Source organism: Kitasatospora sp. NPDC057965, from assembly GCF_042887135.1.
Classification (GTDB): Bacteria; Actinomycetota; Actinomycetes; order Streptomycetales; family Streptomycetaceae; genus Kitasatospora.
Genome location: NZ_JBHVPZ010000025.1, coordinates 1 through 56605, shown reverse-complemented (window position 1 = coordinate 56605; position 56605 = coordinate 1). Strand labels below are relative to the sequence as shown.

General features: G+C 72.1%; 51 protein-coding genes (1 of these 51 cut by a window edge). 31 read left to right on the top strand and 20 right to left on the bottom strand.

Features of this window, described 5'->3' with window-relative positions:
- Nucleotides 1-573: the end of a quinolinate synthase NadA gene (gene nadA, locus ACFVVU_RS28385; RefSeq protein ID WP_380688849.1), read on the top strand. The gene continues 612 nt to the left of window position 1, outside the view; 573 of the gene's 1185 nt are visible here — the last part of the coding sequence; its start codon lies beyond the left edge, outside the window; it ends in the stop codon at nt 571-573.
- A 93-nt stretch (nt 574-666) separates the two neighbouring features.
- On the opposite strand, the gene ACFVVU_RS28380 is transcribed toward nadA, so the two are convergent.
- Both ACFVVU_RS28380 and ACFVVU_RS28375 read right to left on the bottom strand, forming a co-directional pair.
- Complete coding sequence (locus tag ACFVVU_RS28380; protein WP_380684855.1) at nt 667-960, bottom strand: hypothetical protein; 294 nt, start codon at nt 958-960, stop codon at nt 667-669.
- 61 nt (nt 961-1021) lie between these two features.
- Nucleotides 1022-1831 (bottom strand): PspA/IM30 family protein, encoded by an 810-nt coding sequence (locus ACFVVU_RS28375; protein WP_380684856.1) that lies wholly within the window; start codon nt 1829-1831, stop codon nt 1022-1024.
- A gap of 300 nt (nt 1832-2131) precedes the next feature.
- Here ACFVVU_RS28375 and ACFVVU_RS28370 point away from each other — a divergent pair, with 300 nt between their 5' ends.
- Nucleotides 2132-2731 (top strand): DUF3043 domain-containing protein, encoded by a 600-nt coding sequence (locus tag ACFVVU_RS28370; protein WP_355361831.1) that lies wholly within the window; start codon nt 2132-2134, stop codon nt 2729-2731.
- Between the two features lie 242 nt (nt 2732-2973).
- Nucleotides 2974-3669 carry a class I SAM-dependent methyltransferase gene (locus ACFVVU_RS28365; RefSeq protein WP_380684864.1) on the top strand — a complete coding sequence of 232 codons (696 nt, stop codon included), beginning with the start codon at nt 2974-2976 and terminating at the stop codon, nt 3667-3669.
- Nucleotides 3670-3707: 38 nt separating this feature from the next.
- Here ACFVVU_RS28365 and ACFVVU_RS28360 read toward each other — a convergent pair whose 3' ends face one another.
- Complete coding sequence (locus ACFVVU_RS28360; protein ID WP_387793097.1) at nt 3708-3911, bottom strand: hypothetical protein; 204 nt, start codon at nt 3909-3911, stop codon at nt 3708-3710.
- Nucleotides 3912-4017: 106 nt separating this feature from the next.
- On the opposite strand from ACFVVU_RS28360, the gene cobU reads away from it, so the two are divergent.
- The 7 genes from cobU to ACFVVU_RS28325 all read left to right on the top strand — a co-directional run bounded on the left by cobU (nt 4018) and on the right by ACFVVU_RS28325 (nt 12785).
- Nucleotides 4018-4590, top strand: coding sequence for a bifunctional adenosylcobinamide kinase/adenosylcobinamide-phosphate guanylyltransferase (gene cobU, locus ACFVVU_RS28355; protein ID WP_387793095.1), 573 nt, complete (start codon nt 4018-4020; stop codon nt 4588-4590).
- Nucleotides 4591-4618: 28 nt separating this feature from the next.
- Entirely contained in the window at nt 4619-5734 is a 1116-nt protein-coding gene (locus tag ACFVVU_RS28350; RefSeq protein WP_380684858.1) for a nicotinate-nucleotide--dimethylbenzimidazole phosphoribosyltransferase, read from the top strand.
- Between the two features lie 150 nt (nt 5735-5884).
- On the top strand, nt 5885-6616 hold the full coding sequence (locus ACFVVU_RS28345) for an adenosylcobinamide-GDP ribazoletransferase (protein WP_387793093.1): 732 nt from the start codon (nt 5885-5887) through the stop codon (nt 6614-6616).
- Between the two features lie 299 nt (nt 6617-6915).
- Nucleotides 6916-8424, top strand: coding sequence for a leucyl aminopeptidase (locus tag ACFVVU_RS28340; protein ID WP_387793092.1), 1509 nt, complete (start codon nt 6916-6918; stop codon nt 8422-8424).
- Nucleotides 8425-8817: 393 nt separating this feature from the next.
- A complete protein-coding gene (gene lpdA, locus ACFVVU_RS28335; RefSeq protein WP_380684862.1) occupies nt 8818-10224 on the top strand; it encodes a dihydrolipoyl dehydrogenase in 1407 nt (468 codons plus the stop codon).
- 56 nt (nt 10225-10280) lie between these two features.
- Nucleotides 10281-12074: a 2-oxoglutarate dehydrogenase, E2 component, dihydrolipoamide succinyltransferase gene (gene sucB / locus ACFVVU_RS28330; RefSeq protein ID WP_387793089.1), complete on the top strand. Its 1794-nt coding sequence runs from the start codon at nt 10281-10283 to the stop codon at nt 12072-12074.
- Between the two features lie 195 nt (nt 12075-12269).
- Nucleotides 12270-12785: a DUF4240 domain-containing protein gene (locus ACFVVU_RS28325; RefSeq protein ID WP_355361845.1), complete on the top strand. Its 516-nt coding sequence runs from the start codon at nt 12270-12272 to the stop codon at nt 12783-12785.
- A 46-nt stretch (nt 12786-12831) separates the two neighbouring features.
- Here ACFVVU_RS28325 and ACFVVU_RS28320 read toward each other — a convergent pair whose 3' ends face one another.
- On the bottom strand, nt 12832-13854 hold the full coding sequence (locus tag ACFVVU_RS28320; protein ID WP_380686966.1) for a DUF2510 domain-containing protein: 1023 nt from the start codon (nt 13852-13854) through the stop codon (nt 12832-12834).
- Between the two features lie 170 nt (nt 13855-14024).
- A complete protein-coding gene (locus ACFVVU_RS28315; RefSeq protein ID WP_380686968.1) occupies nt 14025-14534 on the bottom strand; it encodes a GNAT family N-acetyltransferase in 510 nt (169 codons plus the stop codon).
- Nucleotides 14535-14664: 130 nt separating this feature from the next.
- Here ACFVVU_RS28315 and ACFVVU_RS28310 point away from each other — a divergent pair, with 130 nt between their 5' ends.
- The 3 genes from ACFVVU_RS28310 (at nt 14665) to ACFVVU_RS28300 (ending at nt 18708) form a co-directional block, all read left to right on the top strand.
- Complete coding sequence (locus ACFVVU_RS28310) at nt 14665-15570, top strand: TIGR01777 family oxidoreductase (protein ID WP_380686970.1); 906 nt, start codon at nt 14665-14667, stop codon at nt 15568-15570.
- A gap of 433 nt (nt 15571-16003) precedes the next feature.
- Entirely contained in the window at nt 16004-17332 is a 1329-nt protein-coding gene (locus ACFVVU_RS28305) for an NAD(P)/FAD-dependent oxidoreductase (RefSeq protein ID WP_380686975.1), read from the top strand.
- A gap of 143 nt (nt 17333-17475) precedes the next feature.
- Nucleotides 17476-18708: a cation:proton antiporter gene (locus ACFVVU_RS28300; protein WP_387793087.1), complete on the top strand. Its 1233-nt coding sequence runs from the start codon at nt 17476-17478 to the stop codon at nt 18706-18708.
- Nucleotides 18709-18747: 39 nt separating this feature from the next.
- On the opposite strand, the gene ACFVVU_RS28295 is transcribed toward ACFVVU_RS28300, so the two are convergent.
- Nucleotides 18748-20670 (bottom strand): regulator, encoded by a 1923-nt coding sequence (locus ACFVVU_RS28295; protein ID WP_387793085.1) that lies wholly within the window; start codon nt 20668-20670, stop codon nt 18748-18750.
- A 645-nt stretch (nt 20671-21315) separates the two neighbouring features.
- On the opposite strand from ACFVVU_RS28295, the gene ACFVVU_RS28290 reads away from it, so the two are divergent.
- From ACFVVU_RS28290 to ACFVVU_RS28270, 5 genes are all read left to right on the top strand, one after another.
- Nucleotides 21316-23247, top strand: coding sequence for a helix-turn-helix domain-containing protein (locus tag ACFVVU_RS28290; RefSeq protein ID WP_387793083.1), 1932 nt, complete (start codon nt 21316-21318; stop codon nt 23245-23247).
- Nucleotides 23248-23388: 141 nt separating this feature from the next.
- Entirely contained in the window at nt 23389-24159 is a 771-nt protein-coding gene (gene lipB, locus ACFVVU_RS28285) for a lipoyl(octanoyl) transferase LipB (protein WP_387793141.1), read from the top strand.
- 194 nt (nt 24160-24353) lie between these two features.
- Nucleotides 24354-25307, top strand: a complete 954-nt coding sequence (lipA, locus tag ACFVVU_RS28280; RefSeq protein WP_380687515.1) for a lipoyl synthase — start codon at nt 24354-24356, stop codon at nt 25305-25307.
- Between the two features lie 215 nt (nt 25308-25522).
- Nucleotides 25523-25771, top strand: a complete 249-nt coding sequence (locus ACFVVU_RS28275) for a hypothetical protein (protein WP_387793082.1) — start codon at nt 25523-25525, stop codon at nt 25769-25771.
- A gap of 79 nt (nt 25772-25850) precedes the next feature.
- Nucleotides 25851-26540 (top strand): DUF4191 domain-containing protein, encoded by a 690-nt coding sequence (locus ACFVVU_RS28270; protein ID WP_355361867.1) that lies wholly within the window; start codon nt 25851-25853, stop codon nt 26538-26540.
- A 144-nt stretch (nt 26541-26684) separates the two neighbouring features.
- Here the strand turns inward: ACFVVU_RS28270 and ACFVVU_RS28265 are convergent, their stop codons facing one another.
- Entirely contained in the window at nt 26685-27152 is a 468-nt protein-coding gene (locus ACFVVU_RS28265; RefSeq protein WP_380685059.1) for an RDD family protein, read from the bottom strand.
- 281 nt (nt 27153-27433) lie between these two features.
- On the opposite strand from ACFVVU_RS28265, the gene glnA reads away from it, so the two are divergent.
- A complete protein-coding gene (gene glnA, locus ACFVVU_RS28260; protein WP_380685060.1) occupies nt 27434-28846 on the top strand; it encodes a type I glutamate--ammonia ligase in 1413 nt (470 codons plus the stop codon).
- Between the two features lie 282 nt (nt 28847-29128).
- On the opposite strand, the gene ACFVVU_RS28255 is transcribed toward glnA, so the two are convergent.
- From ACFVVU_RS28255 to ACFVVU_RS28245, 3 genes are all read right to left on the bottom strand, one after another.
- Entirely contained in the window at nt 29129-31036 is a 1908-nt protein-coding gene (locus ACFVVU_RS28255; protein ID WP_387793080.1) for a hypothetical protein, read from the bottom strand.
- A 262-nt stretch (nt 31037-31298) separates the two neighbouring features.
- Nucleotides 31299-32165, bottom strand: a complete 867-nt coding sequence (locus tag ACFVVU_RS28250) for a hypothetical protein (RefSeq protein WP_387793079.1) — start codon at nt 32163-32165, stop codon at nt 31299-31301.
- Entirely contained in the window at nt 32162-32998 is an 837-nt protein-coding gene (locus ACFVVU_RS28245; protein ID WP_387793077.1) for a vWA domain-containing protein, read from the bottom strand. The genes ACFVVU_RS28250 and ACFVVU_RS28245 overlap by 4 nt, the downstream gene beginning before the upstream one ends.
- Nucleotides 32999-33116: 118 nt before the next feature.
- Here ACFVVU_RS28245 and ACFVVU_RS28240 point away from each other — a divergent pair, with 118 nt between their 5' ends.
- A complete protein-coding gene (locus ACFVVU_RS28240) occupies nt 33117-33935 on the top strand; it encodes an SLATT domain-containing protein (protein ID WP_387793075.1) in 819 nt (272 codons plus the stop codon).
- A gap of 201 nt (nt 33936-34136) precedes the next feature.
- Here ACFVVU_RS28240 and ACFVVU_RS28235 read toward each other — a convergent pair whose 3' ends face one another.
- Nucleotides 34137-35099: a hypothetical protein gene (locus ACFVVU_RS28235; protein ID WP_387793073.1), complete on the bottom strand. Its 963-nt coding sequence runs from the start codon at nt 35097-35099 to the stop codon at nt 34137-34139.
- Nucleotides 35100-35290: 191 nt separating this feature from the next.
- On the opposite strand from ACFVVU_RS28235, the gene ACFVVU_RS28230 reads away from it, so the two are divergent.
- Together ACFVVU_RS28230 and ACFVVU_RS28225 are read left to right on the top strand one after the other, a co-directional pair.
- Complete coding sequence (locus ACFVVU_RS28230) at nt 35291-36703, top strand: hypothetical protein (RefSeq protein ID WP_387793071.1); 1413 nt, start codon at nt 35291-35293, stop codon at nt 36701-36703.
- A 497-nt stretch (nt 36704-37200) separates the two neighbouring features.
- Nucleotides 37201-38009, top strand: a protein-coding gene (locus ACFVVU_RS28225; RefSeq protein ID WP_387793069.1) for an IS5 family transposase whose coding sequence is annotated in 2 segments (ribosomal slippage) — nt 37201-37527 and nt 37530-38009 — 807 coding nt in all. Because the reading frame shifts where the segments join, the coding sequence is not laid out codon by codon here.
- Between the two features lie 9 nt (nt 38010-38018).
- Here the strand turns inward: ACFVVU_RS28225 and ACFVVU_RS28220 are convergent.
- The 3 genes from ACFVVU_RS28220 to ACFVVU_RS28210 form a co-directional block, all read right to left on the bottom strand.
- Nucleotides 38019-39008, bottom strand: coding sequence for a CehA/McbA family metallohydrolase (locus ACFVVU_RS28220; protein WP_387793067.1), 990 nt, complete (start codon nt 39006-39008; stop codon nt 38019-38021).
- Nucleotides 39009-39543: 535 nt separating this feature from the next.
- Complete coding sequence (locus ACFVVU_RS28215; protein ID WP_387793065.1) at nt 39544-42144, bottom strand: ABC transporter permease; 2601 nt, start codon at nt 42142-42144, stop codon at nt 39544-39546.
- On the bottom strand, nt 42144-42941 hold the full coding sequence (locus ACFVVU_RS28210) for an ABC transporter ATP-binding protein (RefSeq protein ID WP_380685062.1): 798 nt from the start codon (nt 42939-42941) through the stop codon (nt 42144-42146). Before ACFVVU_RS28210 ends, ACFVVU_RS28215 begins: the two co-directional genes overlap by 1 nt.
- Before the next feature lie 209 nt (nt 42942-43150).
- On the opposite strand from ACFVVU_RS28210, the gene ACFVVU_RS28205 reads away from it, so the two are divergent.
- The 3 genes from ACFVVU_RS28205 (at nt 43151) to ACFVVU_RS28195 (ending at nt 45862) form a co-directional block, all read left to right on the top strand.
- The gene (locus ACFVVU_RS28205) at nt 43151-44383 is read left to right on the top strand and encodes a sensor histidine kinase (RefSeq protein ID WP_380685063.1); all 1233 of its coding nucleotides are present in this window, start codon (nt 43151-43153) and stop codon (nt 44381-44383) included.
- Nucleotides 44380-45048 (top strand): response regulator, encoded by a 669-nt coding sequence (locus tag ACFVVU_RS28200; RefSeq protein WP_380685064.1) that lies wholly within the window; start codon nt 44380-44382, stop codon nt 45046-45048. The genes ACFVVU_RS28205 and ACFVVU_RS28200 overlap by 4 nt, the downstream gene beginning before the upstream one ends.
- Before the next feature lie 160 nt (nt 45049-45208).
- The gene (locus tag ACFVVU_RS28195; protein ID WP_387793063.1) at nt 45209-45862 is read left to right on the top strand and encodes an exonuclease; all 654 of its coding nucleotides are present in this window, start codon (nt 45209-45211) and stop codon (nt 45860-45862) included.
- Here the strand turns inward: ACFVVU_RS28195 and ACFVVU_RS28190 are convergent.
- On the bottom strand, nt 45849-47066 hold the full coding sequence (locus ACFVVU_RS28190) for a cytochrome P450 (protein WP_387793061.1): 1218 nt from the start codon (nt 47064-47066) through the stop codon (nt 45849-45851). The two genes, ACFVVU_RS28195 and ACFVVU_RS28190, sit on opposite strands and share 14 nt — an antisense overlap.
- Nucleotides 47067-47217: 151 nt before the next feature.
- Between ACFVVU_RS28190 and ACFVVU_RS28185 the strand changes: the two genes are divergently transcribed.
- Nucleotides 47218-47574: an arsenate reductase family protein gene (locus tag ACFVVU_RS28185; RefSeq protein WP_355361899.1), complete on the top strand. Its 357-nt coding sequence runs from the start codon at nt 47218-47220 to the stop codon at nt 47572-47574.
- 61 nt (nt 47575-47635) lie between these two features.
- Here ACFVVU_RS28185 and ACFVVU_RS28180 read toward each other — a convergent pair whose 3' ends face one another.
- On the bottom strand, nt 47636-48106 hold the full coding sequence (locus ACFVVU_RS28180; RefSeq protein WP_387793059.1) for a pyridoxamine 5'-phosphate oxidase family protein: 471 nt from the start codon (nt 48104-48106) through the stop codon (nt 47636-47638).
- 68 nt (nt 48107-48174) lie between these two features.
- Between ACFVVU_RS28180 and ACFVVU_RS28175 the strand changes: the two genes are divergently transcribed.
- The 3 genes from ACFVVU_RS28175 to ACFVVU_RS28165 are packed head-to-tail and all read left to right on the top strand — an operon-like array spanning nt 48175 to nt 50855.
- Complete coding sequence (locus ACFVVU_RS28175) at nt 48175-48735, top strand: DUF1697 domain-containing protein (RefSeq protein WP_387793057.1); 561 nt, start codon at nt 48175-48177, stop codon at nt 48733-48735.
- 52 nt (nt 48736-48787) lie between these two features.
- Entirely contained in the window at nt 48788-50323 is a 1536-nt protein-coding gene (locus ACFVVU_RS28170; protein WP_387793055.1) for a hypothetical protein, read from the top strand.
- Nucleotides 50310-50855: an FHA domain-containing protein gene (locus ACFVVU_RS28165; RefSeq protein ID WP_380686429.1), complete on the top strand. Its 546-nt coding sequence runs from the start codon at nt 50310-50312 to the stop codon at nt 50853-50855. Before ACFVVU_RS28170 ends, ACFVVU_RS28165 begins: the two co-directional genes overlap by 14 nt.
- A gap of 7 nt (nt 50856-50862) precedes the next feature.
- Here ACFVVU_RS28165 and ACFVVU_RS28160 read toward each other — a convergent pair whose 3' ends face one another.
- On the bottom strand, nt 50863-51825 hold the full coding sequence (locus ACFVVU_RS28160) for a DUF1152 domain-containing protein (RefSeq protein ID WP_387793053.1): 963 nt from the start codon (nt 51823-51825) through the stop codon (nt 50863-50865).
- A 69-nt stretch (nt 51826-51894) separates the two neighbouring features.
- On the opposite strand from ACFVVU_RS28160, the gene ACFVVU_RS28155 reads away from it, so the two are divergent.
- Nucleotides 51895-52497 (top strand): DUF6891 domain-containing protein, encoded by a 603-nt coding sequence (locus tag ACFVVU_RS28155; protein ID WP_380686425.1) that lies wholly within the window; start codon nt 51895-51897, stop codon nt 52495-52497.
- A gap of 72 nt (nt 52498-52569) precedes the next feature.
- Here ACFVVU_RS28155 and ACFVVU_RS28150 read toward each other — a convergent pair whose 3' ends face one another.
- Together ACFVVU_RS28150 and ACFVVU_RS28145 are read right to left on the bottom strand one after the other, a co-directional pair.
- Nucleotides 52570-52983: a hypothetical protein gene (locus tag ACFVVU_RS28150; RefSeq protein ID WP_380686423.1), complete on the bottom strand. Its 414-nt coding sequence runs from the start codon at nt 52981-52983 to the stop codon at nt 52570-52572.
- Nucleotides 52984-53100: 117 nt separating this feature from the next.
- On the bottom strand, nt 53101-53757 hold the full coding sequence (locus ACFVVU_RS28145) for a TetR/AcrR family transcriptional regulator C-terminal domain-containing protein (protein WP_380686421.1): 657 nt from the start codon (nt 53755-53757) through the stop codon (nt 53101-53103).
- A 122-nt stretch (nt 53758-53879) separates the two neighbouring features.
- On the opposite strand from ACFVVU_RS28145, the gene ACFVVU_RS28140 reads away from it, so the two are divergent.
- A complete protein-coding gene (locus tag ACFVVU_RS28140) occupies nt 53880-55421 on the top strand; it encodes an FAD-dependent monooxygenase (protein WP_387793049.1) in 1542 nt (513 codons plus the stop codon).
- 100 nt (nt 55422-55521) lie between these two features.
- Here ACFVVU_RS28140 and ACFVVU_RS28135 read toward each other — a convergent pair whose 3' ends face one another.
- The gene (locus tag ACFVVU_RS28135) at nt 55522-56286 is read right to left on the bottom strand and encodes a hemerythrin domain-containing protein (protein ID WP_380686417.1); all 765 of its coding nucleotides are present in this window, start codon (nt 56284-56286) and stop codon (nt 55522-55524) included.
- Between the last annotated feature and the right edge of the window lie 319 nt (nt 56287-56605).

The following is a 56605-nucleotide window of genomic DNA, read 5'->3' as shown; positions in this document are numbered from 1 at the left end:
TTCCTGCCCGACCAGCACCTCGGCCGCAACACCGCGGTGCGCGACATGGGCTTCTCGCTGGACGACTGCGTCGTCTACAACCCGCACAAGCCGAACGGCGGCCTGACCGCCGAGCAGCTGCGGGACGCCAGGATGATCCTCTGGCGCGGCCACTGCTCGGTGCACGGCCGGTTCACCCTGGAGTCGGTGAACGACGTGCGCGAGCGGATCCCCGGCGTCAACGTCCTGGTGCACCCGGAGTGCCGGCACGAGGTCGTCGCGGCCGCGGACATGGTGGGCTCGACCGAGTACATCATCAAGGCGCTGGACGCCGCCGAGCCCGGCTCCAAGTGGGCCATCGGCACCGAGCTGAACCTGGTCCGCCGGCTCGCCAAGGCCCACCCGGACAAGGAGATCGTCTTCCTGGACCGGGCGGTCTGCTTCTGCTCCACCATGAACCGGATCGACCTGCCGCACCTGGTGTGGGCGCTGGAGTCGCTGGTCGAGGGCCGGGTGCCGAACGTGATCACCGTCGACCCGGAGACCGAGAAGCACGCCAAGGCGGCGCTGGACCGGATGCTGGCCCTGCCGTAACGCGGGGCGGTCCGCCGCTCGCGCGGCACGGACGAAGGGCGGGCCCCCTCCCGGTGGGAGGGGGCCCGCCCCTGTGTCTGGCCGAGACGGCGGCTACTCGGGAACGCCCGGGATGAGACCGTCGCCCTCGTCGCGCAGCAGCACCCGGACCTCCTCGATGGAGGCCTCGGCATCCGGCAGGATCAGGTCGGACGGCTCCAGCGAGTCGTCCGGCAGCGGGGTGCCGAACTTCTTCACGGCGCCCAGCAGCTCACCGAGCGCCCGGCGGAAGTGTTCCTCGTCCCCCGAATCCAGTGCGGCGAGGAGCTCCTCGTCGAGCTCGTTGAGCCGGTTGAGGTGGGCCTCGCCCACCTCGAACTGCCCCTCACCCATGACCCTCATGATCATGCCGTGCGTCTCCCTGTTCCTGGGGGATGTCTCCCGGAGCTGCTCCTCGGTGGAGCTCAGGTCACTTGTTGTAGTTGATCCGCGGGGTGTCCTGCTGCTGCTGCGGCGCGGCGTCCTGCGGGCGGCCCTGCTCGATCGCCTGCGGGCCGGAGGCCGGGGAGCCGCCGGTCAGCTCGGCCTTCATGCGGGCCAGCTCCAGCTCGACGTCGGAACCGCCGGCCACCCGCTCCAGCTCGGCCTCGATGTCGTCCTTGCGGCCGAGACCGCTGGCGTCGTCGAGCGCGCCGGAGGCCAGCAGCTCGTCGATCGCGCCGGCCCGGGCCTGCATCTGCGCGGTCTTGTCCTCGGCCCGCTGGATCGCGAGACCGACGTCGCCCATCTCCTCCGAGATCCCGGAGAAGGACTCGGCGATCCGGGTCTGCGCCTGGGCCGCGGTGTAGGTGGCCTTGATGGTCTCCTTCTTGGTGCGGAAGGCGTCGACCTTGGCCTGCAGCCGCTGGGAGGCGAGCGTGAGCTTCTCCTCCTCGGCCTGGAGCTGCTGGTACTGCACCTGCAGGTCGTTGATCTGGGACTGCATGTTCGCCTTGCGGGTCAGGGCCTCGCGGGCGAGGTCCTCCCGGCCGAGCGAGAGCGCCTTGCGTCCCTGGTCCTCGTACTTCGACGACTGCTGCTGCAGCTGGGTCAGCTGCAGCTCCAGGCGCTTGCGCGAGGTGGCCACGTCCGCGACGCCACGACGTACCTTCTGCAGCAGCTCCAGCTGCTTCTGGTACGAATAATCCAGCGTCTCACGCGGGTCTTCCGCCCGGTCCAGGGCCTTGTTCGCCTTGGAGCGGAAGATCAGCCCCATACGCTTCATGATTCCGTCGCTCATGGGCCTCGGGTGCCCCCTTCTCCGGCCTGCGGTCTCTATCTCGTTACCAGACACGACGAGTGTATGTGCAGCGAGCCCGTCGCCGCAGTGCACCTGCCTGCAACAAGAGTGCTACAGGTCGGTCCCGTAAAGCCTCCTCCGCGGGGTGGATCCCGTTCTCGTACCACCCGCCGGTCAGCGGAGTGATCCCCTACGGGGAACCCCGGGGAAACCCGGGGCCGGCCGCCCGGGACGCGATCGATATGCGTTTGGTTCCCGGGGGACCGGAGGAAGCCGTCCCGCACCCCGTACGCTGGTGGTGTGTTCCGACGCCGTTCAGATGATGCCGCTGCCTCCGCCGCCGTGCTGGAGAAGCAGGACGAGACGACCCAGCCCCGCGACCCGCAGGCGAAGAAGGGCCGCCCCACGCCCAAGCGCAGTGAGGCCGAGGCCAACCGGCGGACCAGGGTGAACGTGCCCAAGGACCGCAAGGAGGCCACCCGCCAGGCCCGCGAGCGGATGCGTGCCGAGCGCGAGAAGCAGCGCACCGCGCTGCTGGAGGGCGACGAGCGCCACCTCCCGGCCCGCGACAAGGGCCCGGTGCGCAAGTTCACCCGCGACTACGTGGACGCCCGCTGGTCGCTGGCCGAGTTCTTCCTGCCGGCCGCGGTCGTGATCCTGGTGCTCAGCATCGTCAAGGTGCCGGCCCTCCAGCTGCTCTCCACGCTGCTGTTCCTGCTCTTCTTCGTCCTGGTGGTGCTGGACTTCGTCCGGCTCGGCTTCGGCCTGCGCAAGCAGCTCGCCGAGCGCTTCGCCGGGCAGAACACCCGTGGCGCGGTCGCCTACGGCCTGATGCGCATCCTGCAGATGCGCCGGCTGCGACTGCCCAAGCCGCAGGTGCGGCGCGGGGAGAAGCCCTGACCGCCGAACCGGTGGACTCCGGCTGGGCCCCTCCCGTCTGGGACGGGCCCGGCCTCTACGCGCTCCCCGGCCAGGGCGGCGGCGGCCACGACCGGTTCGCCCAGGAGCGCGCCGGCCACGACCGCGGCGGGTACGAGCTGACCGGGTACGAGCGGCGGCTGCCCTCGCGCAGCGGCTCCTTCGCCGGTGCCGGCCCGTCCCCCGGGCGGCCCGGTTCGCTGCGCAACCTCGTCCGGCAGGAGATGGTCGCCCGGCAGCTCGCCGAGCAGCTGACCGGCCGCGACGCGCAGCGCGTCCTCGACATCGGCTGCGGCCAGGGCACCCAGGCGCTGCGGCTGGCCCGGGCCGGGCACTACGTCACCGGCATCGACTCCGACCCGGCCGCGCTCGGCGCCGCCCAGGGCGCGCTCGCCGAGGAGCCCGAGGCGGTGCGGGAGCGGGTCCAGCTGCTGATCGGCGACGGCCACCAGTGCGGGCGCTGGTTCGGGGCGCGCAGCTTCGACGTCGTGCTCTGCCACGGCGTGCTGATGTACCTGCCGGACCCCGATCCGATGATCGCCTCGCTGGCCCGGCTGCTCGCCCCCGGCGGACTGCTCTCCCTGGTGGTGCGCAACCGCGACGCGCTCGCCCTGCGGCCCGCGGCCGCCGGTGACTGGCGCGCCGCCCTGGAGGCCTTCGAGAGCGACCGGTACTACAACCGACTCGGGCTGGCGGCCCGCGCCGACCGGATCGCCGACCTCGCCGTGACCCTCTCCGAGGTGTCCGTGCCGCTGCGGCACTGGTACGGCGTGCGGGTCTTCACCGACCACGCCCCCGACGACGCGGCGCCGGTCGACGGCCGCCAGCTCGCCCAGCTGCTGGAGGCCGAGGAGCGGGGCGGGCGCACCGACCCGTACCGGCAGGTCGCCGCGCTGCTGCACGTCGTCGGCATGAAGTAGCCCCGGAGCCGGCCGGCTCCGGGGCCACCCCCGACGGCTCAGTCCTCGTGCAGGCTCATCGTGTAGACCTCGCGGCCGTCGTCCAGCAGCAGCGCGCGGTCCACGCCGTCCTCGGCCAGCTGCTTCCAGTTCTCCCCGATCCAGGTCTCCGCGTCCCCCTGGCCGGCGAACTCCTCCGCCTGGCCGCTGTCCGGGGCCACCACGGTGCCGTCCGCCTTCTCGTACCGCCACGTCCAGACCATGCCCGGCTCCTCCCGCCGACGATCAGCGATGCGCTGTGTGCGCACCCTAAGCCCTCAGGTTGCCCGGCCGGATCTTCGCTATGCGCGGTGCGCGAGGATGGGGCGCATGACATCCGACGCCCCACTCCCCCGCACCCTGCTGCTCGGCGGCGCCCGGTCCGGCAAGTCCACCAGGGCCGAGCAGCTGCTCGCCCGCCACGAGGACGTGCTGTACGTCGCCACCGGCGGTACCCGGGACGGCGACGCCGAGTGGGCGCAGCGGGTCGCGCTGCACCGGGAGCGGCGGCCGGCGAGCTGGCGCACCGCCGAGACCTGCGACCTGGAGGCGGTCCTGGCCGACCCCGCCGACCCGGCGCCGGTGCTGGTCGACTGCCTGGCGCTGTGGCTCACCGCCGTCATGGACGAGTGCGGCGCCTGGGACGACGCGGTCTGGGCGGACGGCGGCGAGGCCGCGGTGCAGCGGCGCTGCGCGGCGCTGGCCCGGGCCTGGGCCGGCACCCGGCGGCAGGCGGTGGCGGTCAGCAACGAGGTCGGCATGGGCGTCGTCCCGGCCACCGCGGCCGGCCGCCGGTTCCGCGACACCCTGGGCCGGCTCAACATGGCGATCGCCGACGCCTCCGAGCGTGTGCTGCTGGTGGTCGCGGGGCAGGTTCTCACCGTCAAGCCCGCCGCCGACTGAACGACGGCGGCGTGTAGCCTTCCGGACGATGGACACGACCGTGGATCTCGATACGTTCTCCTCGCTCGTCGAGCGCCCCGACGAGAGCGCCCGGCGCGCCGCCGAGGAGCGGTGGCAGGAGCTGGACCGGCCTCGCAACGGCCTCGGCAAGCTGGAGGAGCTGGGCGCCTGGCTGTCGTCCGTGCAGGGGCGCTCCCCGGTGCGGCCGCTGTCGGCGCCCAAGGTGGTGCTGTTCGCCGCCGACCACGGGGTGGCCCGCCTCGGGGTGTCCCGGCTGCCCGCGCAGGGCGGTACGGCGGCGCGGGTGCGCGCCGTGCTCGACGGCACCGCGCCGGTCGCGCTGCTCGCCCGCCGCTTCGGCGCCGGGGTGCGGGTGGTGGACGTCGCGGTCGACGCCGACGCCGCCGGCTTCCCCGGCGAGGTCACCGAGCACCGGGTGCGGCGCGGCTCCGGGCGGATCGACGTCGAGGACGCGCTGAGCCCCGAGGAGACCGCCAAGGCGTTCCGGGCCGGCATGGCGGTGGCCGACGAGGAGGCCGACGCCGGGACCGACCTGGTGGTGCTGGGCGACCTCGGGGTCGGCGCGACCACGGTGGCGGCGGTGCTGATCGGCGCGCTCTGCGGGACGGACGCGGCGGCGGTCACCGGGCGCGGCTCGGGCATCGACGACCGGGTGTGGATGGTCAAGTGCGCGACCGTGCGGGACTCGCTGCGCCGGGCCCGCCCGGTGCTGGGCGACCAGCTGGCGCTGCTCGGGGCCACCGGCGGGGCGGACTTCGCGGCGATCACCGGGTTCCTGCTGCAGGCCGCGGTGCGCAAGCTGCCGGTGGTGCTGGACGGCGTGGTCTCGGCGGCGTGTGCGCTGGTCGCGCAGCGGATCGCGTTCCGGGCGCCGGAGTGGTGGCGGGCCGGGCAGACCAGCGGCGAGCCGGCGCAGGCGAAGGCCTACGACCGGCTGACGCTGACACCGCTGCAGGAGCAGGGCATCACGATGGGCGAGGGGGTCGGCGCGCTGATGGCGCTGCCGCTGCTCCAGGCCGCGGCGGACACGCTGGCCGAGGAGGTGCCGGAGGTGTTCGTGTCGGCGGCGCCGAAGGAGCCGGCGCGGCTGCCGACGGCGGCGGAGCTGCTGGGGAAGCTGTAGGACGGGTCGGGGGCCCGGGTCCGGTCGGTGACGACGGGTCCGGGCCCTTCGGCTGTTCCGAGTGGTCGGTGGGTGGTCGGTGTGCGGGACGGGTTGCGGGACGGGTTGCGGGACGGGTTGCGGGACGGGTTGCGGTTCGCGTTCGGGACCTTGTCGGTGCTGCGGGTGCGGGTCGAGCGGTGGGACCGGGAGGCCGGCGGGCGGGCGATGGTGCTCGCCCCGGTGGTCGGGGTGGTGCTGGGGGCGCTCGCCGCAGGTGCGGGGGCCCTGGTCGCCTGGCGGGCGGGCGGGCCGCTCGGGGCGGTGGCGGCGGTCGGGGTGCTTGCGGCGCTGACCCGGGGGCTGCACCTGGACGGGCTCGCGGACGTCGCGGACGGCCTGGGCAGCGGGAAGCCCGCCGAGGACGCCTTGCGGATCATGAAGCAGTCGGACATCGGCCCGTTCGGCGTGCTCACCCTCGTCCTGGTGCTGCTGGCGCAGGTCGCGGCGCTGGCCGGGCAGTTCGCCGTCTCCCCGCTGCGCGGTGCGCTCGCGGTGCTCGCGGCGGCGGTGGCCGCGCGGTGCGCGCTCGCCTGGGGGTGTCTGCGGTCGGTGCCGGCGGCCCGGCCGGGCGGGCTGGGCGCGATGGTGGCGAGCACGGTGACGCCGGGTGCGGCCGTCCTCTCGACGGGCGCGGCGGCGGCGCTGCTCGCCCTCGCCGGAGCAATTGACGGATGGTCAGTGACCGTGCTGCCGACGGCCGTTGTGCTGGGCCTCGGCGGATCCTGGCTGCTGCTGCGGCGCTGTGTGCGGCGGTTCGGCGGGATCACCGGGGACGTGCTCGGCGCGATGGCGGAGACCGGCGCGACCGGTGCGCTGCTGGCAGTCGCGCTGCTGCGCTGAAGGGGACGCCAAAGCCCCTGCGCCGAAAGGCGGTACACCGGGCGGCGCGTGATCCCAGCATGCGGACTACCATGCGGGGAGCACCGCAGCCCTGCACCGCCGCAGGTCCTGCCCGTCCTGCGCACGTCGAGGCGCCGGGGCCTCTGGTGTGCGCGACCGCCGCGGCGGTGGGCGCGCGCAGCCAGGGGCCCCGGGTCCGGCGGACGCCGGCCGGTCGGCCTGGCCGGCGGACCGGGCTGCGCCGGTGCGGCACACGCGCCGCGACCGGTCGTGGACCGCGAAAGAACAGGACGTTTTACGTGACTGCATTGTCTGTGAGCACCTCCTCCGCCGCCTCGCTGCGCGCGGACGCCCTGGTGGTCGGCGTGGCGAAGGGCCCCAAGGGCATCGTGCTGGCCCCCGGCGCCGAGGCCGTGGCCGAGGCGTTCGAGGGCAAGCTGACCGAGGTTCTCAGCACGCTGGGCGCCACCGGCGCCGAGGGCGAGACCGTCAAGGTTCCCTCCCCGGCCGGTCTCAAGGCCGCGCTCGTGCTCGCGGTCGGTCTCGGTGACGCCGCCGAGGGCGGGTACGAGCTGGAGGCGCTGCGCCGCGCCGCCGGTGTGGCCGCCCGCGCCCTGGCCGGTGCCAAGAAGGCCGCGCTGGCCCTGCCGGCCGAGTCGGCCGACGAGATCGAGGCGGTCGCGCTGGGTGCCCTGCTCGGCGCCTACGCGTTCGGCACCTACAAGAACAACGGCAACGGCGGCAAGGAGCCGGTCGGCGAGCTGGTGCTGCTGTCGACCCGCAAGGGCAGCAAGGACGCCAAGGCCGCGGTCGAGCGCGCCCTGGTCGTCGGCGAGGAGATGAACCGCGCCCGCGACCTGGTCAACACCGCCCCGAACGACCTGAACCCGAAGTCCTTCGCCGCGCTCGCCCAGGCGGCCGGCAAGGAGCACGGCCTCAAGGTCGAGGTGCTGGACGAGAAGGCGCTGCTCAAGGGCGGCTTCGGCGGCCTGCTGGGCGTCGGCAACGGCTCGGTCAACCCGCCGCGCCTGGTGAAGGTGGCCTACACCCACCCGAAGGCCAAGGCCACCCTGGCGTTCGTCGGCAAGGGCATCACCTACGACTCGGGCGGCATCTCGCTGAAGCCGGCCGGCCACAACGAGACCATGAAGTGCGACATGGCCGGCGCCGCCGCGGTGTTCGCCGCCGTGGTCTCCGCCAAGCGTCTCGGCCTGCAGGTCAACGTCACCGCCTGGCTGGCGCTGGCGGAGAACATGCCGTCCGGCTCGGCCACCCGCCCGGGCGACGTGCTGCGGATGTACGGCGGCAAGACCGTCGAGGTGCTGAACACCGACGCCGAGGGCCGCCTGGTGCTGGCCGACGCCATCGTGCGCGCCGGCGAGGAGAACCCGGACGTGATCGTCGACGTCGCCACCCTGACCGGCGCGATGATGATGGCGCTGGGCAACCGCACCTTCGGTGTGATGGCCAACGCCGACGAGCTGCGCGACACCCTGCACGCGGTCGCCGGCGAGGTGGGCGAGCAGTCCTGGCCGATGCCGCTGCCGGCCGAGCTGCGCAAGGGCATGACCGAGTCGACCGTCGCCGACCTGGCCAACATGGGCGAGCGGATGGGCGGCGGCCTGGTGGCCGGCCTGTTCCTCAAGGAGTTCGTGGCCGAGGGCATCGACTGGGCGCACCTGGACATCGCCGGTCCGGCGTTCCACGAGGGCGCGCCGTTCGGCTACACCCCCAAGGGCGGCACCGCCTCCGCGGTGCGCACCCTGGTCCGCTTCGCCGAGCAGAAGGCGGCGGGCGGCAAGGCCTGACGGCCCGGCACGACCGACGGACGGGGTCCGGTGCGCACACCGCGCCGGGCCCCGTCCGGCTCTCCGGGGCGGGTTACCTGCCGGTAGGGGACACGGGGCGGCCGTCGCACCTCTGTTCGCTGCGGGCGAAACTTTGTTCCACAGTGCGGAACCCAGGGGCCCGAGGGCTCGCCGACCGCTCGCCGCCCTCCCGGCCAACCCCGCTCTGAGCTGCGACGATGGCCCCGGACATGGACTGTTCCCGGTGTTGCCACCGCCCCTCGGGCCGCCCCCGGGGCGGACCCGGACATCAGTCGCCGCGAACAAGTGCGAAGATGTATTTCCGGCACGACTGGGCGCCCCACAAAGGCTTCCGACCCACCGGACCGCGACCGGCCCGGCGATCCACACCCCTTGCTTGGAGGACGTGACGTGGCGAACGACGCCAGCACCGTTTTCGACGTAGTCATTCTCGGAGGCGGAAGCGGCGGTTACGCCGCGGCGCTCCGCGGCGCCCAGCTGGGCCTGAGCGTCGCCCTGATCGAGAAGGGTGAGCTGGGCGGTACCTGCCTGCACCGCGGCTGCATCCCGACCAAGGCCCTGCTGCACGCGGCCGAGATCGCCGACGAGACGAAGGAGGCCGCCGAGTTCGGCGTGCTGGCCACCTTCCAGGGCATCGACATCAACGGCGTCCACAAGTACAAGAACGACGTCGTCGCCGGCCTCTACAAGGGCCTGCAGGGCCTGGTGGCGTCCCGCAAGGTCACCTTCATCCAGGGCGAGGGCAAGCTCTCCTCGCAGACCTCGGTGGACGTCAACGGCCAGCGCGTCGAAGGCCGTCACATCGTCCTGGCCACCGGCTCCGTGCCGCGCTCGATCCCGGGCCTGGAGATCGACGGCAACCGCGTCATCTCCTCGGACCACGCCCTCAAGCTCGACCGCATCCCGAAGTCGGCCGTCATCCTCGGTGGCGGCGTGATCGGCGTCGAGTTCGCGTCCGTCTGGAAGTCGTTCGGCGTCGACGTCACCATCGTCGAGGCCCTGCCGCACCTGGTCCCGCTGGAGGACGAGAGCTCCTCCAAGCTGCTGGAGCGCGCCTTCCGCAAGCGCGGCATCAAGTTCGAGCTGAAGGCCCGCTTCTCGGGCGTCGAGTACACCGAGACCGGTGTGCGCGTCTCCACCGAGAACGGCAAGCAGATCGACGCCGACCTGCTGCTCGTCGCCATCGGCCGCGGCCCGGTCTCGGCCGGCCTGGGCTTCGAGGAGAACGGCGTCGCGATGGACCGCGGCTACGTCCTCGTCGACGAGTACATGCGCACCAACGTGCCGACCATCTCGGCCGTCGGCGACCTCGCCCCGACCCTGCAGCTGGCGCACGTCGGCTTCGCCGAGGGCATCCTGGTCGCCGAGCGCCTGGCCGGCCTCAAGCCGGTGCCGATCGACTACGACGGCGTCCCGCGCGTGACCTACTCCAACCCCGAGGTGGCCTCCGTCGGCATCTCCGAGGCCAAGGCCGTCGAGCTGTACGGCAAGGAGAAGGTCGTCACCGTCAAGTACAACCTGGCCGGCAACGGCAAGAGCAAGATCCTGAAGACCGCCGGCGAGATCAAGCTCGTCCAGGTCAAGGACGGCGCCGTCGTCGGTGTCCACATGGTCGGCGCCCGCATGGGCGAGCAGGTCGGCGAGGCCCAGCTGATCTACAACTGGGAGGCTCTGCCGGCCGAGGTCGCGCAGCTCATCCACGCCCACCCGACCCAGTCCGAGGCCCTCGGCGAGGCGCACCTGGCGCTGGCCGGCAAGCCGCTGCACGCGCACGACTGATCGCGCCCCCCACCCCCCATTCCAGTTCGCAAGACTTGATAGGAGTCGCTGAAACCATGGCGGTCTCAGTAACACTGCCCGCGCTGGGCGAGAGCGTTTCCGAGGGCACCGTCACCCGTTGGCTGAAGGCCGAGGGTGAGCGCGTGGAGGTCGACGAGCCGCTGCTCGAGGTCTCCACCGACAAGGTCGACACCGAGATCCCGGCCCCGGCCTCCGGCATTCTGGCCTCGATCAAGGTCGCCGAGGACGAGACCGTCGAGGTCGGCGCCGAGCTGGCGATCATCGACGACGGCTCGGGCGCCCCGGTCGCCGCTCCGGCCCCGGCCGCCGAGGCCGCTCCGGCCGCCCCGGCCGCTCCGGTCGCCGCCCCGGCCCCGGTCGCGGAGGCCCCGGCCGCCGCTCCGGCTCCGGTCGCCGAGGCTCCGGCTGCCGCCGCTCCGGCCGCCGACGCCACCCCGGTGCTGCTGCCGGCGCTGGGCGAGTCGGTCACCGAGGGCACCGTCACCCGCTGGCTGAAGGCCGAGGGCGACACGGTCGAGGTCGACGAGCCGCTGCTCGAGGTCTCCACCGACAAGGTCGACACCGAGATCCCGTCGCCGGTCGCCGGCACGCTGGTGAAGATCCTGGTCGGCGAGGACGAGACCGCCGAGGTCGGCGCCCAGCTCGCGCTGATCGGTGCCGCGGGTGCCGTCGCCGCCGCTCCGGTCGCCGCTGCTCCGGCCGCTCCGGTCGCCGCCCCGGCCCCGGTCGTGGAGGCCCCGGTCGCCGCTCCGGCCCCGGTCGCCCCGGCTGCCCCGGCTCCGGCCCCGGCCGCTCCGGTCGCCGCCCCGGTTGCCGCTCCGGCTCCGGTTGCCGCCGCTCCGGCCGCCCCGGCCCCGGTCGCCCCGGCTGCCCCGGCCGCGCCGGTCGCCGACGCCGGTGACGCCTACGTCACCCCGCTGGTGCGCAAGCTCGCCGCCGAGCACGACGTCGCGCTGTCCGCCGTCACCGGTACCGGTGTCGGCGGCCGCATCCGCAAGCAGGACGTCCTGGCCGCCGCCGAGGCCGCCAAGGCCGCCCAGGTGCAGGCCCCGGCCCCGGTCGCCGCCGCTCCGGCCGCCGCGCCCAAGGCCGCCGCCGCGCCGTCCGCCCTGCGCGGTCAGACGGTCAAGATGACCCGCATGCGCAAGGTCATCGGCGACAACATGATGAAGGCCCTGCACGAGCAGGCGCAGCTCACCAGCGTGGTCGAGGTGGACGTCACCAAGATCATGTCGCTGCGCGCCAAGGCCAAGGACGGCTTCCTCGCCCGCGAGGGCGTCAAGCTCTCCCCCATGCCGTTCTTCGTCAAGGCCGCCGCCCAGGCGCTGAAGAGCCACGCGGTCGTCAACGCGCGGATCAACGACGCCGAGGGCACCATCACCTACTTCGACACCGAGAACATCGGTATCGCGGTGGACTCGGAGAAGGGTCTGATGACCCCGGTCATCAAGGGTGCGGGCGACCTCAACATCGCCGGCATCTCCAAGAAGACCGCCGAGCTGGCCGGCAAGGTGCGCGACAGCAAGATCACCCCGGACGAGCTGTCCGGCGCCACCTTCACCATCAGCAACACCGGTTCGCGCGGTGCGCTGTTCGACACCGTCATCGTGCCGCCGAACCAGGCCGCGATCCTGGGCATCGGCGCCACGGTCAAGCGCCCGGTGGTCATCGAGGCCGACGGCGGCACCGCCATCGGCATCCGCGACATGACCTACCTGTCGCTCTCCTACGACCACCGCCTGGTGGACGGCGCCGACGCCGCCCGCTACCTGGTGGCCGTCAAGGAGATCCTGGAGGCCGGCGAGTTCGAGGTCGAGCTCGGCCTGTAAGGTCCCGGGAGTTCACCTCCGGCAGCACCGGAACCCCGCGCCGTCCCCGGACGGCGCGGGGTTCCGCGCGTCCGGGGCCCTTCCGGTGGCCGCCGCCGGGGGCTTCGCGCCGTTCCGGGTTTTTCGCGCGGTTCCGGGTGATTCACCCGTTCTTCGCATGCGCGCGTGCGACCGAACAGGGATGCTGGAGCGGTGATGGACGAGACCGACTTCTGGCTGATCATCGACGAGACCCGGGAGGCCGCCGAGGGCGACCCGGACGAGCAGGCGGACCGCCTGGTGGAACGGCTCGGTGAGCTGGCCCCGGACGACGTCATCGACTTCGCCCGGCTCTTCGAGGCCCGCTTCCAGCGCGCCTACCGCTACGACCTGTGGGGCGCGGCGTACCTGCTGCTGGGCGGCGCCTCCGAGGACTCCTTCGACTACTTCCGGTGCTGGCTGATCGGCCAGGGCCGGGACGTCTTCGAAGGCGGCCTGTACGAGCCCGACGACCTGGCGGACCTGCTGCCGGAGTTCGACGAGGAGGAGGACGGCGAGGCCGAGGACCTCGGCTACGCCGCCGACGAGGCCTACGAGCAGCTGACCGGACTGCCGCTGCCCGAGGTGGGCGGGCGGCAGCCCGCGCGGCCGTCCGGGGCCGCCTTCGACTTCGACGACCCGGACGTCATGGCGAAACGGTTCCCCAAGCTCTGGGAGCGGTACGGGGATTGAGGACGGGGGACTGAGGGGACGGCCGACACCGGGCGCGGCCGGGGGCTCAGGCGCTCGAACCGCCCGCCGCGCCGGTGTCCTGCTTGATGCCCTTGAGGATCTGGTCCAGGGCCGAGGGGTCGGGCGCGCCCGCGGCGTCGTCCACCCCGCCCTCGAAGGCCACGTAGCCGCCGCCCTTGGCCGGGACGGCCGCCAGCAGGATGTAGCCCTTGCTGCCGTCCGAGGTCACGATGTGCCAGCGCACCGCGTACCCGGCGATGCCCGCCACCGTGGTGCTGGAGGAGCCGGCGTCGGTGTGCGAGCTGATGTCGGTGAAGATCGCCGCCGCGTAGGCCGGCATCGCCGCCTCGGCGGCCGCGCGGGCGGTGGTGCCGGAGATGGTGTCCTTCTCGACCGAGAACTGGCCGCGGATGCAGTTGCCGCCGCCGGGGCAGGTGTACTGGCCGGTGCCGAGGAAGACGGTCGAGTGCTCGCCGCTGGTGTTCGCCTCCCAGCCTTCGAAGACCGGCACGGTGATGCCGTGCTGCGGATCGGCGACGGTGTCCTTGGGTGCCGGGGCCGGGCGCGCCGACGTGGTGGGCGACGGCGAGTCCGGCCTGGTCGGGGCCGGGGTGTCGGTGACGGTGACCGTGGTCACCGGCCGGGACCTGTCGGCGGACGGACCGTCACCGCCGCTGTTGAGCGCGATGGCGGCCACCACGCCGACCACGGCCAGCACCGCGACCCCGATGCCGACGGCCGTACCCGTCCTGATCCGGTTCGGCTTGGAGGGCGGCGGGTAGGCGGCCGGCGGGTAGCCGTAGGCCGGCGGGTTCTGCGCCGGGTAGCCGTAGCCGGGCTGCCCCGGCTGCGGCGGGCCGTAGGCGTACGAGGGCGGCGGGGGCGCGGCGGACGGGCCGCCGGGGCTCTGCCAGGAGACCTGCGTCGGGGCGTCGGCAATCGGGCCGCCGCCCGCCTGGACGGGGCGCACGTCACTGGTCCAGGCCGTGCCGTCCCACCAGCGCTCATGACCGGCCGTGCCGTCCGCACCCGGAACCGGGTACCACCCGGGAGGCGTCGAGTTGCTCACGGCAAGACGGTACCCGCCCGGGTGATGCTCCAGACAGGCCGGGTCCGTCACGACTCTGCACCACCCGGGCAACGGCTCTGACGGAACGTCAGTCCGGCGCCGGGCGGTGCGGGGTCCGGCCGGGGTCCGCCGGGTCGGCGGGGCCGGCCGGTTCAGTCGGTTCAGTCGGTTCAGTCGGTGAGGGGGCGGGCCATCCAGACGTCGTCGACGTACTTGCCGTCGATCAGGAACTCCTCGGCCAGCACGCCCTCGACCACGAAGCCGCAGCGCCCGTAGAGGGCGCGGGCCGGGGCGTTGTGGCCGAGCACCCGCAGGGTGAGCTTGCGGGCGCCCTGGCCGCGGGCCGTCCGGCAGGCCTCCTCGACCAGCGCGACACCGATGCCCCGGCCGCGGACGGAGGCGTCGACGGCCAGTCCCTGGATCTGGCGCACGTGCTGGTTGCTGGGCACCGGGGTCGGCGGAGCGATCCGGATGTAGCCGACGATCCGGCCGTCGAGCAGGGCGAGGCGGTACTGGTCCGGGGGGTGGCGCTCGTCGAAGACCCCCGCGTCCTCGGCGGGCCGCGGGCTGACCTCGGCCAGCGGGGTCCAGGTGGTGCGGTTGAGGACGGCGAGTTCCTTCTCGTCCTCGGGCCGGGCCGGGCGGATGATCAGATCGTCGGTTTGGTGCATGCGCGGCATGCTAACCACGGGCCGCGCTGACGTACACGGAATTTTCCCCCGCCGCCGCTTCGCTCTCCCCTCTCCCCGCCGGAGCCGCACGGCACCGGCGCTCCCGTGAACGGGCGCGACCGGCTGCGAGGATGGACGCATGAGAATCGCGGTCACAGGATCCACGGGACTGATCGGCTCGGCACTCGTCGACTCACTGCTGGCGGACGGGCACCAGGTGGTGCGGCTGGTCCGGCACCGCTCGAAGACCGGGCCCCGGCCGGACGGCACCACCGCCATCGGCTGGAACCCGCTGCTGGGCCAGGTCGACCGGGCCGGGCTGGCCGGGGTCGACGCGGTGGTGCACCTCGCGGGCGCCGGAGTCGGCGACCGTCGCTGGAGCGAGGGCTACAAGCGGGAGATCCGGGAGAGCCGGGTGCTCGGCACCGAGACGCTGGCCGCCGCGCTGGCCGGGCTGGACGAGCCGCCGAAGGTCCTCGTCAGCGCCTCGGCCGTCGGCTACTACGGCCAGACCGGGGACCGGGTGATCGACGAGTCCTCGCCCGCCGGGGACGACTTCCTGGCCGAGGTCTGCGTGGAGTGGGAGTCCGCCGCCGCACCGGCCGAGCGGGCCGGGATCCGGGTGGTCCACCCGCGCACCGGCCTGGTGCTCTCCGCGGCCGGCGGCGCGGGCGGCCGGCTCGTGCCGCTGTTCCGGCTGGGCCTCGGCGGGCGGCTCGGCGACGGCCGGCAGTACTGGAGCTTCATCTCGCTCGCCGACGAGGTCGCCGCGCTGCGCTTCCTGATCGACCGGGAGGACATCAGCGGTCCGGTCAACCTGACCGCCCCGGAGCCGGTGACCAACGCGGAGCTGACGGCGGCGCTCGGGCGGGCGCTGCGCCGGCCGACGCCCTTCCCGGTGCCGCGGGCCGTCCTGGAGGCGGTCCTCGGCGAGTTGGCGGTCGAGGTGGTCGGCAGCCACCGGGTGGTGCCGCGCCGGCTGCTGGACGCGGGCTTCCGGTTCGAGCACCCGGACGTCGACTCGGCGGCGCGGGCGGCGCTCTGAGGAAGGGGCGGGAGCCTTCGGGGGCCGGGCTCGTGGTCGCGCCCGGCCCCGGCGCGTAGGCGCCGCTACGACGTTCACCCTGGCCAGGGGCATATGCCGAACGGAGGCCGGGCGGTGGCGGGACGCCTGCCGGGCGCTTGCGAGGTGATTCCCGGGAGGGGCTCCGGGAGGGGGCGCACGGGAGCACAGGGCGGGCGCGCTACGCGCCCCCGGTGACGGTGTGCGCCCGCCGGACGCCATCACGGCCGGATCGGCGCACAGTCCGTGACGGTGTCCCCACTGGATGCGATCACTCCTCTTCCCCGCCTCGGATCGGGCCCGATGCGCTTGTCTGACCGTCGCACTGACTGGGCATCACACCGGTCGGACCGTGTCCCAGCACCCCGCTGCCTGCGCCGGCCCGAAACATCCGGGACCAGGGAGGGAGCCACCCGTGCCCACGTACGACTTCACTCGCCGAACCCGCCGACAGTCCGATCCGGACGTCGTCGTGGTGGGAGCAGGCCTCGCGGGCCTCGCCGCCGCCCGCGTGCTCACCGGCCACGGCATCACCGTCCAGGTCCTGGAGGCCGCCGACCGGATCGGGGGCCGCGCGGCCTCCCACGAGCAGGACGGCTTCCGACTCGACCACGGCAGCCATCTGCTGAACACCGCCTTCCCCGAGCCGCGCCGCGTGCTCGACCTCGACCGCCTCGACCTGCGCCCGCTCGCCCCGGGCGTCCTGGTGCACAACGGCGGGCGCCGGTACCGGGTCGGGGACCCGCAGCTGACCACCGCCCGACAGGCCGCCGCCCGGGTACCGCTGGGCAGCCCGCTGGACAAGGCACGCCTCGGCAGCTGGCTCAACCGACTCGCCGCCACCCCGCCCGGCCGGCTGAAGGCCCGGCCGGAGACCACCGCCGCCCGGGCCCTCGGCGAACGCGGGCTCGCCCCGCGCACCGTCGACGGCCTGCTGCGCCCACTGCTCGGCGCCCTGCTCAGCGACCCCGCCCTCGGCACCAGCAGCCGGGTCGCCGACCTGGTGCTGCGCTGCTACGCACGTGGCCGGCTCTGTCTGCCCGCCGGGGGGATCGCGGCCGTGCCGGCCCAGCTGGCCGCCGCACTGCCCCCCGGCACCGTCCGCACGGGAGTGCGGGTCACCGCGATCGCGGCCGACGGCGTGGAGACCGCCGAACACGGGCGGATCGGCGCACAGGCCGTGATCGTCGCGACCGACCCCCGCTCCGCCGCCGATCTGCTGCCCGGGCTGCGGCTGCCGGACTTCCACCCCGTCACGACCTTCCACCACGCGGCCGACCGGGCGCCGCTGGGCGAGGCCGCGCTGCTGCTGGACGGCGACCGTCCGGGTGGGCGGCCGTCGCTGGTCTCGCACTCGCTGGTGCTCAGCGCGCTGCACCCCTCGTACGCCCCGCCCGGGCAGGCGCTGATCGCCACCACCGTGCTCGGCCGCCGCGCCTTCGACGCCGGCGGGCCGGCCGCGCTGGAGCCGGCCGTGCGCAAACGGCTGGCGGAGCTGTACGGCACGCCGACCGGCGGCTGGCAGTTCCTCGGCGTGCGGCACCTGCCGGACGCGGTGCCCGCCATGCCGCCGCCGCACAACACCCGGCGGCCGGTGCGGCTGCTGGCCGGGCTGTACGTGTGCGGCGACCACCGGGACACCAGCAGCGTGCAGGGGGCGCTGGTCTCCGGACGGCGCGCGGCCGAGGCCGTGGCGCGCGACCTCGGGCTGCCGACCAGCACCCCGGAGGCCGCCGCGGCCTGACGGACCCGGGGGCACGCGGTCCGTCGCCGGTCCGGGCTGTCGGACGGGTGACGGACCGCATGCCAGTATGCCAATATGACCGCTGATCGGATGATTCCCGTCACCCCACCGGCCATCCCACCGGCCGCCCCACCGGCCGCCGCGTGAGCGCCGGACCCACCGTCCAGCCGCTCGCGCTGATCCTGGTCCCCGCCGCCGCGGTCGCCGCCCCGCTGCTGGCCGACCGGCTGCTGCGGTGGATCGCCGTGCCCACCGTGGTGTTCGAGATCCTGCTCGGCGTCCTGATCGGCCCCGACGCCCTGGGCTGGGTGCACGTCGACGTCCTGACCGACGCGCTCTCGCGGTTCGGGCTGGCCATGCTGATGTTCCTGGCTGGGTACGAGATCGACTTCGCCAGACTGCGCGGCGGCCCGCTGCGCCGGGCCACCGCCGCCTGGCTGGTCACCGTGCTGGCCGCGCTCGTCCTCGGCGCGCTGGTCGACCCGCACCCGCTGGACGGCGCCTTCGCCGGGCTGGCGCTCACCACCACCGCGCTCGGCACCATCCTGCCGGTGCTGCGCGACTCCGGGGAGCTGCCCACCCCGTTCGGCTCGCTGGTCATGGCCACCGGCGCGGTCGGCGAGTTCGGGCCGATCATCGCCGTCGCCGTGCTGCTCAGCGGCAACACCCCGGCCCGCACCGCCGTCGTCCTGGCCGCCTTCGCGGTGATCACCGCCGTCGCGGTCGGCGGCGCCCGGCGCCCGCGGCCGGCCTGGATGACCGGGCTGATCCGGCGCACCCTGCGCACCTCCGGTCAGTTCGCCGTGCGCACCGTGGTCCTGGTGCTCGCCACCATGGTGGCCGCCGCGCTCTGGCTGGAGCTGGACATGCTGCTCGGCGCGTTCACCGCCGGCATCGTCTCCCGGTTGCTGCTCCGCGACATGCCCCGGCACACCGAGGAGGTCATCGAGGCCAAGCTGGAGGGCATCGGCTTCGGCTTCCTCGTCCCGGTGTTCTTCGTCGTCAGCGGGATGGACTTCGACCTGGACGCGCTGCTCGGCGACCCGGGCACGCTGCTGCTCGTACCGGTCTTCCTGCTCCTGCTGCTCGCCCTGCGCGGAGTGCCCGCCGCGCTGCTCGCGCCCGCCGGGCTGGGGCGGCGTGACCGGGCCGCGCTCGGCCTGTACGGCGCGACCGCGCTGCCGCTGGTCGTGGTGATCACCACGATCGAGGTGGACACCGGCCACCTGCCGTCCTCGACCGCGGCCGCCCTGGTCGGCGCGGGCATGCTCTCGGTGCTGCTGTTCCCGCTGACCGCGCAGCGGCTGCGCGGGCACGTCCGGCCGCCGGCCGCCGTCGGGGGCGGCCGGCCGCGGGTGAACGCCGAGAGCTGGTGACGCCTCGGACCGGTCGGGGCCGGTGCGTTCTCGGGCCGGTCAGATCACCCCCGCCTGACGGGCCGTTTCCTCGAACGCCCGCGCCACCGGGCTGCCCCGGTACGGGGTGAGCCGGCGGTGGAAGTCGCGCACGTACTCCAGCGACCGGGCCGACCGCATCTCCCCCGCCGCCCGCAGCGCGTCGGTCGCCATGCCGCAGGCCTCGTCGAGGTCCCCCATGCCGAGCCGGGCGGTGGCCAGCACCAGCCGGCAGAAGATCCGGCTGCGGGCGTACGCGGGCGAGCGCAGCCGCAGCGACTTCTCGGCGTGCTGGGCGGCCGTGCGCCACTGCTGGAGGTCCCGGTAGCAGTGCGCGAACTCGTCGGAGAGCTGCGCCTCGTCGAAGAACCGGGCCCAGGACGGCAGGTCGTCGCCGGTCCGGGCGGCCGCCAGCGCGCGCTCGGCCCGGACCAGCGCGGTGGTGCAGGAGCGGACGTCGCCGAGCAGGCCGTGCCCGCGCGCCTCGGCGGCGTGCAGCAGGGCCTGCACGGTCGGCGGCACCGCCGTGCCCACGCCCTGCTGGGCGACCCGGGCCAGCTGGACAGCCTCCCGGCCGTGGCCGAGGTGGACGGCCTGCTGGCTCATCGTCACCAGCACGTACCCGCCGAGCGCGCGGTCCCCGGCGGCCTGGGAGAGCCGCAGCGCCTGGACGAAGTAGCGCTGGGCCAGACCGTGCGCGGCGATGTCGAAGGACGTCCAGCCGGCCAGCCGGGTGAGGTCGGCGACGGCCCCGAACAGGGCACGGCCGATCTGCTCGCCGTAGCGGCCGCGCAGCATCGGCTCGGCCTCGCTCTCCAGGTAGCGGACCAGCGCCTGGCGGGCGTGGCCGCCGCCGTAGGCGTGGTCCAGCGCGCGGAACAGGTCGCCGACGGCACGGATGGCGGCGATGTCGCCCCGGCCGACGCGCAGCGCCGGGCGCTGATCGCGGCCCGGGTCGTGGAAGGGCGGCTCGACGGCGATCGGGGGGCGCCGGCTCTGGGTGGGCACCCGGGCGCCGAGCGCGGCGGACCCGGCGGCGCCGGCCGTCGGGGCGGTACCGCCACCGGCGGGGCCGGTCCGGGCGACCGGGGCCGGGCCGCGCGGCGCGGGGCCGACGGGGTGGCCGACGGCCCCGCCGGGCGGGCCGACGGGCGGCACACCGGTTCCGGGATCGGGCCGGACCAGGGTGGAGCCGTCCCTGGCGACCCGCTCGTCGGTGCGGCCGATCAGCCAGTCGCGGCTGGGCACCACCAGGCCGGCCGGGGTGAAGGCGATCCGGCGCAGCTCGGACTGCGGCCCGATGTCCTTGCGCCACATGCTCGCCACGATGTCCACCGCCTCCTGCGGCGTCTCGGCGAACTCCAGGCCGGCGTAGACCGGGGCGCAGGCGTCCAGGCCGAGGTCCTGCGCGGTGAGACGGCGGCCGAGCCGGCGGGTGAACACCTCGGCGATCAGCGCCGGGGTGGCGCCGCGGGGCTGCTGGCCGCGGAGCCAGCGGGTGACGGAGGTCTTGTCGTAGCGCAGGTCCAGGCCGTGCTCCAGGCCGAGCTGGTCGACCCGGCGGGCCAGGCCGGCGTGCGAGAAGCCGGCCTCCTCGATCAGCGCGGCGAGCTGGAGGTTCTGGGTGGTGCCGGCCGGCTGGTGCCGCTCCGGGGCGTGCGGCCGCTCGGGCGCGTGCCGGTCGGGCGCGTGCGGCCGCTCCGGGGCGTGCCGGTCGGCGGCATGACGCTCTGCGGCGTGGTGCTCGGCGGCACGGAGCTCGGCACCGTGGTGCTCTGCGGCGTGCCGGTCGGCGGGTGTGGCCTGCTCGGGCAGCCGCACGTCGTCGGCGGCGGTCGGGGCGTCGGGGGCGTCCGGAAGGGCCCGGCCGACCGGACCTCGGTGCTGGTCGAGCGGGTCGAGCGGTCCGTACGCCGGGCTGTCGGTTGCAGGCCTTTGGGGCATAGTCAGTCAACACCTCTCGGACGCCGCACCGGCTCCACCAGCGGTTCGGCTGCCTGTGGCGACGCCCCCTGTCGGGAATCGGCGTGAATGTAGCGAGCATTCGGGCGCTATGGGTGGTTCTGACCCAGCAATCCTCCGAACGGGTGAAGCATCCGCGCCCATTGTGGGGAAGACACCTCTGGATGGGTTTGGCTTGGAGGACGCTCTTCGGCCATCGGCCGCGCCGACGGCGTGATGGCGGGGAACACCACAGTTCAGCGGGGTGCTGTAGGGAGCCGCCACATGGGAGGCGGAGCCGGCCGGCGCCGATGTCGCGGTCGAAAACGCGCCCCCGCGGTCGAGTACCGGACCGCCGGCCGGACCACCGCCCGGACCACCGACCGGGCCGCTCGACGGCTTCCGGACGCCCCGTCGAGGACATGGGCCGCACACCTATGACGATCCGCCGGGATGTAGCGGCCATCCACATAGTGTCGCTCCCCCGCGCTTCCTACCGTGGGCCGGCAGGGGCCTGACGGGGAGTCCGGAGCTCGGCGCGCACTACCGCATGCCGGCCGGCCCCCGACGACCGGCGGGGCCGAACAGCTACGATCTCGCTTCCCTCCTTGGGGCACGAAACACCCACTGTCGACGGGCGGCCGCACCTTGAACGACCTCCACACCAGCTCGGCACCCGCGCTCCGCCGTCTGCTGGACCTGCTCGTCTCCGGCGCCGCCACCGAGGACTTCGCCGACGTACTCGCCGACGCCCGCCGGCAGGGCGCCCCGGCGGCGGTGCTGAGCGAGATCGACGACGCCACCTGGCAGGCCCTGCGCGTCCACCGCACGATGCGCCAGCACCGGCGCCGCGAGACCGAACTGACGGCGCTCTTCGACACCGCCGGCGACCTCGCCGCCTCCCGCGACCTGGACACCGTGCTGCAGGCGATCGTCCGCCGGGCCCGGATGCTGCTGGGCACCGACACCGCCTATCTGACCCTCCCGGACGAGGCCGCCGGCGACACCTACATGCGGGTCACCGACGGCTCGGTCTCGGTGCTCTTCCAGACCCTGCGGCTCAGTCTCGGCGACGGCCTCGGCGGCCTGGTCGCACAGACCGCCCGCCCGTACGCCACCCCCGACTACCGCACCGACGGCCGCTTCCACCACACCGGCACCATCGACGCGGGCGTGCTCGACGAGGGCCTGGTGGCGATCATCGGCGTGCCGCTGTTGCTCGGCGGCCGGGTGATCGGCGTGCTCTTCGCCGCCGACCGCTCGCCGCGCGCCTTCTCCCCCGACGAGGTCGCGCTGCTCTGCACGCTGGCCGCGCACGCCGCCATCGCGCTGGACACCGCCAAGTCGCTGGCCGACACCCGGGCCGCGCTCACCGAGCTGAACAGCGCCAACGAGCTGATCCGCGCCCACTCCGCCGCCGTCCAGCGCGCCGCGCAGGGCCACGACCGGCTCACCGACCTGGTGCTGCGCGGGGCCGAGGTGCCGGACGTCGCCGCGGCGGTGGCCGCCCTGCTCGGCGGCGAGATAGCCGTCCTGGACGCCGAGGGCGAGCCCCTGGCCGGCCGGGCCGCCGCACCGGGCACCGGACCGGCCGAGGCGGCGGCCGCGTCCCGGGCCGAGGGGCGGTCGGTGCGGCACGGCGCGGCCTGGGTGTGCGCGGTGCTGGCCGGGCAGGAGCAGCTCGGCACCCTGGTGCTGCGCGGCCGTCCGGACCTCGACGACGCCGACCGCCGGCTGTTCGAACGGGCGGGCGTGGTGACCGCGCTGCTCCTGCTGCTGCGACGCTCGGTCGCCGAGACCGAGAACCGGGTGCGCGGCGAGCTGCTGGCCGATCTGCTCACCGCTGCGGACCGGGACCCGGCCGGGCTGACCGCGCGCGGCCGGCGGCTGGGCGTGGACCTCGGCCGCCCGCACCTGGTGCTGGTCGCGGAACCGGGCGACCCGCGGGACGCCGCTGCCCGCTCCCGGCTGGCGGGCGCGGCCGGGCGGTACCTGTTCGGCTCGCGGGGCATCGGCGCGGAGCACGGCGAGGCGGTGGTGCTGCTGGTCCCGGCCGGCGAGGGCGGGGCCGCCGAAGGGGACGCCACGGGAGGCTCCGAGGCCGCCCGGCACGCCGCCGAGCGGCTCGCCCGGCTGGCCGGGTTCCCGGTCACGGTGGGCGCCGGCCCTCCCGCCGCCGGACCGGTCGCGCTGGCCGCCGCGTACGGGGAGGGGCTGCGCTGCGTCCGGGCGCTGCGGGTGCTCGGCCGGTCCGGCGAGGGCGCCTCGGCGCGGGCGCTCGGCTTCCTGGGCGTGCTGCTCGGCGACGGCCACGACGTGGCGGGCTTCGTGCGCGCGACGCTGGGCCCGCTGCTGGAGTACGACGCCCGGCGCGGCACCGAGCTGGTCCGCACCCTGCGCGCGTACTTCGACTGCGGCGGCAGCCTCACCCGGGCCAAGGACGAGCTGCACGTCCACGTGAACACGGTGGTGCAGCGGCTGGACCGGGTCGAGGTGCTGCTGGGCGGGGACTGGAACGGCCCGGAGCGCTCGCTGGAGCTCCAGCTGGCGCTGCGGTTGCAGCTGCTGTCCGGGCCGTGAGCGGCCCGCCGGGCGCCGTTCGGGCCGTGCTGTCCGGACAGGGGCCCGGCCGGTCCGCCGACGGGCGGGCGTACAGTGGGGAGGTTGGTCTCGAACGCCTGGCAAGGAGCAGTGGTGAGCGAGAACGTGCGGTTCATACGCATGGGCATCGGCGAGGGCGCCGTCCCCTACCAGGAGGCCTGGGAGGAGCAGCAGCGGCTGCACGCCCTGCGGGTCGCGGACGAGATCCCGGACACGGTGCTGCTGCTGGAGCACCAGCCCGTCTACACCATGGGCAAGCGCACCAACCCGGCCGATCTGCCGCTGGACGGCACCCCGGTGGTCGAGGTCAACCGGGGCGGCGAGATCACCTGGCACGGCCCCGGCCAGCTGGTCGGCTACCCGATCGTCAAGCTGCCGGACCCGATCGACGTGATCGCGTACGTGCGGCGGCTGGAGGAGGCCCTGATCCGCAGCTGCGGCGCGTTCGGCGTGGAGAGCACCCGGGTCGAGGGCCGCAGCGGCGTCTGGGTGCTGGGCGAGACCATCCCGGACGCGGTGGTGGACCCGGAGCAGGTCGTCGACATCGGCAAGCTCACCCTGCGGATGGGCCTGCCGCTGGGCATCGACCCGCGGCTGGCCGGCCCCGAGTACGCGCCGTCCAACGCCGGACAGCGCGGTGACGACCGCAAGCTGGCCGCGATCGGCGTCCGGGTCGCGCGCGGGGTCACCATGCACGGCTTCGCGCTGAACTGCGATCCGGACATGACCTGGTTCGACAAGATCGTGCCGTGCGGCATCCGGGACGCCGGGGTCGCCTCGCTGACCGGCGAGCTGGGCCGGGACCTCACCGTCTCCGAGGCGCTGCCGCTGGTCGAGAAGCACCTGGCCGAGGTGTTCGCCGAACTGCCCGAGCCGGCCCCCGGCCGCTGAGGCCCACCGCCCCGGCACCCGCTCGTCCCCAGAGCCGCTCGTCCCCGTAGCCGCTCGTCCCCCGTCAACACCCCCCCGGGAATCTACCCACCGGTAGCCCTGTTGCCCTGCGATTGCGGGGCCGCTGCCCCGGCGAAGGCCGTACAAGCACAGGCGTACCCTGGGGGTACCCCGTCTAGTTCTAGGAGTCGCACGTGTCCGCTGTCGCACCCGACGGCAGGAAGCTGCTCCGCCTGGAGGTCCGCAACAGCGAGACCCCCATCGAGCGGAAGCCCGAGTGGATCAAGACCCGCGCGAAGATGGGCCCGGAGTACAACGCCCTCCAGTCGCTGGTGAAGAAGGAAGGGCTGCACACGGTCTGCCAGGAGGCCGGCTGCCCCAACATCTTCGAGTGCTGGGAGGACCGCGAGGCCACCTTCCTCATCGGCGGTGACCAGTGCACCCGCCGCTGCGACTTCTGCCAGATCGACACCGGCAAGCCCGCCGAGTTCGACCGGGACGAGCCGCGCCGCGTCGCCGAGTCCATCGTCACCATGGACCTCAACTACGCCACCATCACCGGTGTCGCCCGCGACGACCTGCCGGACGGCGGCGCCTGGCTGTACGCCGAGACGGTGCGCCAGGTGCACGCGATGACCGCCGGCCGCGAGGGCGGCCGCACCGGCGTCGAGCTGCTGATCCCGGACTTCAACGCGGTGCCGGAGCAGCTGGCCGAGGTCTTCTCGTCCCGCCCCGAGGTGCTGGCGCACAACGTCGAGACGGTGCCGCGGATCTTCAAGCGGATCCGGCCGGCCTTCCGCTACGAGCGCTCGCTGGACGTCATCACCCAGGCGCGCGCCGCCGGGCTGGTCACCAAGTCCAACCTGATCCTGGGCATGGGCGAGACCCGCGAGGAGGTCAGCCAGGCGCTGGCCGACCTGGTCGGGGCCGGCTGCGAGCTGATCACCATCACCCAGTACCTGCGCCCCTCGCTGCGCCACCACCCGGTGGAGCGGTGGGTCAAGCCGCAGGAGTTCGTCGAGCTGCAGGAGGAGGCCGAGGAGCTCGGCTTCGCCGGGGTCATGTCCGGTCCGCTGGTCCGCTCGTCGTACCGCGCCGGGCGGCTGTACCGGCAGGCACTGGAGCGCCGGGAGCAGGCCGCGGTCTGAGCCGACCGGCCGAGAGCCGAACCGGCCGGGCGTGCTCGCCGAGCGTGAGCGTGTTTGAGCCATTGGAAGGGCGGAGCCGAGGCTCCGCCCTTCCGCGTTCATCACGCTTTGACTGCCTGGTCACGGGCTGGTAACACGGGGTGGTGACGATGGACTCGTCGCGATTGTTCGATTCTTCTCAGCCACGGCCACGGCCGCGAGGGGAGCTGTTCGGCATGCAGATGCGGATCCGGTCGATGGGGGTTGCGCTGCGGTTCGCCGAGAGCGTCCTGCTGTCCGGCGGACAGCGGCAGGCCCGGCGCAACGCCTGGGCGGCGGTGTGCGAGAACCGCCGGTACGCGGCCGACCGGCGGCACGACGCACTGGTGTCGGGGGCTCCGGCGGGCCTCCCGTCCGGCCCCGCGGCCGGCCCCGTCGCAGGGTCGGCAACGGGCCGGGCGGCACGCCGCCGACCGCTTCCGTAACGGCACCCGGGTCACGGTTCGGGGCGAACGGGCACCCGGGCTTGGATATCCCGTACCCACGCCACGTACCATGAGCCTTATGGCGAGGGAAACATCCGAGAACCCCGGGCGACTGAAGCAGATCCGCCTGGCGTACACCATGACCAAGAAGGTCGACACCAAGATCGGCCTGATCATCGCCGGCGTCGGCCTGCTGACCTTCGGCGTGTTCCTCGCCATCGGCTTCGCGATCGAGCACCCCGTCTACCTGGGCATCCTGGGCTTCATCGTGGCCGTCCTGGCCATGGCGATCGTCTTCGGGCGCCGGGCCGAGCGTGCCGCGTTCGGGCAGATGGAGGGCCAGCCGGGCGCCGTCGCGGCGGTGCTGAACAACATCCGGCGCGGCTGGAGCGCCAACACCACCCCGGTGGCCGTCACCCGCAGCCAGGACGCGGTCTACCGCGCCGTGGGCCGGGCCGGCATCGCGCTGATCGGTGAGGGCAACCCGAACCGGGTCCGCCAGCTCCTCGCGTCCGAGAAGAAGAAGATGGCCCGGGTCGTCGGCGACGTGCCGGTGCACGACATCGTGGTGGGCAACGGCGAGGGCGAGGTCCCGCTCAAGAAGCTGCAGATCCACCTGATGCGTCTGCCGCGCGCCATCACGCCCGCCCAGGTCACCGAGACCAACGACCGGCTGCGCGCGCTGGGCGACCTGCTCTCCAAGGCCCCCATCCCCAAGGGCCCGATGCCCAAGGGCGCCCGGATGCCCAAGGGCGGCCAGGTCCGCTGATCCCCTCCCCCGTCGACAGCACGAGAACGGCCCCGCCGCGGAAGCTCCGCGGCGGGGCCGTTCGTCGTTCTCGTGCGTTCCCGGTGCGCTCCCCGAGGGGCCCGGGGTGCCCGGGTCCGGGCCTCGACGGCCGGACCGGGGTCCTCAGATCCGGACCTCGACGGTGCCGACCGCCTTGTCGTGCAGCCCGCGGGTGTCCCGGTCCCAGACCAGCGCCGGCACCAGCAGGCAGAGCAGCACGGTGCGCAGCAGCACCTGCGGAATGGTCGCCCGGCTGCCGTCCAGGCGGACGACCCGCAGCCCGAACAGCCGCTTGCCCACGGTCGTCCCGGTGGTGGCGAGCAGCAGCACGGTGACCGCGAAGAACAGCGGGGTGGTCCACATGTTCGCCGAGGACGCGGAGCCCTTGGCGATCAGCCCGTAGGAGACCAGGGCGACCAGCCAGCCGTCGACGAACAGCGCGCCCATCCGGCGGCCGGGTCCGGCGATCGAGCCGGGGCCCTCCTTGGGCAGTCCGAGGCGCTCACCGCGGTGGCCGAAGTCGGCGCCCATCTTCTCGGCGGCCGCCTTCGGGCCGTCGATCCACGATCCCAACGCTTCTCTGGTGTCCACGAATCCACACTAACCGGGCGAACGCCGGGGACGGCCACCGCCTCCCCCGCCGGACCCGCCACCGACGGGTGAATCGGCTGTCGCCGGCTTTCCACCACTCCCACCGAATGGTCCAGACCACTCTGGTGGCCCCACCTGGCAGGCCAAGGCGTTTTGTCCGGTCCCGTACGGCTTTGCCGCCCTCCGGACAGGTGTGGTTAACATTCAGGAAACGACTGGGTCACCGACCGGAAACGGCCCGTTCCTAGGGTGAGCCACATTCGCAACACCGAGGAGGATGGATGTTCAACAACGCCGCCGAAGTGAAGCAGTTCATCCAGGACAACGACGTGAAGTTCGTCGACGTCCGCTTCTGCGACCTGCCGGGCGTCTTGCAGCACTTCTCCGTACCCGCGGCGACGTTCGACCCGTCCGAGATCCTGATGTTCGACGGCTCGTCGATCCGCGGCTTCCAGGCCATCCACGAGTCCGACATGGCGCTGGTCCCCGACCTCGCCACGGCCCGGCTCGACCCGTTCCGCCAGGAGAAGCACCTCAACATCAACTTCTTCATCCAGGACCCGGTGACCGGCGAGGCCTACAGCCGCGACCCGCGCAACGTCGCCAAGAAGGCCGAGGCCTACCTCGCCTCCTCCGGCATCGCGGACACCGCGTTCTTCGGCCCCGAGGCGGAGTTCTACGTCTTCGACTCGGTCCGGTTCGACACCAGCGCCAACGCCTCGTACTACCACATCGACTCCGAGGCCGGCGCCTGGAACAGCGGCTCCACCGAGGGCGACGTCCGCGGCTACAAGGTCAAGTACAAGGGCGGCTACTTCCCCGTCCCGCCCGTCGACCACTTCGCCGACCTGCGCGCCGAGATGTCCCTGGAGCTGGCCAGGGCCGGCCTGGAGGTCGAGCGCCAGCACCACGAGGTCGGCACCGCCGGCCAGGCCGAGATCAACTACAGGTTCAACACCCTGCTGCACGCCGCCGACGACCTGATGCTGTTCAAGTACATCATCAAGAACGTCGCCTGGCGGAACGGCAAGACGGCCACCTTCATGCCGAAGCCGATCTTCGGCGACAACGGCTCGGGCATGCACGTCCACCAGTCGCTGTGGACCCAGGGCACGCCGCTCTTCTACGACGAGCAGGGCTACGCCGGGCTCTCCGACACCGCCCGCTACTACATCGGCGGCCTGCTCAAGCACGCCCCGTCGCTGCTCGCCTTCACCAACCCGTCGGTGAACTCCTACCACCGCCTGGTCCCCGGCTTCGAGGCCCCGGTCAACCTGGTCTACTCCCAGCGCAACCGCTCCGCCGCGATCCGCATCCCGATCACCGGCTCCAACGCCAAGGCCAAGCGCATCGAGTTCCGCGCCCCCGACCCCTCCTCCAACCCCTACCTGGCCTTCTCCGCCATGCTGATGGCCGGCCTGGACGGCATCAAGAACAAGATCGAACCCCTCGAGCCGGTCGACAAGGACCTCTACGAGCTGGCCCCCGAGGACCACGCCAACGTCCCCCAGGTCCCCTCCTCCCTCCCCGCCGTCCTGGAGGCCCTCGAAGCCGACCACGAGTACCTCCTCGCCGGCAACGTCTTCACCCCCGACCTCATCGAGACCTGGATCGACTTCAAGCGCACCCAGGAGATCGCCCCCATCGCCCTCCGCCCCCACCCCCACGAGTTCGAGCTCTACTACGACCTGTAAAGAACATCTGACCTGCGGAAACGCAGGTCGATCCCTCGGTGTTTCTGCGGGGTCAGCACCTCGCTGACCCCGCAGAAATGCCGGGTTCTTGGCAGCCGGTCATACTTCAGCTGGATGAGTGTGCGGGCAGATCGAACTCGTGGAGGCACTGCTGTTCTTCCCGATCTGGCAAGGCTGGAACGGAGTTTCCTGCCCGGCAACATCGCCAGCGTAAGGGGCTGGCTGCTCGGACGGTCGCCACTCTTCGCGGTCTCCGGCTGCACCCCCTTGTCCAGCCAGACGTCAGCTCCTGACCCGATAAAGAAACCTGACGTAGCTCCAGAGCGACAGCGCACGCTGCTGCTCCTCCAGGATGCTCGACTCCCGCTTAAGCGCCTGAAGCTCGATCGCATGAGATCGAAGCTGAGCCGCGCGGCGGTCGAACTCCTCCCGCATGGCATGCGCAGCGTCAGCAGCGGGTTTGTTGAGCTTCACCAGGTTCGCCCGCTCACCACCGATTCGAACTGTCACGTAATCCTTTGCCGCACGCGCCGCAGTCTCAATGTCACGCTGTCGATCGCCCAACGCACGAAACTGTGGAGCAAATGAGTCCTCTACTTCTCGGGCGTTCTGCTCCGGAAGAGCAATGGGGCATTGACGATTTAGCTCGGCTATACTTCGCTCCCGCCATTTCCGCAACAACGCCGCACGATGAGACCCCACCCCGGGAACTCTGATCGCTTCGCCGTCTCGACGAACCAACAGGACGCCTGTTCCGCCCACTCGAAATCCGGTGAAGTCTGCAGCGGTTCGAATCCCTGCTTCAGCTAGAGCACGTAGCACCTTCTTGCCACCTATAGACAGGTAGGCTCGATCAACTTCGAGCTGTTGAAGCCGATCTTCGATCCAACTGTGCCGGAATGGTTCAGCAGCCTTGTCAATCGCTGCCTGGAATATAGCCGAAAGCTGCGTTCGCTCAATCTCCAGCAACGCCATCGCCGCACGCATCTCCCCCTCGATCCGAGCGTGTTCCTTCTGCAGGCGTTGCGTCAGCTCCTTTTGCCCTCCAGTAAAAAGTGCTATGCGTTGCGATTCCTCTTCCTCCCATCGTTCGCGCTCCGTCACAAGCTGAGCATGGCCGACTCCAGGATCGCCAATGTGCGACAGGAGTTGGCCCACAGTCTCTGAGTCGCGCAGCATCTCGCGCACTTCTGCTCTTGAACGCCAGCCCAATACCGCTGCACCAGCAAGAAGCCCACCGAATCCCAATTCAGCAACGGCGGTGAGGCCAACATCCCATGAACCCGTTACGCCAAGGATCGGAGTCAACACAAGGGAAACCGTCGACGCAACCAACGTCACGTCTCCGGCTCGACGCCCCCGAAACGTCCGACCGCCTCGGATGGCAGACCTGGAATATCCATCCATCACAGAAAGATGACTCTGTAGCCACGCCGGGCGCCCGCCCCGCGCCGGGTCGGCGCCTTCATCCGAGTTGCCAGCGTCCTCCACCTTGGCAGGCACAATACCCTGGCCCAGGTCTGGCAACTCAGCCAACGGCCTATCGACCATTGCAATTACGACCTGCGCCAGCTCCCGGATCCGCGAATCCGGATGTTGAAGGAGAGTCAGAAATCGGGCTGAACTCCCGGGAGTCTCGAAGTCCGCCCGCTCCAGCAATAGGTGTTCCGCATCGGGCTCATGGAGTTGTCCCCACAATGACGGGTCTGCGGCCACGGCCGATAGTGAAAGATAGATCACCCAAGCCGAGAAGTTGTCAATGCCAGAGCCAAAGTCCTCCACCCCCCTCGACGGGGGCTGGTAGTTTCGATGGCCCGACTCCGTTCCCAGCAGGCCTGACAACGCCGGAACGTACATCCCATCGTAGTCAACAAGACGCAAGGTGTCGTCCGATGCGACCAGAATGTTCCCGTGCTGTAGATCGCCGTGTGCAACTCCGGCTGCAGACAGGCCCATCATCAGGTCCTTGAATCGCCCAACTGCAGCTTCGATTGACTTCTTGTCCTGGTGGTGAGACTCAAGCCACTGAAGGAGCGTCTCCCCCTCCGCCCACTCCATCTTGAGCGCGGGGTACCAGAGCCCGTCAACCTGCACTCCCTGCGGAAGATACTCGAACTCCATCTTCCACTGCTGCGGGAGATCGCCCAATGAAATAGAGGAAAGATGGTTGCTAATCTCTTGGTAGCGCATCTCCTGATCCAGGGCATGCCGCGTGAAACACTTGACCGCGAACCGCCTACCGTCTGGACACATCATTGAGAATACAACCGACGAGCCACCCGACCTGGACTTAGGCTGGTTCCAGCGGCCGACCTCCGCAGTGGATTCCTTCAGGTCCGGATGTGCGAAGCAGAGTCTTGGATTCTGCACAGCCAGTACATAGTCGCCACCACTCGGGTATCTCTGCGCAGGAGAAGCCTCCCCGGCCGGCGCGGGAAGCGACACCAACTGATCACCCCACGAAATTAATGTGGACGAAAGTCACATCGTCGTTGCGAAGTCGTCCGGTACTCCGCTGCTGGTTCACCCAGTCTTCGAATCCCGATTCGTCATCGGCCCGACCAAAGTCCCGGAGGTTGTGAATCAGACCTTCGAACCTAGACGCTGACGTCTCATCGGCACAGTCGATGAGATAAGCTGCCAATGCGTCCGTCATCAACATGAGCTCATCGCCCCTCTCCGCGTACCCGCGAGTGAACATAGTCCGCTCGCCAGTCACTACCCAGTCGCGATCTCTGCTGCCCAGAAGGTGCGGAGAGTTTCCGAACGCAGCCGCCGACTTCAATGGAAAGCGTCTTATCAACCGACCATCGCGGACCTGAAAGAGACAGGAATCTCCCAAAGCAGCCGTTAACCAGCGCCGCCTGTGACGGTCCACCACAGGCGGCGCATTGCCCGGGACGTCCACGTACACGGCCAGAGTCGTTGCAAATGCGCCAGCCGCAAGCTTCGGATACTCAAACCACCTCGGTGGACGTCCCGTTGCCATCCGTCGATTGAGATAGCCCGCGTGCCACACCTCCCACTCACCACTGAGCCGTGTCATTACTTTGCCGAAGGCAGCCCCCGGCCCCTCAAGCGCTTCCGGTTCCTCGGCAACCCCGATCGCCATCGTCCGGGCCAAGTGGTGGGCCCACTCTCGTGCAAGGGTGCTCTCCGATGCTCCATCGGACACCACCACCGTGATCGGTTCGGCCCGCAGGTCCGAGGCCGCCCCCTCAGGAACGACATAGCATGCGTCCTCGCACTCCGACCTGCTATTGCCCCTCTTCGGGATGATCAGCTGGGTAACGGCAACGCCAACGTTCGCCCCTGTCACCGGAAGTTGGTCACACGAGTACCGATGTCCAGGAACTGGACCACCGAGCTGATGTCACCGTTGTAAACGAATCCACGCGTGGCGCCACTGACGACGTAACCCAACGATTGCGCGTATCCCCGCATGTGATCTGGCAACACGCTCGACATGGAGAAGAGTGTGTGCGACAGACCGTTCGGCAGCCCGTCTTCGGAATCAGGGAAAGTCACCGGATCCTGCTGCCCCATCGAGACATGCAGATTGAAAAGCAGCGCAGGGCCGTCCGCAGTGACATGCGTGCTGATAGCGTGTCCGGCTCCTACCGGATCGCCATCAGTGGACGCTCCATCAGTAAGATTGAGAACAATCGGGGGAAATCCACCCGGATGCTCCGAAACCCATCCCGCGACGAGGGTCTCGGCATACCTCAGCGCCTCATTCATCGGCGTTCCCCCCGATGCCACCGGCTCTACCCAAATCGGCTTGCCTTGAGCCGCTTCTACGAATCCGCCAGCGCCGTCACTCACCAGTACGGTCTGCTGGGACATGTAGGCCGGGTTGTCCGCGACCACCGAGATCGGAATCAAGTCCCGACCTTGGAGCTCTCCTCCGAACACCGGCCCGACTGTTGCACCGTATCCGACAACAGCCACATGGAAGTAGTCGCGGACGGTGTCTTCCTTACCGCATTTGACAGTCAGTTCAAACAGGAGTCGATTGATCGCCTCGGCCACCGCGACGGCCTTGCGCTGCGGCACCCCCGCGTCAACCTCCTCCTCCATGGAACCAGACTGGTCCACTAGAAAAACAAGGCAGCCGGGATTGCTGCGACTGATCTCCGCCTCATAGGCCATCCGCGTAGACTCCTGAGTCACTTCAAGGGGGCCATCACGCCGACTGTTGAGTCCGTGACCCTACGCCTGCCCCCGACAGTAGCCATGAGTGTAGCGACCGACACAGAAGGGGGAGTCCATGTCGAGTGTGGACGAGGGGGGTCAGAAGCAGCTCGCTGCCGGGCTGCGCAGGCGGAGGCGCGAGGCAGAAGCCAAGCTGACGCTGCGTCGGCGACTCAATCGAAGCTACGTCATCTGCTCGGCAGCCGTAATGTGCGCCCTGATGGTTGGTTCGATTGCGTCAGCAATCGCACCGGTCGAGGGCGTCGTACGGAAGATCGATGCCGTGTGCCTGGTACTGATCATCGCGTTCGGCGCAGCCGGCTTGTTGATCAAAAGGTGGGGCCACAGGAACGCGGTACCACGCCTGGTGGAAGCAGAGACTCAACTTGAGGTGATCCAGAACGACCTACGCTGGGTCGAGTCGGGCATCAGCAATCCTGTCGCAATCAACCAGAATCTCTACCGTGCGGACATCGCCGGAATCATCGAAGGCTTCCAGAGCGGCAGCGACAAGTACCGGCGGCGACACAACCGTCTTCAGTCGATCATCATCATCGCCTCGCTTGGCACTACTACGGTCGCTGCGCTCCAGAACGCGGTCCCTGGACATCAGTGGCTGACTGTAGGACTCAGCCTCCTGGTCGGCGGCTCAACAGGCTTCATGGGCTACTACAAGTTCCGCGAGCGGAGCTTCTACCTCCAGCAGTCGGCCGACCAGGTCGAGGCCGAGCACAATGCGATGATCCTCAGCGTCGGGGACTATGCAGGCCTCAGTCAGCCGGCAGCGCTGGCGCGGCTCGTCGAGCGGGTCGAGCAGATTCGAAACGAGCAGCGCCGACGCCAGCAACAGCTCGACCAGCCCGCGGGTGGCCAGGCCATCGAACCCGGCGAGTAGGCCTCGGACGGGCTCGGCCACAGATTCAGTGACGGCAGGCACATCGGCCGGTACGCGCAGTGCGGTGGGACTCTCCGGATGGCTTCGGCAGCCGTCGCTCATGTGGTCGACGAGGTGTGTTCTGCGGGCTGCCACGTCTTCCTCGCCACCCCACCCGGGCCTGTGCCGCCGGTCGGCGGCCCGGGCAGGTGCGGGTCGGGATTACTCCGCAGAAGGTTCGGGAATGCGCCAGAGGATGGGGAAGCGATCCGCGTCCGGCAGGCTGAGCGGGCCTACTGGACCTATCTGCTTGATCAGATAGCCGAAGACCATGTGGTGGGCCTCCTCGGACACGTCGTCCCAGGTGTCCGGGGTCACAATCATGACCTCTCTCATCAGGCTCAGGTCCGACTCATTCTCAAGCATCTCCGCCCGGTCATCCCGGTCCATCGTCTCGTCGGCCCGCATCGCGCGAATCGACTCCGCGAGGAGGTTGGGCTCCGCCCGCAACCGGCGGCGCACTTCCCGGCAGCCGTACTGGAAGGCCGCGTACGCGTCCATCGCCTCCCGATCCATGTTCTGGTAGCCGTACGGCGTGCCTTCGGTGGCTCCGATGTAGTCGCCCTTCAGCGTGTGCAGCAGGACCCTCAGCGCGTGCTCGGCCCCGTCCTCCTCGATGAACTTCTCCATCGCCCGGATCCACACGTCCTCGGAGATGATCGGTTCGTGCGGGGCGGCGAGCCCGGGGGCGATCTGGATGGCGCTGAACGGGTTGACCAGGATGCCCATGACCATCTCGGGCGTCCACTTGCCGTCCTCACCACCCCAGCCGCTGTTGGCCAGTTCCTGGAACGACTTCCGGCCACCCTTCTCTCCTTCCCGGACTGCCCGCCACAGCCGCAGGAACCTCCCGGCCTCGGCTTCCCCGTCCCGAGGGGGGCTGCACAGGCCTGCCAGCACCATGACGATGTCGTGCACCGTCTCCCAGCGCGGCATCTGCTTTCCGTTGATTGTGGACCGCACGGTCTCGTGGCTGGCTCCGGACAGCGAGTCCTCCCGCTCGCGGATCAGCGTGCTCACCTTCCGGGAACTCAGCTGGCCTGCCGCCCGGTGCAGTTCCCGCAACGCGTCAACCAGTTCCTGGTGCCAGTTCTCCGGCCGAGACTCGTCCGGGGTGTCCACCACTTGGGTCCTCCTGTTTCGGGGCCGGCGAACGGGCTCCGGCCGGGGGTGTCAAGTTTCGCTGCCGCAGCGTACGACGCAGTCAGCTTCCGTCAAGTTCGACGCCTAGCCTTCCGCTTGGTGACTAGCGACTGAACGCCCCGGCGAGCATGGTGAGGACACCAGCTGAGCACGACACCCGAGGAGTTCGCCCCGTGCACATCCCTGCCTACGCACACGGCACGATCCGTGCCGCCCTACCCGCAGTACCGACGGGCCGGCAGATGGCGAGCCTGGACTGCTGCGTGTGCGGTGCCCCATTCGGCCGGGATCTCGGGGCGGTGCCGCTCGGCCCCACCCCGGAGGCCGGTCTGTCCGGGTGCCGCCCGTGTCTGAGCCGACTGGTCACCCGAGCGCGGGAGACCCAGGACGCCGCCCTGGCACGCAACGCTGAGCAGGTCCGCAAGGATACCGAGGCCTGGGAATCGGTCCGCGACCACTACTTGGCCCGGCTCGATGCGGTCCGGCAGGCCGCGGAGGAAGTCGCCGAGCTGGCCGGGAACGAGGAGGTCCCGCCGTTGCGGATCGCCTGGCTGTCGATATCGCTGGAGTCGGCCCACACCTGGATCCCCGACGCCCCGGAGCCCCCGGCCTCGGTCAACCGGGAGGACCACCTGCTGACGAACGCGAAGATGCTGCTGGGCAGCGCCATGATCACGGCCCGCGGGGCCGTGGCCGACAGGCTCGTCTACCACCTGGTCAATGAGGCGCAGCCCGAGGAACCAGAGATGTGCGAGGAGCTGGAGTGCCCCGAGGGCTGCTCGGGACGGCATGACACGTCGCGCATCGACTGCGGACCGGACGCCATTTTCGAGGACCTCCTGGAGTACGGCGTCACCATCGAGGAGCCCGGCCCGGCTCCCCTGTCCCCACAGCTCGCCGCACTCTTCGCGCCACGGCCCGAGGAACCGCCCCCATTGTTCCCGGGCTTGGAGGAGCAGGCCTCGGCCGCGCTTCCTCGTCTCGGCATCGATCCCGGTGACCCGGAGATCCTGCTGAGCGCGGCGGCTGCCGGGCTGGCCGCCGAAGCCCTGCTGAACGAATCGCTCGACGCGATCCGCGCGGCACCCGGCGGGCCGGACGCCGGCGATGTCTTCGCGCAGGGCGTCGACCTGTACCGTCGGGCCCGCAAGGCGCTCGTCGCCGCCCGTGATGGCGGGCCTGAACGACTGAGTGCATTCACGATCGTCGCCTCGGACCTGGACCTTCCGTGGGCAGGCGGCTCCCGTTTCACACTGCGCGCCGCGTCCGGGCCAGTGGCCGACTTCGTCCGACACATCGAAGAACAGGTCTGGATCACCGAGGAGTTGATGCGTCGGCAGGGCTGGCGCGACGCCCTTCTGCATCGGGCGTTCACAGCTGTCTTCAAGGCCACGCACCACTTCGGCATGCCCGGCTGGTCCGCCATCGTCGACGCCGCGATGAAGCGCCTCGCCTCGCTGGACCGGACATCCGGACCCTCGGAGCTCGCCGATCTCCGCGCCGTGGAGACCGCGCTGCTCCAGGAGCCGGACCGATTGGGAGTGAACGCCCTCGGGTGGCTCGTCCGTCATGCCGTCCTCGGTTAGCGGCAAGCGGCCTCATCAGCCGCGGAACCAGTCGTGCCGGCAGGAGGCGCGGAGTGTCGACATGCCCAGGGCCCTGACCGAAATCCTCGGCCCCATCCGGCCCCGCCCCTGTGACGAACAGTCGGCCGCAATCCTTATCACGTCACGCCGAGGTGGGTCGGGTACTCGGGGAGCGAGGGCCGCGCGGTGAGCTGGGATCGGGTGACTCTGTTCGTGCTCGCGTCGTTCGGCTGCCTCACCTTGCTGCTGACGCAGATCAGTGAGGTGCTGTCGAAAGTGCCTCCGATCATCCGTGCTTGGCGGCGTGTCCAGAACGAGCTGCGCCGCGGCAACCATGACCGTTTAGCGGCCGACCGGCCAGAACGGGAGGAACCCGCGGAGGAAGGGGGAGAGGAGAGGGAGGCGGTGGCACGACGGAACGGGGGCTAACTGATCGTTTCAGAATGAGTTGAACCGCAGGTCTTGCGCCTAGCGATCTTGGTCGGCAAGGTGTCCGGGTGCGTGCTGATCTTGTTCCGGATGACCTGTGGGAGCGCGTGGCTCCGCTCCTGCCACCCGCTCCTGAGCGGCGCCGCCGCCACCCCGGGCGACTGCGTCTTCCCGACCGGGCGGCCCTCACCGGGGTGATGTACGTACTGCGGACCGGCGTCGCCTGGCGTGATGTCCCGGCCGAAACGGTCGGCTGCTCCGGGGTGACGGCCTGGCGCCGCCTGCGGGACTGGACCGAGGCCGGCGTCTGGCCGCGCCTGCACGCAGCCCTGCTGACCGAGCTGCGCCGCGCCGACCTGCTGGATCTTGAACACTGCGCTGTTGACGGCTCGCATGTCCGGGCCCTCAAAGGGGGGATCACGTCGGCCCCTCGCCCGTCGACCGCGCCCGTCCCGGCTCCAAGCACCACCTGATAGTCGACCGGCACGGAACCCCACTCGCCGTCACGCTCACCGGCGGCAACCGCCACGACGTCACCCAGCTGCTGCCGCTGCTCGACGCGGTCCCGCCGATCCGGGGGCTACGAGGACGGCCTCGCCGCAAGCTGCGGCACCTGTATGCCGACCGGGGCTACGACTTCGACAAATACCGCCGCCTGCTGTGGAAGCGCGGCATCAAGCCGATGATCGCCCGCCGCGGCGTCGCCCACGGCTCAGGGCTCGGCAAAGTCCGTTGGGTGGTGGAACGGGCCTTCGCCTGGCTGCACCAGTTCAAACGACTCCGGATCCGCTACGAACGACGCGCCGACCTCCATCAGGGCCTGCTCGAACTGGCATGCAGCCTCATCTGCCTCCGCCGCCTGCGGACCTCACGATGAGACGAGCGGTCAGTTGAGGATGATCGGATTGGTGAGTGCAGCGACGTGCCCGTTGGGATGGCGGACCTCGATGCGGACGAACGCCGAGTCCTCCGCCGTCGTGTCCCACTGCACCGCTCGCGCCCCGTCACCGGGGAAAGGGGCCCGGTGGACCTTTCCCCGATCGGTGTGGAAGCTGACGGTCCCTGCCGGCACACCTCGTACTGCCGCGTGGACTTCCACCTGCCCACCATGAGTCGCGAGCCGCTCACCCACCCCGGCGAAGCGACCATCGGCGTGGGCGGTGAACGACACGTCCACATTCGCCGACTCAGCGATCCAGCTGCGGCCGGCGCGGATCCCGGCCAGGATTGCCTCTGTGCTCAGTTCTTCGGCGAAGACCACGGTGTGAGGGATCCCGATCTGCCCTTCCAAGTGGGTGTCGCTGTTGCCCATCGCCGGCCGCCACGAGCCCGTCTGGAGGTCCGCCGCGAGGCTCCGCCCCCATTCGGCCAGCGCCGCCTCGTTGTCAGCGTTCCAGGGCCGATCCGAAGTCCACAGTCCGTTCCACACCTCCACCACGTCGAAGCCGAGGAAGGGGAACATGAAGTCGCCCGAAGGGTAGGGCGCATGCGGATGCGCGGCAACGCATAGGCCCCCTGCTCGGTGGACCTGGTCCAGGCACTTGTCAACCAGTCCGTCCCTGACCTGATGGTTCCAGTCGACGACCTCGCCGGGATTGATGCCGAGCGCGAGCCAATGCCCGGTCTTCGTGGTCACCTCTTCGCCGAGAAGGATCAAGAAGTCATCGGCGGCCAGATGCCCCCAGACACCCAGGGCCGCGGCTGAGTTGTGGTCCGTCGTCGCGATGAAGTCGAGCCTGGCCGCGCGCGCCCGGACGGCCAACTCTTCAGGGGTGAGTTCCCCGTCGGAGTGGACGGAGTGGACATGGCAGTCCCCGCGGTACCAGGCCGCCCCGCGTCCAACCGCCCGCGACGACGGGAAGCTCAAACTCGACAAGGTTCTCCTCCCAGAGTCCTGTCGAGCCAACGCGCCGCCAGGGCAGCCCATTCCATCGCCCACTGAGCACCATCTCAGTCGAGACGTCAGACCAGATCTCATTCTGAAACGATCAGTAAGGCGAGCGGTGGACGGAACCTAGCCGCCTGCAGCCGGCCATCAAGGCCGCCAGTCCCACCGACAAGACACCTTCACCCTCAGTAACATTTCCCAGCATCGCATGATGCATCATCGAAGCAACCCCGCCGCCTCCGCTTGGCACTTTTCAACGCATCTCATCGTCGTGGTCGCCGCGTGTGCACTGGTTGTGAAACGATCTTCCGCGAGACCCATATTTCCGCAGGTCAGAGGCATGTTCGAGTATTACTACGACCTGTAGAGGTCCCTCCGACCTGCGGAAACGCAGTTCGACCGCTCATCGTTTCCGCAGGTCAGCACCTCGCTGACCTGCGGAAACGCTGGCCTGCCGACTCACGCCGAGTGCTCCTTCGAGCCGTCCCGCGCGGTCTTCGCCGGGCGGGAACGCGGCGCGTTCCTAGTCCGCGGCCAGCGCGGACAGGATGTCGAGGCGCACCGCCCGCGCAGCCGGGGTCAGCGCCGCGAGGACGCCGGCGATCACGGCAGCCGCCACCAGTTCCGCGAGGGTGATCCAGGGCACTGACAGGACGGTTTGACCCTCACCCGCCATGCGATGGAGGGCGATCCCCCAGGCGACGCCGAGCGACACCCCTGACACAGCCCCCAGAGCAGTGATCACGACCGACTCCAAGCGGACCATACGGCGGACTTCGCGGCGTGAGGCGCCGACCGCGCGCAGCATGCCGATCTCGCGCGTCCGTTCCCCGACCGACATGGCCATCGTGTTGGCCACGCCCAGCACCGCGATGACGACCGCGAGGGCCAGGAGCCCGTACGCCATCGAGAGCATCTGGTCGGCGCTGCTTCGGACGGATGCCTTGTAGGCCGCCCGGTCCTGCACGGCCAACTGCGGATACCCGGCCAGCGCCGTGGTGAGCGCCTTCCCGACCGCTGTCGGGTCCGCGCCGCGGGCCGCGAAGGCGAACAGGGTGGTGTCGGAGGCGGTGGGAGCCAGGGCGGACAGGACGTCGAATCCGACGCTGGGCGCGAGTCGTACCCGGCCCATCGACATGCCGGGCGGTTCTTGGCGTTGAACGGCGCCGATCGTCAGGGTCACCGGGGGGCCGCCCGGTCCGGCGAGGGTGACGTGGTCGCCGATGCCGACGCCGAGTCGCTCGGCCATGGCGTCCACGAGGACGATCTGGCCGTGGGCGAGCGCGGCCCGCGGATCGCCCGCTGTGTAAGTCTCGTGCATCGCGGTGGGGAAACCGGGCTCGTCGCCGTAGACGGTGGTGGACAGCGTGGTCGCTCCCGCGGTGAGCGTGGCCCTGGTGATCCGTTCCCTGACGACCTCGCGGATTCCCGGTACGCGCCGCGCCGTCCCGGCGGCCTCGGGTCCGAACTGCGCCTGCGCGTGCTGTCCGCCGATGATGAAGTCCGCGCCGAGCATCCGGTCGGTGCGAGCCGCCATGGAGTCCGAGGCGGAGGCCGCCGAGACGGCCATCGCCGTCGCCACGCAGATACCGATCATCAGCGCGGCAGAGGTGGCCGCGGTGCGGCGCGGGTTGCGCAGGGTGTTCCCGACGGCGATCGCGCCCATCGGCCCGAAGAGCCGCGGGAAGGCGGCCGTCAGGACCGGGACGACGCCGCGGACGAGAGCGGGCCCGAGCGGGAAGAAGGCGATCAGGGTCAGGACCATGCCCGGCGCCGCCGCGGCATGGCCCGCGATCAGCAGACCGGCCCCGGCCAGCAGCAGCGCCGCGCCGGTCAGCGTGCGGCCCCGGCCGGGCCGGGTGCTCGGCGCGGCCGCCTCGCGAAGAGCGGCCATCGCCGGGATGCGTCCCGCACGCCGCGCCGGGATCACCCCGGCGGCCAGCGTGGCCACGGTGCCGACGGCGTAGCCGACGAGCACGGCGGCGGGCCCGACGACCAGCGGGGTCGAGCCCAGGTCGAGGCCGAAGGAGGCCATCGCCGCGTGCAGCCCGACGGCCAGCCCGATCCCGGCGCCGATGCCGAGGGTGGAGCCCAAGAGGCCGAGGACCAGGGCTTCGAGCAGGACGGACCGGTTCACCTGCCGGCGGCTCGCGCCGATCGCGCGCAGCAGGCCGAGCTCGCGGGTCCGGGCCCCGACCAGCATCGAAAACGTGTTGAAGATGAGGAGCACGCCGACCAGGACGGCCACCCCCGCGAAGCCCGTCATCACCATGCCGAGGAAGTCAGTGGTCTGACCTGCCCCGTTGTCCGGGCTCACGGCGGTCGGATCCTTGGCCTGGACCTGGACCGCGTCGCCCAGGGCGGCAGCCAGGCTGCGACGGAGATCGGCGGGCGTCACACCGGCGGCGGCGTCCACCCCGATCGAGGTGGCCGCGCCGGGCCTGCCGAGCAGCCGCCGCTGGGCAGTGGCGGTGTCGACGTAGACGCGGGTGTTGCCCTGGCTGGCGGCCTTGAAGTCGGCGATGCCGGTGACCCTGGCCTCGAACGTGCCGGGGACGGCGACCACCCGGATCGTGTCCCCGATCCGCACGTGGGCGCGGTCGGCCGAGATGCGGTCGAGCACGGCCTCGTCAGGGCCCTGCGGGGCACGGCCGCCGGCGAGCCGCACCGGCGACCGGTCGGAGTCGAACCAGTTGCCCGCCAGGACGGGGATGCTGCTCTTGGCGCCGAAGCCGGACATCCCGCCGGCCGCGTCGATCGCCTTGTCCCGCGAGTCGGTCAGCGTCGCGGTGTCGACCGTGACGTCGAGGTACGCCGCCGCCACGCCCGGGACGGCGCGCACCTTCCCGACCAGGGTGTCGGCGTCCGACAGCGTGCCGCCCTCGCCGACCACGGCCCGCCGCACCGCGTCGCCGACCTCGGCCGACCCCGTGCCCGCCGGCAGCGGGGCGGTGACGGTGACGTCCGGGGCGCTCGCCGCCGCGGCGTCGTCCAGGGCCCGGTTGATCGTGCCGGTGAAGATCATCGTGCCGGTGACGAAGGCCACCGAGAGCACCACGGCAAGGCAGGACATCGCGAGTCGTCCCTTGTGCGCGAAGATGCCGCGCAGCGCCACCTTCAGCATCAGCGGTGCCCCCCGCCTTCGCGCATCCGCTGCAGGACGGCCTCAGCGGTCGGGGACCGCAGCTCGCCGGCCACCCGGCCGTCGGCGAGGAAGACCACGCGGTCGGCGAAGGACGCGGCGGTCGGGTCGTGGGTCACCATGACGACGGTCTGTTCGAGCTCGTCCACGCTCCGGCGCAGCAGCCGCAGCACCTCGGTCCCGGCCTGGGAGTCCAGGTTCCCCGTGGGCTCGTCGGCGAACACGATCTCCGGCCGGCCCGCGAGGGCGCGAGCACAGGCGACCCGCTGCTGCTGCCCGCCGGACAGTTCCGAGGGCCGGTGGCGCAGCCGGTCCGTCAGGCCGAAGGTCACCACGATCTCGTTGAGCCAGGCCCGGTCGGGCGTGCGGCCCGCGATCGCCATGGGCAGGGTGATGTTCTCCAGGGCGGACAGGGCCGGGATGAGGTTGAACGACTGGAAGATGAAGCCGATCCGGTCGCGGCGCAGCTCGGTGAGCTCGCGCTCGCGCAGCGCGGTGAGCTCGATGTCGTCGATCCAGATCCGGCCGCCGTCCACTGAGTCCAGGCCCGCCAGACAGTGCATCAGGGTCGACTTGCCCGAGCCGGACGGACCCATGATCGCGGTGAAGGCGCCGCCCTCGATCTCGACGTCGACGGCGTCCAGCGCTGTGACCTTCGCGTCGCCCGTGCCGTGGATCTTGGTGATCTTCTCGCCGCGGGCGGCGGGCTCGGACACGGGAGCCGGTGTCCGGCCGGAACCCGGTGCTTGATCCGGAGCGGGTGCTCGGTCGAGAGTCATGCGGATGCTCCATCCTTCGAAGATCGTCAGGTACCGGATGGCTTTCCACGATGGCGGTCGCGGCCGGTCCGCCGGATCAGGCCGCGGCACGGAGTCGGTGTCCGGGCCCGGGGCCCGGACACCGTGTGCGCCCCTGGCCTGAGGTACAGGTCCGAAGATGCGACCGCGGACGGATGACCCGCCCACGCGCCCGCGAATAGTGTCAGGGCGTGCACCTTCGGCCCCCGCTCACCAAACGGCTGACCCGCGTCCAACTCGTCGGGCTGGACGTCGCGGTCGGCATCGCGCTCCTGCTGTGGGGGCGTCCCACCGACGCCCAGCTCGCCACCGCCGGACTCTCGCTCCGGGGCTGGTACGCGCTGTTGACCTTGCTGGCCTGCGCGGTGGCGGCCAAACGGCTGTGGCCCCGGCCGGCCCTCGGGGTGTCGCTGGCGACGTACGCCACGATGGCGGCCTACGGGTTCGTCAAGTTCCCGTCGCTGGCGGTCGCGTTCTGCCTCTACCAGTTCGCGCTCTCGCAGCCACGGTGCCGGGCCTTGGTCGGCCTGGTGCTCGCCGAGGCCGTCGTCGGCGTCGGCATGGCGATGGGCAGCAGCTCGATGCTCTTCGACAACGTGTGGGCCGCGATGTGGTTGGGACAGAGTGCGCCGATCGTGGCCTTCTGGGCGGCCGGCATGATGATCAGGTCACAGCGCGCCCACGACGCCGGGCTGCGGGCCCAGGCGGAACGCCAGGCGCAGGCCCGCATCGAGGAGGCGCAGCGGACGGTCATCGAGGAACGTCTGCGCATCGCCCGCGAGTTGCACGACGTGATGGCCCACAGCATGAGCGTGATAGCCGTGCAGGCCGGCGTCGGCCGCCACGTCATCACCGGACACCCCGACGAGGCCGCCAAGGCGCTGACCGCGATCGAGACGGTCAGCCGCACGGCTCTCCGCGAGATGCGGGCCCTGCTCGACGTGCTGCGGGAGGAGCCACCCGCCGCCGACGCGGCGGCCGCCTCGGACCTGGCGAGACCCGGCCTGAGCGACCTCCCCTCCCTGATCGAGCAGACCGGCCGCACCGGGCTCCAGGTCGAGCTGCGGATAAGAGGCGCCGCCCGGCAGCTCCCGCCGTCGATCGACCTGGCCGGCTACCGGATAGTCCAGGAGGCGCTGACCAACTCCGTCAAGCACTCAGCGACCGCCCGCGCCCGGGCCCAGGTCAGCTACCACCCGGACGGCATCGAGATCGAGGTGACCGACGAGGGCCGCGACTGCGCCGGTCTGCCCGGCCGCCCCGGGCCCGCCGTCGCGCCCGACAGCCCTGGCGGCCACGTCGGTCACGGCCTGATCGGCATGCGAGAACGGGTCGCGCTCTCCGGCGGCGACTTCGCCGCCGGCCACCTCCCGCTCGGCGGCTTCCGCGTCTGGGCCCGGTTCCCCACCGGGGAACCGGCGTGAGCGGGGACGTGCGGGTGGTGATCTGCGACGACCAGGCCCTCGTCCGCGCCGGCTTCCGCGTGCTCGTCGACACCACGCCGGGCCTCACGGTGGTCGGCGAGGCCGGCGACGGAGCCGAGGCGGTCGAGGTCATCCGACGGGAACGGCCCGACGTCGCCCTGATGGACATCCAGATGCCCGGGATGGACGGGATCGAGGCCACCCGGCGACTGCTCGGCGGCGAAGACCCGCCACCGGTGCGGATACTGATCCTCACCACCTTCGACCTCGACCGTTATGTGTTCACCGCGCTCCACGCGGGCGCCAGCGGCTTCCTGCTGAAGGACACCCCACCGGAAGACCTCCTCGCGGCCATCGGCGTCATCGCGGACGGCGAGGCTCTGCTCTCCCCCCGCGTGACCCGGAAACTGGTGGCCGAGTTCACCAGGCGCCCCCAGGTGGCGGTCGGAGCGAACCGCCGCCTCGACGAGATCACCGACCGGGAGCGCGAGGTTCTCGTCCTGATCGCGAATGGCATGTCCAACACGGAGATCGCCGACGAACTGCACCTGTCGCACTCCACCGTCAAGTTCCACGTCAGCAGACTCCTCGCCAAGCTCGGTGCCCGGGACCGGGCCCAGCTCGTCATCGCCGCCTACGAGAGCGGCCTCATGAACCACCGGTGAATCGGCCCTCGTGCTTCCGCCGTGGTCCCTCGGGACTCGCCACCCGGTGGGGCGTACTTCCCAGCCGATCCCGCACTCGCGTTCCGGGGCCGGGTGGCGGTGGGTCGGAGGCTGGTGGATCTCGGTGGCCGTGGGTAGGGATGGGCGGGAGACTTGGGACATGGGAACGAGGGGTGGGTCGGCGGGCAAGGTCACGCCGACGGTGTACGTGTCGGTGGACGTCGAGGCGGACGGGCCGATTCCCGGACCGTACTCGATGGTCAGCTTCGGTGCGGTGGTGGCCGGTTGGCACGACGGGGAGGGCTTCCGGCGGGCTCCGGGTGCGGCGGCGGCGTTCTACCGGGAACTGCGGCCGGTCTCCGACGAGTGGGTGCCCGAGGCGCTGGCCGTCTCCGGGCTGGACCGGGCGGCGCTGATCGCGGGCGGCACCGATCCGGGCGTCGGCATGCGTGAGTTCACCCGCTGGCTGGAGCGGCTGCGCACCGGTCCGGACGGGCGGCGGTACCGGCCGGTGATGGTGGGCTATCCCGCCGTCTACGACTGGCAGTTCCTCTACTGGTACCTGGTGCGGTTCACGGGTTCCAGCCCGTTCGGCCACTCGGGCTGCCTGGACGTCAAGACGCTGTACGCGGCGCGGGCGGGCGTGCCGTTCGCCGGGATCGGCAAGCGCTCGATGCCCGAGGAGCTGCTGCCCGACCTGCCGCACACCCACAACGCCCTGGACGACGCCCGGGAGCAGGCCGCGCTGTTCGCCAACCTGATGGAGTGGGACGGGCCGGGCGGCCCGCCCCGGGAGCGGGTCAGCGGACCGTGATCGGGAGGGTCTCGTAGCCGCGCAGGACGAGGCGGTCGCGGCGGGTGGGGACGCCGGCGGGGGCGAGGCGGGGGAAGCGGTCGAGCAGGGCGGGTACCGCGATCTCGCCCTCCAGGCGGGCGAGTTGGCTGCCGAGGCAGAAGTGCGGGCCGCCGCCGAAGCTGAGCGGCTGGCTGTCGGTGCGGGTGGGGTCGAAGCGGTCCGGGTGGGGGTAGCGGGCCGGGTCGTGGTTGGCGGCGCCCAGCAGGGTGATGACCACGGTGCCGGTCGGGGCGGGCACGCCGGCCACCGTGAGATCGGGCCCGGTGGAGATCCGGGAGGTCAGCTGGACCGGGGAGTCGTAGCGCAGCACCTCGTCGATGAAGAGCGGGGGGTCGAACGCGCCGGTGCGCAGGCCCTCGGCGGCCGCCGGGTGGCGGAAGAGCAGGGCGAGGCCGTTGCCGAGGAGGTTGGTGGTGGTCTCGAAGCCCGCCACCAGGAGGAGGGCGAGGTTGCTCAGCAGTTCCTCGCCGGAGATCCGGTCCGGGGAGTCGGCGGCGATCCGGGCCAGGTCGCTGACCAGGTCGCCGGTCGGGCGGGCCAGCCGCTCGGCGGTCAACTCCTCGAAGTAGGCCGACAGTTCAACGGCCGCGACATCGGCGGCGGCCAGTTCGCCGAGGTCCTGGATGAGTTCCAGGGCGATGGTGAGGTCCGAGGCGAGGCCGCGGAAGCGGTGGCGGTCGGCGGCGGGGATGCCGAGCAGTTCGCAGATCACCTCGACCGGGAGCCGGAAGGCGAAGGCGTCCATGAAGTCGACAGGCGAGCCGTCGGCGCCCCGGTCGGCCAGTTCGTCGAGCAGCCGCTCCACGGTGGCCTCGATCGCCGGCCGCAGCGCGGCCACCCGGCGGGCGTTGAAGGCCGAGGCGATGAGCGAGCGGACCCGGCCGTGGTCGGGGGCGTCGCGTTCGAGGATCGAGCGGCCGAACAGCGCGACGGAGGGATGGGCGAACAGGTCCGCGCGATCGTCGGAGGGGGTGCCGATCTCCTCCCGGGCGAAGGCGGGGTTGCGCAGCACCTGGTTGGCGGCGGTGTGCCCGACCACCAGCACCGCCCCGGGGCCGGCCGGGGCGGCCGCGCCGAGTTCGTGCGCCCGCGCGTAGAGCGGGTAGGGGTCGAGGCGCCCCTCGGTGGTCATGAGCTGCTCGATGATCGACGCGCCGTCCATCCGGTCTTCCCCTCCGTGGATCCAACTCCCGGACGGACAACTGTTGGTGGGCGGAGGGGAGTTCCCGGGGGGTCCGAAGGCGGTCCCGGGCAGGGCCGGGCCTGCGACGCGGGAGGGGCCTCGGGGCGGGGACGGTCGGTAGGCTGGCGGGATGGAGATCTGGATCAACCCCCGCTGCGGGAAGTGCCGCACCGCGCTGAACGAGCTGAACGGCGCCGGCGTCACGTTCACCGTGCGGCGCTACCTGGAGGACCCGCCGAGCGTCGCCGAACTGGAGCAGGTGCTGGAGCGGCTGGGCCTGGAGCCGTGGGACATCACCCGGGCCGACGAGCAGGTGGCCAAGGACCTCGGCATGAAGCAGTGGGGCCGGGAGGCCGGTGACCGGGCGCGCTGGCTCGCGGCGATGGCCGAGCACCCGATCCTGATCCAGCGCCCGATCATCACCGCCGACGACGGGCACGCCGTGGTCGCCCGCACCCCCGAGGCCCTCAAGTCCGTCATGCCCTGAGGCGTGGAACGGGCGACCGGGCGGGGCGGCCGGAGAGCGCGGCCGGGCGGCGGGACGGCCGTCAGCGGCGTTCGAACCGCCGCACCGGCTCGCCCGGGCGCCAGGAGCTGATCCGCACCGCATCGCCCTCGACGGTGGTGTGCACGACCTGCTCCAGCTCCAGCCGGAAGGCGTGGTACGGGCCGGGCGGCGGCTCGGGCAGCTCGGCCTCGTAGGCGGCGATGTCCGTCGCGTCGGTGAGTTCGACGGCCCGGCCGGACAGCTTGGAATCGCCCTCGGCCAGCGTCGGGTCGCTCGGGTTGCTGTGCAGCGCGAAGCGGGCGTCGCGGCGCAGGTCCAGCGCCTTGACCGCGCCGTGCATCGACCCGAGCATGACGTCGGCCCCGATGAAGTCCACCTCGGTGCCGCTCACCCGGGGCGAGCCGTCCTCACGGAGCGTCGCCAGGACGTGGTGCTTGTTGGCCTCGAAGCGGGCCCGTACGGCGGGGGCCAGGTCCGGTGCCTCGTGCTCGAAATCCTGCCAGGTAGCCATGGCGCCAGTGTGGCACCGGGCACCGACAACCGCCGTCCGGTGTCGGTGCCCGGTGCCACACTGGCCGGGTGACCACTACCACCACCTACATCGCCTTCCTGCGGGCCGTGAACGTCGGCGGGCGGACCGTCAGGATGGAACGGCTGCGCGCGCTGTTCGGCGAGCTCGGCCTGGAGCGGGTCGGCTCCTACATCCAGAGCGGCAACGTCTTCTTCACCGCCGACGCCACCGACACGGCGGGCCGGACCGCGCTGACCGCGAGGATCGAGCGCCACCTGGAGGAGCAGCTGGGCTACCCGGTACCGGTGCTGCTGCGCACGGTGGACGAGGTCCAGGCGGTGCTGGACGCCGAGCCGTTCGCGGGCGTCGAGGCGACGCCGGACGTGCGGCTCACGGTGAACTTCCTCTCCGAGCCGCTGCCGGCCGACTTCCCGATCCCGTACACCTCGCCGAAGGGTGACTACGAGGTGATCGGCGCCGACTCCGGCACCGCGTTCGTCGTGGTGCACCTGAAGGACGGCAAGTGGGTCACCAGCGGTTCGCTCTTCGGAAAGTCCTACCGGGGCTTGGCGACCTCGCGGTTCCTGCACACCACGGTCAAGATCCTCGCCGCCGCGCGGAAGGCCTGAGCCTCTCGGAAGGGCCGAGCCGCGCGGAAGGGCCGAGCCGCGCGGAAGGCCCATGCCCGCCCACCACCACTCGGAGGCCCCGTTGGCCCGTTCCGCGCTGGACGCCTACGTCGCGCTGCTCGACCGCTCCTTCGTCCGGATCGCGGAGGCGGCGGCCGACGGCCGGAGCTTCGACCGCGCGACGGTCGCGCGCTGCGCGGCCGTCTGGGACAACAACACCTTCCCGCTGTTCATGACCGTGACCCGCCGGACCGCGCTGCGCCGGGAGCGGGCCGCGCGGGCCGGGCTGCGGTGGATGGCCGGGCTGGGCGAGGCGCGGTACGCGTGGATGGTGGAGCAGTCGGCGGCGGCCGGGCACCCGGTCGAGGGGCTGATACCCGCGCCGCCCCCGGACGACCACAGCCCCTACCGGGGGTACCACGGGACGCTCTTCCCGGTGAGCGGGCCGCTGACGGAGACGGCCGTGGACGGGTACGACCTCTCCCGTGCCCGTCTGCTGGGGCTGGAGGTGGAACTGTCCGGCACGCGGCTGCACGCGGCCCTGGAGGTGGAGGTGCCGCGCGTGTACGGCCTTCCCGAGGGGGACGGGGCGACCGGACATCCCGCGCCGCGGCTGTACCTGCGGCTGGACGAGGTGTCGGTGGCGGAGTTCGACGCCGGACCGGCCGTGACGGGTCCGCTGGAGTGGCGGGCGGACGCGGACGGGGTGGACCTGCGGGTGGCCGGGGTCGGGCTGCTGCGGGCGGCCCGGGCCGCGCTGACCGTCGAGGACCGGTACTGGTACCTGACCCCGGCCGGGCGGGCGGCGGACGCCGCGACACCGGTGGAGCGGCGGCCCGGGAGGCTCGGGCGGCTGGGGCGGAACCGGCGCGGTCGCCCTCCCGGCCCGCCGTTCACCGTCCGCGAGGGCGGGGCGCACCGACTGGCGGCGGCGCTCGTGCACCGCGCGATGCTGGAGATCCGGATGGCCCGCTTCCCCGGATCGGCCTCCCGCCGCACGATCCTGGAGGTCTGCCGGATCTTCGAGGGGTCCGGGACGGACCTGCTGGCGGCGGCCCGGCGGGGCGAGGAGGGCGGGCGCGCCCTGATCGAACGGTGGGTGGCGCGCGGCGGCGACGCGTGGGCGGGCTGGTTCGCGGAGCAGCTCGCCCTGGGGCGCCGGGACGGCCCGACCGGGGAGTGGGCGGAGCGTCTGGCCGACCGGCTGCGGGCGGTGCCGAAGCCCGTCGCCGGGCCGCGGCCGCGGCCCGAACGGGCGGCGGTGCGACTGCTGCTGGTCCGCTTCGCCGGTCACGGCTACGACCCGACCGAGCCCGCGTCGGCGGTCGTCCACCTCGCGGTGCCGCCCGAGGAGGCCGGGCCGTGGGAGCTGGTCGTGGCGAAGGTCGAGCGGCTGGAGCGGTTCCGGCTCGACGCGGCGGGGTTCGGCGCGACGGGCTCCGGCGCGACGGGCTCCGGCACGGCGGCGCCGGTGCGGAAGGACGGTGGGCGGCTGACGGTGGGCGCCGGCCTCGCGCTGGAGTGGCGGTCCGGGGAATCTGGACAGGTGGGCGGGGGCGCCCGAGAATCGGTCCATGACGTCGCGTGAGAACCGGACCCGAGTGGTCCGGCCGTCCGAGGCCGAGCGGGAACGGGCCCTCGGGGTCCTGCGGGAGGGCGCGGGGAACGGCCGACTGTCGCACGACACCTTTCTCGGGCGGCTGGACCTCGTCCTCCACGCGGGCAGCCGCGCCGAGCTGAACGCGGTGATGGCCGACCTGCCGGCCGGCAACCCGGTGGGGCGCTTCGCGCTGCGGGTGGTCGGCCGGGTCTCCGCGTTCGGGGTCCGGGTGGGCGAGGCCTGGCGGGCCGAGCGGCTGCCGGGGCTGAGCCTCCCGGAGGCCGGGGCCGGGCAGTTGACGATAGGCCGGATCCCCGGGTCGGGGCTGCGGCTGAACGACGCGTCCGTCTCCCGGCATCACGCCGAGCTGCGACGGGAGGGCGACGGCTGGGTGCTGTACGACCTCGGCTCGACCAACGGCACGCACGTCAACGGGTTCCGGATCGTCGGCGGGGTGCGGGTACGGCCGGGCGACCAGGTGCGGTTCGGCAACCTGGAGTTCCGGCTCGCCACCGCCTGACCGGCCGTCAGTGCGGGAACTGGCGGGGCGGCCGCTGGGACGGCAGCGAGTCCTGGAACTCGCCGATGGCGCTGCTGATCTGCCGCATCAGGACGGTGTGTTCGATCCGGTCGAGGTAGCGGTGCTCGGCGGCCAGGGCCTCCACCGTGACGCCGAAGTAGAGCGTCATCAGCGGATTGACGAAGAGGGTGCTGCCGCTGGTCCGGGAGGTGAACCGGACGTCGCCGAACTCGCCGCGCAACGCGGCCGCCACCGAGCCCTGGACGATGCTCGGGTGCAGCGGGAACGCCTCCCGGGCGTGCTCGACGGCGTCCAGGTAGAGGGCGCCCTCCCGGCTGTCGCGCGGAACGGAGAAGGCACCGAGGTAGCCGCCGGCCCGGTCGATCGCGGCGAGGTTCTCCAGCACCAGGGCGTGGTTGACCCCGTGGTAGGCGTCGATGCCGAAGCCGAGGCAGGCGACCAGGCGCTCCGGGACCTCGCTGAGGCCGGCGACGGCGGCGAGGCTGGCCATGTCCTCCTCGGGCGTGCCGAGGCCGGCCTCGTCGCCGCGCATCAGGATGTCGGTCCCGCCGTCGACCAGCAGGACGGCGTCGGTGCCGAGCCGGCCGGTGAGGGCCCGGTAGGCGGCGCGCAGCGGCCGGACGCCCGTTCTGGGGAACGCCCAGACGGCGTCGGGCATGCCGTGCAGCCGGAGCCAGCGGGCCAGCGTCCGCTCCGGGAAGTAGCCCTCGGTGGCGGGGGTGTCGGGGCCGATGAGGGCCAGGTCGGGTTCCTGCCAGACGTCGGCGGGCAGGCCGTCGAGCGCGCTGAAGGAGAGGTTGGCGAGGTGCACCTCCTTGCCGGCCGCGCGCAGGGCGAGGGCGAGCGGCAGGCCCGCGTAGACGTCGAAGCCGCCACCCGCGCCGGCGATCAGGATGCGCTCGGCGGCGAGCAGGCGGGTGATCAGCGGGGGCTGGAGGAGGGAGGTCACCGGGGGACGCTAGCACCGGGGCCGTGGGCGGCGGGGCGAATTGTCAGTGGTGGGTGCTTCGATACGGACATGGACCAGGACACCGTGGAGAGCACCCTTGCCGCCGAGGTACTGCGGGACGCCGAGGAGCGGACCCGTGAGCTGATCCGGTGCGGCTTCCAGGAGCCGGACGAGATAGCCGAGTCCCTGGTCGAGGACCTCGCCGACCAGGGGCTGACGGTGGAGGAGGCGGAGCGCATCGTCGCTCCGCTGTGGCAGGAGCGTCTGCGGGAGCAGGCCGGCTGGCCGGAGACGACCGACGTCGACCGGCTGGAGGCCGCCTTCGACGCCCTGGAGGAGCTGGGCATCGTCGCCGCGATGGACTTCACCTGTTGCGCGAACTGCGGCTACGCCGAGATCGGGGGCGAGGCCGAGGAGGGCTCGCGCGGCTTCGTGTTCTTCCATCAGCAGGACACCGAACGGGCCGCCGGGGGTGGTTCGTTGATGCTGCGGTACGGCGGGTTCCAGGTGGACGGCGAGTCGACCGAGGCGGCCGTGCGGCGGACGGCCGAGGTCGGGCGCGAGGTCGCCGCCGCGCTGGCGGCGGCCGGGCTTCCGGTGGAGTGGGACGGCTCGCCGGAGACGGCGATCGCGGTCACGCCGATCAGCTGGCTCAACCGCCTGCCGGAGTAGCCACCGCACGTCGTCCGCCGCACTCCTTCCACTGCGCACCTTCCCGCGCCGGACCGGCCGGCGCGGGAAGGGTCAGCGGACGACGTGGAGTTCGGCGGTGTGCTCGCGCGCGTTCGCGTGGCGCAGGCTGACCGTCGCGGAGCCGAAGACGGTATCGGTGCCCTCGGTGAGGGTCTTGGTCTCGTCGCCGAGTTTGACCTCGGCCGTGGTGTCGGTGATCCGGCCGACGGTCAGCTTGAGCGTCTTGGCGCCGCCGAACACCTCGGCGCTGTACGTGGAGTCGGCGTTCTCGGTGCGGACGGCGACGTCGCAGCTGTTGTCGTCGAGGCAGAGCGCGACGCCGCCCTTGCAGGCGGTGAGACCGGCGCCGAGGAGCACGACGGCGCCGACCGCGAGGGCGGCCGAGCGGACGGCCGGCACCCGGCGGCGGCCGGGGCGACGGGTCGGACGGTGGTCCTGGTGCGGAGAGGTGGGCGCGCTGGTCATGGCATCGACGGTAGGCGCACGCCGGCCGTCGGGCATCGCCCGGCGGCGGTACGCGGCCCCTGGCCCGCCCCGGACGACCCCGGACCGCCGCCACCGCCGAACCCGAGGGGGAAACCCCTAGGGGTCAGCAGGAGTTGACGACGCGACCAGCGATGCCTCGATCCCGGCGACGACGATCGCCAGGCCGCGCTCGAAGCGCCGCTCGAAGTCGCCGAAGAGCTCCCGGCTCGCGGCGGCGGCGAGGGCGTGCTCGGGATCGATGCCCGCCGCCCGCCGGTCCGGGTCGTAACCGGGCGCCCGCTCCCCCGGCATCGGGTGGACGGCCTGCTCCTCGATCACGAAGCCGATGGTGAACGCGTACGCGGTGGTGAAGGCCGAGACGGCGTCCGCGAGTTCGAAGCCCGCCCGGCCCAGCACCGCGAGCAGGGCCTGCTGCCCCTCGGCGTGCCCGGAGTCGGTGAGCCGGGTGCCGCTGAAGACCTTGGCACCGTCCCGGTAGCCGAGCAGCGCGGTGCGCAGGCCACGGCAAGTGCCGGCGACCGCCTCCTGCCAGGCCTCCGGAACGGCGGGCGCCTTGGCGGACATCCGGCGGAGCATCTCGGTGGCCATCTCGTCGAGCAGCGCCTGCTTGTTGGCGAAGTGCCAGTACAGCGCGGGTGCCTTGACGTCCAGCTCGGTCGCGATCCGGCGCAGGGTGAGCCCGTCCAGCCCGGTCTCGTCGAGCAGGCGCAGGGCGGCGTCGACCACCTGGGCACGGTCCAGCTTCGGCGGCATGTCGCACTTCCCTCCAGGTGGCTGCCGTCGTCCCGACGCCAACGTCCGACATTGACAATTTAATACCGTTAAGCCGATGCTTCTGGACGTCCTCCACTTAACAACGTTAAGGAGAGTGTGCGATGGCGCACGCCCAGAACCGGAGCCGGACCGAGGTCCTGATCGTCGGCGCCGGGCCGACCGGACTGACCCTCGCCTGCGACCTGGCCCGGCGCGGGGTGTCCGCGCTGCTGGTCGAACGGGCCCCGGCGCTCTTCCCCGGCTCACGCGGCAAGGGCCTCCAGCCCCGCACCCAGGAGGTCTTCGAGGACCTCGGCCTGCTCGCCGCCGTCCACGCCGCCGGCGGCCCGTACCCGCGCATGATGAGCTGGGAGAACGGCGAACGGCAGGGCGAGTGGGACCTCGTCGGGCACGCCGAGCCCGACCCGACCGTGCCGTTCCCGGCCGTCTGGATGCTCCCGCAGTGGCGCACCCAGGAGCTGCTGCACGAGCGGCTGCGCGAACTGGGCGGCGAGGTCGCCTTCGGCACCGCGCTGAACGGCCTCGACCAGCACCCTGACCGGGTCGAGGCCCGGCTGACCGGACCCGACGGCACGGGCCGCACGGTCACCGCCCACTATCTGGTCGCCGCCGACGGCGGACGGTCGACCGTCCGCCGGGCGGTCGGCATCCCGATGACGGGCGAGCGGGTCGACCCGCGGCCCGCTCTGGTCGCCGACGTCGAGATCGACGGCCTGGACCGCGAGAACTGGCACTGCTGGCCGAAGGCGCCCGGCGGCGCGCTGCTGCTCTGCCCGCTGCCGAGCACCACCGCCTTCCAGCTGTTCGCCCAGTTCGGCCCGGCGAACAACGACCCGGCGGCCGACGGCCCACCGGACGACGGCCCGACGGAGCCCGACACCTCGGCGGAGGGCGTGCGGCGGACCATCGCCGCCCGCACCCACCTGCCGGAGTCCGCGGTCGGCGCCGTGCACTGGGCCTCCGGCTTCCGGCCGCGCGCGGCGCTCGCCGAGCGCTTCCGCGAGGGCCGGGTCTTCCTGGCCGGCGACGCGGCGCACATCCACTCCCCGGCCGGCGGCCAGGGCCTCAACACCAGCGTCCAGGACGCGTACAACCTGGGCTGGAAGCTGGGCCAGGTGCTGCGGCACGGCGCCGACGAGGCGCTGCTCGACAGCTACGAGCGGGAGCGCCTGCCGATCGCCGCCGACGTACTGGAGATCTCCACCCGACTGCACCGCGCGGGCGGGGTCCGGGCCGGCGGGCTGCGGCGCGGCCCACGCACCGAGCAGCTCGGGCTCGGCTACGAGGACGGTCCGCTGACCGTCGAGGCGCGCCCCGACCTGCCCGAGGAGGCGTTGCGGGCCGGCGAGCGGGCACCCGACGCCCCGCTGGACGGCGCGCGGCTGGACGGCGCACCGGTGAACGCCCTGGCCGGACGCCGGCTGTTCGAGCTGCTGCGCGGCCCCCGGGTCACCGTGCTCGCGATCGGCCACGCCCTGCCGCGGCTGCCCGCCGGGGTGCGCGGACACCGCGTCGACGGCGGCGTCGCGCAGCGGGTGTACGGGCGGGGCCTGTTCGTCGTCCGGCCGGACGGCTACCTGGGCCTGGCCACCCGCGACCCGGCCGATCTGCCGGGCTACCTGGCCCGGTTCGGCCTGCGCTGACCCCCACGCGCCCGCGCCCGCTCCTGCGCCTGCAGCCGAGGCATACGCCATCGACATATGCCACGCGCGTAGATCAATGGCCCACGAAAAGCCCCCGCGCTCAGTCGTTCGCCGCGTCCCACGCCCCGGGCGCCCCCCACAGCGGCGCCGTGCACCGCTGGTAGGTGGCCTGCCAGTGCGGCCAGTGCCGGGCCACCAGGTCGTCGCAGTCGGAGAGCAGCCGCTCGACCGTCGCCGGCTCGACGCCGTCCAGCAGCCAGGCGAGCGCGTCCGGGCTGCCCGGACCCTCCGCCGAGTGCAGCACGTCCAGCAGTTCGGGCAGGCTCCCGACCCGCGAGTTCTCCGCGAAGACCCGCTCCATCTGCGGCAGCAGCTGGCGCTCCTCGGTCCGCAGGTGGGTCTCCAGCCGGGCCGCCAGGTCCTCGATGGCGTACGCCACCGGCCAGACCGAGCCGGTGTCCCGGCTGGCGATCCGGACCAGGGTGGTGACCCGGGTGAACGAGTGGTCGAGGTTGTGGTGGTCCGCCTCCAGCCAGTTCAGCAGCAGCCGCAGCTCGGGCGCGAACCGGCGCACGATCGGCCAGATCCGGGTGTCCTGCTGCTCGTGGTGGCAGGTCAGCATGGCGGTGACGAAGGTCCAGTGCCGCAGCAGCGCGGCACCCTTCTCGTCCTCGCCGGGCTGCAGCAGCCGAAGCGCGTTGGGCAGCCTGGCGAGGTCCCGGCGGAGCGCGGCGTGCACCAGGCGCAGTCCGGCGAAGCGGACGGCCTGCGGTTCCTCGTCGACGGCGTGCTCGTGCGCTGGGCCGCCCTGGGCGGGCACTGCCGGCGAGACCGGGGACGCTACGGGCAGCAGGTGGCTGGGCATGGCACTCTTTTCACGCTCGGACAGGGGCCTGGCTCGGCCTGGCACAACTGGCGGGATGACGCTCCCACCACAGTGGTGGGAGGACATCAGAGGCGAATCAATGTCCGATTGACGTGCAGCTCAGCGGCCGTTCGGCCGGTTCCGGCAGGCGCGCCGGCAAACGCGGGCGCAACATTCCGCCGCGCGATCCGCCGCGCGATCGACGACGGGGCCGGGGGGGGGCCGCCCGGCCCCCCGGCCCCCCCCGCCCCCGGCCCGGCCCCCCCGCGCCCGGGGGCGGCGGCGCACCGCCCCCCCCGGGGGTGGGGGGGCCCCCCAA

Bases quoted from the DNA above. Each gene is read 5' to 3' on its own strand.
- ACFVVU_RS28365 (WP_380684864.1), top strand. From the start codon at position 2,974: ATGGTCGCCCGGCAGCTCGCCGAGCAGCTGACCGGCCGCGACGCGCAG.
- glnA (WP_380685060.1), top strand. From the start codon at position 27,434: ATGTTCAACAACGCCGCCGAAGTGAAGCAGTTCATCCAGGACAACGAC.
- ACFVVU_RS28380 (WP_380684855.1), bottom strand. From the start codon at position 960: ATGATCATGAGGGTCATGGGTGAGGGGCAGTTCGAGGTGGGCGAGGCC.
- ACFVVU_RS28185 (WP_355361899.1), top strand. From the start codon at position 47,218: ATGGAGATCTGGATCAACCCCCGCTGCGGGAAGTGCCGCACCGCGCTG.
- ACFVVU_RS28195 (WP_387793063.1), top strand. From the start codon at position 45,209: ATGGGAACGAGGGGTGGGTCGGCGGGCAAGGTCACGCCGACGGTGTAC.
- ACFVVU_RS28375 (WP_380684856.1), bottom strand. From the start codon at position 1,831: ATGAGCGACGGAATCATGAAGCGTATGGGGCTGATCTTCCGCTCCAAG.
- ACFVVU_RS28215 (WP_387793065.1), bottom strand. From the start codon at position 42,144: ATGCTGAAGGTGGCGCTGCGCGGCATCTTCGCGCACAAGGGACGACTC.
- lipB (WP_387793141.1), top strand. From the start codon at position 23,389: ATGGGCATCGGCGAGGGCGCCGTCCCCTACCAGGAGGCCTGGGAGGAG.
- ACFVVU_RS28170 (WP_387793055.1), top strand. From the start codon at position 48,788: ATGCCCGCCCACCACCACTCGGAGGCCCCGTTGGCCCGTTCCGCGCTG.
- ACFVVU_RS28135 (WP_380686417.1), bottom strand. From the start codon at position 56,286: ATGCCCAGCCACCTGCTGCCCGTAGCGTCCCCGGTCTCGCCGGCAGTG.
- ACFVVU_RS28315 (WP_380686968.1), bottom strand. From the start codon at position 14,534: ATGCCGCGCATGCACCAAACCGACGATCTGATCATCCGCCCGGCCCGG.
- ACFVVU_RS28190 (WP_387793061.1), bottom strand. From the start codon at position 47,066: ATGGACGGCGCGTCGATCATCGAGCAGCTCATGACCACCGAGGGGCGC.
- ACFVVU_RS28150 (WP_380686423.1), bottom strand. From the start codon at position 52,983: ATGACCAGCGCGCCCACCTCTCCGCACCAGGACCACCGTCCGACCCGT.
- ACFVVU_RS28145 (WP_380686421.1), bottom strand. From the start codon at position 53,757: ATGCCGCCGAAGCTGGACCGTGCCCAGGTGGTCGACGCCGCCCTGCGC.
- ACFVVU_RS28155 (WP_380686425.1), top strand. From the start codon at position 51,895: ATGGACCAGGACACCGTGGAGAGCACCCTTGCCGCCGAGGTACTGCGG.
- ACFVVU_RS28140 (WP_387793049.1), top strand. From the start codon at position 53,880: ATGGCGCACGCCCAGAACCGGAGCCGGACCGAGGTCCTGATCGTCGGC.
- ACFVVU_RS28270 (WP_355361867.1), top strand. From the start codon at position 25,851: ATGGCGAGGGAAACATCCGAGAACCCCGGGCGACTGAAGCAGATCCGC.
- ACFVVU_RS28325 (WP_355361845.1), top strand. From the start codon at position 12,270: ATGGACGAGACCGACTTCTGGCTGATCATCGACGAGACCCGGGAGGCC.
- sucB (WP_387793089.1), top strand. From the start codon at position 10,281: ATGGCGGTCTCAGTAACACTGCCCGCGCTGGGCGAGAGCGTTTCCGAG.
- ACFVVU_RS28310 (WP_380686970.1), top strand. From the start codon at position 14,665: ATGAGAATCGCGGTCACAGGATCCACGGGACTGATCGGCTCGGCACTC.
- ACFVVU_RS28165 (WP_380686429.1), top strand. From the start codon at position 50,310: ATGACGTCGCGTGAGAACCGGACCCGAGTGGTCCGGCCGTCCGAGGCC.
- ACFVVU_RS28240 (WP_387793075.1), top strand. From the start codon at position 33,117: ATGTCGAGTGTGGACGAGGGGGGTCAGAAGCAGCTCGCTGCCGGGCTG.
- ACFVVU_RS28360 (WP_387793097.1), bottom strand. From the start codon at position 3,911: ATGGTCTGGACGTGGCGGTACGAGAAGGCGGACGGCACCGTGGTGGCC.
- ACFVVU_RS28245 (WP_387793077.1), bottom strand. From the start codon at position 32,998: ATGGCCTATGAGGCGGAGATCAGTCGCAGCAATCCCGGCTGCCTTGTT.
- ACFVVU_RS28210 (WP_380685062.1), bottom strand. From the start codon at position 42,941: ATGACTCTCGACCGAGCACCCGCTCCGGATCAAGCACCGGGTTCCGGC.
- cobU (WP_387793095.1), top strand. From the start codon at position 4,018: ATGACATCCGACGCCCCACTCCCCCGCACCCTGCTGCTCGGCGGCGCC.
- ACFVVU_RS28295 (WP_387793085.1), bottom strand. From the start codon at position 20,670: ATGCCCCAAAGGCCTGCAACCGACAGCCCGGCGTACGGACCGCTCGAC.
- ACFVVU_RS28275 (WP_387793082.1), top strand. From the start codon at position 25,523: ATGCAGATGCGGATCCGGTCGATGGGGGTTGCGCTGCGGTTCGCCGAG.
- ACFVVU_RS28255 (WP_387793080.1), bottom strand. From the start codon at position 31,036: ATGCGCTACCAAGAGATTAGCAACCATCTTTCCTCTATTTCATTGGGC.
- ACFVVU_RS28350 (WP_380684858.1), top strand. From the start codon at position 4,619: ATGGACACGACCGTGGATCTCGATACGTTCTCCTCGCTCGTCGAGCGC.
- ACFVVU_RS28180 (WP_387793059.1), bottom strand. From the start codon at position 48,106: ATGGCTACCTGGCAGGATTTCGAGCACGAGGCACCGGACCTGGCCCCC.